Raw genomic sequence first — 57,671 nt, 5'->3', positions numbered from 1 at the left:
ACTCGGGCAAATAATCCGACTGGACAAAATTTCGCCCCATACCATCGGCACGACAGATTTCGATCGAACGGTCCCAGGGATCGACGCCCCACAGGTTAGCCTCATCGACGTACGCATACATCAGCCGGGCAATACGTCCATAACCACAGCCATAGTCGAGAACTGAGGCATCTTGAATGGCTCTTCCGGTAATGCGTGTGTACGTCGCACTCATAGAACGAACAAAGTTCAACGTCTGCTTCAACAGCGGGATACCGTAGTTGCCCGTCCAGTCGCGCTGGATCTGGTCTGACGCCATACGAGGGAGCACACGCGACAACCGGGGAAACGATGCGTTAGGGAGGGAAAGCAGGAACTCGCCACAGTCGTCTAGTCCGAGTGCCCCAAGCCTCTTGAATATCTCACCACGCGGCAAAGAATCAGCATCCTCTTCCAGCTTGCGCACGTGGCGTTCAACATAGGCCAACATAGGATTTCCTCATACTCGTGGAGCTTAAAAGACTTAAATAACCAACACGCCGTTGGTGTTGAGCTCTTCGTGTTACCAGAAGCTAACGTCAGCCTACTTGCAGAAGCGGTTGGACGAAAGGCCGTGGATCGCACATATTCCAGCCGCCGTCCGACGAAATGGAGCGTCGTCGACGTCGTGGTGGAATGGCGCGGTCGTACTGCCGAATCTTGAAGCCCCACACCGTTCGTATGCTTCCACAGGTCGACCACCGGGTGGCCTTCACCTAGAAATCCAGCCTGTAGCTGAGCGTCCCCATCAAGCCCTGGTCGTGCTGACCGAAGTACTGGTCCATGCCGAACTGCAGGTGGGAACGTGCGGACGCCGCCCAATCGAGCGTGAGGCCCGCCTGACTCTGGTACCGCGACAGCCCGACGCCGCCGACCGGCGCCCATTGGTCCACACCGGTAAAGCTGGCATCGAACACATCACCGTGCGTGGCGAAGGATTGCTGCCACTGCAGGCGCCCCTGCAACGCCAGGCTTCCGCCATGGGGCAAGCCCCACTGGTGGCCTGCGCGCAAACCCACACCCGCCTGCCAGCGAGATACCGCTTGCGAACCGGCCTTCAGGCCGAATCCGTCGCCGCCGAATTCGTTGAAGCCATCGCGTGCGACATGCGCGTATTGCAGGTTCGCGTACGGCGTGAACTGCACCTCGCCCAGCGACGCGCGATAGCCGCTCTCGCCATACGCGACGGTGTATCGGCCATTCGTATCGCTCGCCACGCTCGACACGTCGCTGCCCAGCTCGATGTGGCGACGCATGTTTTCGCGATAGCTGCCTACGCCGAGGCGTCCCATCGTGTACCAGCTGTCTCGCACGAAGCCGGCGTACAACATGCCTTCGACCGCGCGGCTCTGGCCCTGGTCAGCGTATTCGGCGAGGCGGCCCAGGCCCTCGCTCTGGCTGACCGCGAAGCCGAACACGCCGTTACTGCCGAAGCGGCGGTCCTGGCCGACCATCCAGCCACTGAGGTCGTAGCCGATGCTGCCGTAGCCGCTGCGGCTCATGCTGCCGTGGTAGCCCAGCGTCTGCGCCCAGCCGCCGCTGGCGCCGCGCCTGTCGACCAGGTCGTCGAAGTGGTCGGACAACGCACGCGTTCCCGCGTCGATCGCTTCGAACGTCATCGCCGCGCTCGCCGCATGCAACTGGCCCGACAGGCTTTCGAGCGAACGCTGCAATGCGGCGGTGTTCGCCGTCTGCTGGAGGTTGGCGGCGCTATGGATGAAGTCGGTCGTGACGACGCTGCTGCCGGTCACGCCTTGCGTTACCTGCGTATTGATCTGGCCGAAGGCATTGTCGACGCGCTGCGCGGCGGCGAACGATGCCGCGGTATAGGTCATGCCGGTGACCGCGGAAGCCTGCACCTGGCTCACGTCGAGCCATGCGCTGCTGCTGTCGTAGTTCAGCGAGGCGGAAAGCAGCACGCCCTGCGCAACGTCGAGTCCCGTGAACTTGCCGGTCAGGCCGCCGGTGGCGGTGAGTACTTCGGTGTGCGTATTGGCTACGTAGCCTTGCTTCGCACCGATCACGTACAGATTGCCGCCGTTCAGTACGGCCTTGCCATCCACGCGAAGGGCATAACCCAGCTCCACCGCAAGCCGACCCATCTGGCCGTCCGTGGCATAGAAGCCCTGGTAATAGCCGCCCTTCACGTGCACGTCGCCGCCCGCAACGACCAGCGTGCCCCAGTTCTGCACGTCCTTGCCGAAGGTATGGGCGCCACGCATCACCGCGTCGACATTGTCGAGGTACAGATTGCCCGCGAGTGACGGCGCCACGAGCGTGCCGTGTTCGACGCGGGTATTGCCTTCGTAGCTCGGATCGCTGGTCAGCGTGAGCGTGCCGGTGCCGTCCTTCACTAGGCCACCGGTGCCGCTGATCGGATTACCCCAGGTGGAGTTCGTGTCGAGCATGACGCTGAAATCGCCCCAGTCGAAACGACCAGGCCCCTTCACCGCCTTGCCCACGTCGAGCATGCCGTAGCCGAACACCGGGTCGACACCCGGTGCGCCAAGGTCGTCCGCCGTACCCAGCAAGGTCTGGCGCACCTGGTCGTTGGTGAAGTACGGGAACGCCTGCCACACCAGTGCCGCGGCGCCTGACACCGCCGGCGCCGCGAACGAGGTGCCCTTGACGATCCACAGGCTCGGCTTGCTGCCGGTATCGTCCTTGCCGCTGACCACCACATCACCTGGCGCGGCCAGGCAGTAGTTCATGGCGATGCCGCACTTGTTCGAATAGCTCGCCAGTTCCGTGGGGTGATTGCTGTCCACCGCGACCACGGCGAGCCATCCCTTTTCCAGGTCGGGCGCGAGGCTCGGCAAGGCGGCGATGGTGCTGGGGTTGGCCAGTGAGGAGTTGCCGGCGGCAAACACCACCAGCCCGCCCCAGGAATTGACGTAGGTGTTGTACGCGTCGTGGAAGCCTTTCGTGGTCGCCGTGTCGGACGCATCCCACGTGATGCCGCCCCACGAATTGTTCATCACCTTCACGCCGGCGCTGATCAGGTCGCCGTTGATGAACTGGAACGGATACGCGTCGGCGGCCGTGACCGTGGAGGGTGGTGTCGAGCCGTTGTCGCTGGGCGCCTTGTCGGAAATGATGCGCGCGGAAACGAGGTTCGCGCCCGGCGCGAGGCCGCCGGGAAAGTTGCCATAGGTCGTGCCCGCGGCGATTTCGGAGACCCAGGTGCCATGGCCGATCACGTCGTCCACCGAGGTGTTGTTGGTGGACGAGTCGATATAGATCAGTTCATGCGTGACCCGGCCGGACAAGGCCGGGTGGTTGTGCATGATGCCGCTGTCGACGACGCCGATGGTCACGCTCGCGCCATTGAAGCCTGCGCTGTGCGCCGCGTCGGCGTGCGTGAGCGACAGCTGCGCGTCGAGCGGAGGCTGGTCGGTCGGCGGCGGCGTGGGTGTCGTGGGTGTGGTCGGATTCCCGGAGTTGCCGGGACCGGATGGCGGCGTATAGCCGGGACTGGGCGGGGTGTAACCCGGACTCGGCGGTGCATAGGGGCCGGCTGGCTTGACGTTGCCGTTCCCTCCGCCACCACAGGCGCTCAGACCCAGCGCCGCGCACACCAACACAGACATCTGGCGGAAACGCATCCCGCGCATACCACTATCCATAGCTTCCCCTGTGCCCTTAGGCGAACCGTGCCATCCAAGCGCGGCGGTCCCTGTTCGACTGGACTCCGCCAGCACCTCCTTTCTCCATATTCGCACAACCTTGCGCAGGAAGTTCCTACGCACGGTCACGTCGCGGACGGGTTCTCAAGGGAAAGCGGTGGATCCTCAGAACGACAGGCGGTAACTCAGCGTCTCCGTCTGCCCGCGTTCGAACTGGGCGACGTATCGGTCGAGGCCCAAGGACAGGCGGGATCGGGCGGACATCAACCAGTCGAGGCTGACCCCGGCATCGCCGCCGTAACGGGACAGACCAATGCCGCTTACCGGCGACCATTGGTCGAGCACGGCGAAACTGGCGTCGGGAATGGCGCCGCGCATGCCGAAGGCGCGCTGCCACAGCAGATGGCCTTGGAGGCTGAGCTGACCGCCACCTGCCAGCGCCCAGTCGCGCCCCGCACGCACGCCGGCGCCGCCCTGCCAGCGTTCGACCGTCTGCGCACCGGCCCTGAGCCCGAAACCATCGCCGCCGACCTCGTCGAAACCATCGGTGCGGACATCCGCATACTGAAGATCGACGTAGGGCGTCACATGCATGGCGCCGAGCGAGAAACGATAACCGCCCTCGGCGTAGGCCACGCCGTAGCGGCCATGGGTGTCACTGGCGACGTTCTGCACGTCGCTGCCGAGCTCGATGTGGCGGCGCATGTCCTCGCGATAGGTGCCGACACCCAGTCGTCCCATCGCGTACCACTGGTCACGCATCCATCCGCCGTAGAGCATGCCTTCGACCGCGCGGCTGGCGCCCTGGTCGGCGAATTCATCGAGGCGACCCAGGTTCTGGCTCTGGCTGACGGCAAAGCCGACGACGCCGTTCGCGCCAAGCCGATGATCCTGGCCCACCATCCAGCCACTGAGGTCGTAGCCAACCTGCGCGAAGCCGCTGCGACTGAGGCTTCCGTAGCCATCCAGCGTCTGGGTCCAGCCGCCCACGTGCCTGCTATCGGCCAACTGGTCGAAGCGGCCCGACAAGGCGCGGGTACCTGCGTCCATCGCTTCGAACGTCATCGCCGCGCTCGCCGCGTGCAACTGGCCAGAGAGGCTCTCCAGCGATTGCTGCAGGGCATGGGCGGTCGCGGCCTGCTGCAACGAGGCCGCGCCATTGACGAAGGAAGAAGGCGTGGGGGTCGCGCTCGCACTGCCCTGCGAAGCCTGCGTGTTGAGCTGGTTGAATGCCGCATCGACGCGCTGGGCCGCGGCGAAAGAAGCCGGCGTATAGGTCACGCCGGTGACATTGGTCGCCTGCACCTGGCTCACGTTCAACCATGCGTCGGTGGCGTCGTAATTGAGCGATGCGGACAACAGCACGCCGGTGGCGACATTCAGCGCGGAGAACGTGCCGGTCAGTCCACCACCCGTCGTCAGCACGTTGGTATGCGCGTTGACCTGATAGCCCTGACGGACGCCGGTGATGTAGAGATCGCCGCCCGCGAGGTTGGCCGTGCCGGCGACGTGGAAGTTCGCACCCAGCGGCATCGCGAGCCGGCCGTTGCCCTGCTGCGTGTAGTTGCCGAGGATCGTCATGTCGGTGGCGTTCATAGCCAGCACGCCGGCGTTCGTCACCGAGCCGCCGACCGAGGCCGTGTTGGTCAGCACGCCCTGCGCACCGATGGTGACGCTGGAGGCCAGCGACGCCGCGGCCAGCATGCCGCCCTGCACCTGCGTCAATCCGGTGTAGGCCGCCGGATAGGTCAGCGTCAGCGTGCCCGTGCCCTGCTTGATCAGGCCGCCCGCACCAGAGATCGTGTTGGACCAGGTGGAGCTGCCACTGAAATTGACGGTGACATCGCCCCAGTTGAACTGGGCCGGACCTTTCACGGCCCGCGCGAGATCCAGTTCGCCATAGCCAAACGTGGCGTTGGGTTGTGAACCACCCAACGGGTCGGCCGTGCCAAGCAGCGTCTGCCGCACGAGGTCATTGCTGAAGTAGGGAAAGGCCTGCCACACCAGCGCCGCGGCGCCGGATACCTGCGGCGCCGCCAGCGAGGTGCCGGCGACGATCCAGTAGGTTTCGTTGGCCGTCGAGGTGTCGCCCTTGCCGCTGACGATCACGCTGCCGGGCGCAGCGAGGCAATAGCTCATCGCGATGCCGCACTGGTTCGAATAACTCGCCAGCTTGCCCGGGTTGTTGCTGTCGACCGCAACGACGGTGAGCCAGCCCTTCTGCAGGTCCGGCGCCAGGCTGGGCAAGGCGGCGATCGTGCTCGGGTTGGCTTGCGAATCGTTGCCGGCGGCGAACACCACCAGGCCGCCCCAGGAGTTGATGAAGGGACTGTAGGCATCGTGGAACGATTGCGTGGTCGCGCTATCGCTCGCGCTCCAGCTGATGCCGCCCCAGGAATTGTTCATCACCTTGACGCCGCTGTTGATCAGGTCGGCGTTGACTTGCCCGAGCGGAATCGCATCCGACGAACTGACCGGCGCCGGCGGCGTCGAGCCGTTATCGTCCGGCGCGTTGTCGTCGATGATGCGCGCCGAGACGATGTTCGATCCCGGCGCGATGCCGCCGGCAAACTGGCCGAACGGTGTACCTGCGGCGATCTCGGCCACGAAAGTCCCGTGCCCGTTGACGTCATCGACCTTGAGGTTGTTGGTGCTCGGATCGACGTAGACCAGTTCCTTGACCACCCTTCCGGACAAGGCAGGGTGGGTGGACATCACACCCGTGTCGACGATGCCGATGGTGACACCGGAGCCCGTGTAGCCGGCCGCATGCGCGGCATAGGTATTGGTAATGCCCAACTGGGCGTCGATCGGCGGTTGCGCCACGCTGCTGGATGGCGGCGGGACAGGTGCCGGTGCGGGTGCGGGTGCAGGCGCCGGCCTCGTGTTGCCGTTGCCTCCGCCGCCACCGCATGCACTCAGGCCCAGGGCCAATCCGGCCAGCACGGCGGCCCGCCGGCATGGCAATGCTTGCTTACCCATCTTCATCGCCCTCACCCCGTCGATGACGTCCCCTGTCCCACCAACGCATGACGGATCGAATAGTCGCACAACGAAAACGCAACCAAACGGTCGCAAGATCGCATGGCTGCACCAAATCGGCCCGGTTTGCCCCCGCCAGCCACGGACTGCGATAATTCCATGGCTATTCCCTGGGCACTTTCAGCCCCATCAAGTACTTGCGGAGATTTCCATGTCGGATGTCAGCGTCGTCATCGCCGGTGCCAAGCGCACCGCCATTGGCTCCTTCCTCGGCCAATTCACCGGCGTCCCCACGCCCACCCTGGGCGCTACGGCCATCCGCGCCGCACTGGAACAGTCGGGCCTGGCACCGACCGATGTCAGCGAAGTGATCATGGGTTGCGTGCTGCCGGCCAACCTCGGCCAGGCCCCCGCCCGCCAAGCGTCGCTGGGTGCCGGCCTGCCGGTGTCCGTGGGCTGCACCACCGTCAACAAGGTCTGCGGCTCGGGCATGAAGGCGATCATGCTGGGTCATGACCTGATCAAGGCCGGCTCGGCAACCATCGTGGTGGCCGGCGGCATGGAGTCGATGACCAACGCACCGCACATGGTCAACGCGCGTACCGGCATCCGCTACGGCGACGGCACCCTGGTCGACCACATGGCATGGGACGGTCTGACCAACCCGTACGACGGCAAGGCGATGGGCGTGTTCGGCGAACAGTGCGCCGACAAGTACCACTTCACCCGCGAAGAGCAGGACACGTTCTCCACCGAATCGGTGGAGCGCGCCAAGGCCGCGCAGCAGTCCGGCGCCTTCGCTGGCGAAATCGTCCCGGTCACCGTGACGAGCCGCAAGGGCGAGGTGAAGGTCGACACCGACGAGCAGCCGGGCCGCTCCGATGTCAGCAAGATCCCCACGCTCAAGCCCGCGTTCCGCAAGGAAAACGGCACCATCACCGCCGCCAGCTCCTCGAGCATCTCCGATGGCGCCGCCGCCGTGGTGCTGCTCTCGGCCGACGACGCCAAGGCTCGCGGCCTCACGCCGCTGGCCCGCATCGTGGCCCATGCCACCCACTCGCAGGAACCGGAATGGTTCACCACCGCTCCCGTGGGTGCACTGCACAAGGTGCTGGAAAAGGCCGGCTGGAAGGTCTCCGACGTGGACCTGTTCGAGGTCAACGAAGCCTTTGCCGTGGTGGCCATGGCGGCCATGCGCGAGCTGGACATTCCGCGCGACAAGATCAATGTCAACGGCGGCGCCTGCGCGCTGGGCCATCCCATCGGTGCGAGCGGTGCCCGCCTGGTGGTCACCCTGCTCAATGCGCTGAAAACCCGTGGCCTCAAGCGCGGCGTGGCGTCCCTGTGCATCGGCGGCGGTGAAGCGACCGCGGTTGCCGTGGAACTCCTTGATTAAAGGTGTCTACGGCGATCGGACGTCCGGTCGCCGATGAAAGCGGGGTTAACCGTTTTCCCCTCTTTACACAAAGATGTGGCGCATTTTCCGCGAAAGCGCTATTAATACGCCCGCCAAACGGCATTCCACGGCAAAGGAGATTCAACATGAAGTTCACGCGTACCCTTCTCGCCTCTGCGCTCGTCGCGCTGCTGGCGGCTTGCAGCAACGGCGCGCAGGATTCCGCGCAGGACGCCCAGAAGTCGGCTGACCAGGCGCAGACTGCTTCTGACCAGGCTCAGAAGGCTGCTGCCGACGCCAACGCTGCGGCTCCGGCTGCTGCCCCGGCTTCGACCGCTGCTGCTCCGGCCACCGCTCCGGCCGAACAGCCGGCTCCGGCTCCGGCTTCGACCGCTGCTCCGGCTCCGGCCACGACCGCGGGTCACTAAGTACCTCGTGTACTTCTGAAAAACCGGCCGCCTCGCGCGGCCGGTTTTTTTGTGGGCGCTCGCCATGCTGCGACGCCGATTTAGCCGGGCGCCGCCGGCCACTATCATGAGCGACTACCTTCGAACGGCAGTCCCTGACTCATGAGTGTCATTCCTTCGCAGATCGATCCCCGTTCCCCCGAATTCCAGGCGAGCAGCGCGCAACTGCGCGGACTGGTCGATGATCTGCAGCGCGAGCTGGCGCGCAGTACCGAGGGCGGCGGCGAGAAGGCGCGCGAGAAGCACACCGCGCGCGGCAAGCTGCTGCCGCGCGAGCGCATCCGCGCCCTGCTCGATCCCGGCTCGCCGTTCCTCGAACTCTCGCCGCTCGCTGCGCACGGCATGTACGACGATGCGGCGCCTGCCGCCGGCATCATCACCGGCATCGGCCGCGTGCATGGCACCGAGGTGGTGGTGGTCGCCAACGACGCCACGGTGAAGGGCGGCACGTATTTCCCGATGACGGTGAAGAAGCACCTGCGCGCGCAGGAAGTGGCGCTGGAGAACCGGCTGCCGTGCATCTACCTGGTCGATTCCGGCGGCGCCTTCCTGCCGCTGCAGGACGAAGTATTTCCCGACAAGGAGCATTTCGGCCGCATCTTCTACAACCAGGCGCGCATGTCGGGCCTGGGTATTCCGCAGATCGCGGTGGTGATGGGTTCGTGCACGGCCGGCGGTGCCTATGTGCCGGCGATGAGCGATGAAACCATCATCGTGCGCGAGCAGGGCACCATTTTCCTGGGCGGCCCGCCGCTGGTGAAGGCCGCCACGGGTGAAGTGGTCGATGCCGAAGCGCTGGGCGGCGCGGACGTCCATACGTCCGTGTCGGGCGTGGCCGATCATTTCGCCGAGAACGATGCGCATGCGCTGTCCATCGCGCGCGACATCGTCGCCAGCCTCAACCGCAACAAACCGATGCCGCTCGCGCTCAAGGCGCCGAGCGAGCCCCTGTATCCCGCCGAAGAACTGTATGGCGTGATTCCGCAGGATACGCGTCGTCCGTTCGATGTGCGCGAAGTGATCGCGCGCATCGTCGACGACTCGGAGTTCGACGAGTTCAAGGCGCGCTACGGCACGACGCTCGTGTGCGGCTTCGCGCATATCTGGGGCTATCCGGTCGGCATCGTCGCGAACAACGGCATCCTGTTTTCCGAGTCGGCGCTCAAGGGCGCGCACTTCATCGAGCTGTGCTGCCAGCGCAAGATTCCGCTGGTGTTCCTGCAGAACATCACCGGCTTCATGGTGGGCAAGAAGTACGAGAACGCCGGCATCGCGAAGGACGGCGCCAAGATGGTGACGGCGGTGGCGTGCTCGCACGTGCCGAAGTTCACCGTGGTGATCGGCGGCAGCTTCGGCGCCGGCAACTACGCCATGTGCGGCCGTGCCTACGGCGCGCGCTTCCTGTGGATGTGGCCCAACGCGCGCATCTCCGTGATGGGCGGTGAACAGGCAGCGTCCGTGCTCGCCACGGTGCGTCGCGACGGCATCGAAGGCAGCGGCAAGACGTGGAGCGCCGAGGACGAGGAAGCCTTCAAATCGCCGATCCGCGAGCAGTACGAGCGCCAGGGACACCCCTACTACGCCAGCGCACGGCTGTGGGACGACGGCATCATCGATCCAGCCGATACGCGCCGTGTGCTGGGGCTGGCAATCTCCGCTTCGCTCAACGCGCCAATCGAGCCGCAGCGCTACGGCGTGTTCCGCATGTAGCGATGGGACGGACGCCGCGCGATGGCTTTTCGCGCGGCTGGCATGGGCGTGACGGCCAACGTCACCGTGGGTCCACGGTAGCCGCCGTCGCCGGACAGATCCGGATGCGCTGCGTCGCCTCGTTCGCCAACTGCCACGCATCGCCTTGCGGCGTTGTTCGTTGCGCGTCACGCGCATGGGCCCAGGCCTGCTCCATGGCGAACCAGTCGATCGGCGCAGGCGGCGTTCCATCGGCCATGGCTTTCGCCAGCGAGTCGAAATAGCGTTGCCAGCGTGGCGCATACAGCCCGCTGACCAGGCCCGACAGTTCGCGGTTGGCGTAATCGTGCAATCCACCGCGGTCGGCGCCGGAGCGATCGCCCCAACTGGTGATCAGGGACCGCTGGTCGTATTCCAGCTGAGCCGCTTCCGCATCGTTCCCGGCTGCGTGCCTGGCATTCGACAACCAGTGGCCCAGCAGGAAATGCGGCTCGGTGGCGAGCAGGCGGTCGAGCATGGCCATGTCGTCCATCCACTGCCCGGTGAGCACGCGGAATGTCGGGATATCCTTGGCGCCGTAGGCCGCACCGATCCGCGGCAGCAGCACGCGTGCCTGGTTGGCTAGCGCTTGCCGTGTGACGTCGACCAGGTCGTAGCGATAAGCGCTCGTTTCGCGCAAGGCAGGCGCCACCTGCAACAACTCACAGACGGCCTGGTCGAAATGGCCGGCGTCGTAGCGCATGGTTTCCGGCGACCAGTGCGCCGCCGTGCGCACGGCCAGGTCGGGACGCGCATTGAACAGGCTGTCCTGCGGCTCGGACCAGTCGTTCGAAGGCATGGCATAGGCCGTCGTTGCCAGCACACGCCAGGCAGCGGAGGCATGCGCGTCGGCGCCGCCATAGCGATAGGTGGCGTAGTCGGCAAACCATGGTGCAGGCTCCGTGGGCAGCGCCTGCCACGCCAGGGCCGTGAACAGCGCGAAGGCTGCCGGATCCGTACCGGTGCCTTCGGGCATATAGGCGATGCCATGCAACGCGCTGCCCTGCTTGTCACGCCACGCCGGAAAACGCGACAGCCACACGCCGGTATTCGCGCCAAGCGTCGTGTGCCCGCCGAAGTTGCTGATGGCGCCGAACGCGTACGGCGCGCCATGCCAGTCGCGCTCACGATCCAGCCCTTCGTAGCGATCGGAAAGGCCATCGACGATCAGCAGTCGCCGGTGATCCACCGCGTCGATCACTGCCATGGGCGGATTGTGCTGCCAACCGAGAATGACCCAGCGCGCGTCGGGGTGGGCCGCCTGCAATGCCTGCATCACGTGCTGCGCGGCGAGGTCCACCGGCACGTCGCCGGCGCGTCCGCCTTCGTGCAGCAGATCCATCTTGTACAAGGTGCTGTCGCCGAACAGTTCGCGCTGATGGCGATAGAACGCGGCGGCGACGCGGCCATACATCGGATCGCGTGGATCGAGCCAGTCGGGCCGCGTGAAGCCGACCCACTCGCCCTGAGGCACCACGTGTACGCCGGCGTGGCGCTCCGCGAAACCCGCCGGCACGGTGCCGAAGTAGCCAGGCATCACCGCGGTCATGCCCAGCTCGCGCAGGCGCGCCACGATCTTCTTCGCCAATTCGGTACGACGCGCGAACTGCACCGTCGACATCGGCCCGCCGAAGGCCGACATGTTCTGTAGCAGCCACCAGGGCTGGTGGCCTGCCGCGGGAATCCAGGCGCGGATCTGCGCATCGTCGTAACCGAACTCGCGGAACGTACGCCGATACACCTCTTCCGTGCCTATGGGTATGAAGACTTCGTTGATGCCGTGCAAGGCCAGCAGGTCGAGCTTGTGTTCCCAGCTGGGCCAGTCGAGGTAGGCATCGGAATAGCCGTCGTCGACGTCATTGAGCGCGAAGCGGTCCGGCACCTTCGACGTGCGACCGATCGGTGATGGCGGAGCCGGCAAGGTGGCAGGCAGGCGATCCACGCTGTCCCCGGGCCAGCCGAAGCTGGTGTGGGTGACTTGCTCCAGATAGGTTTCCACGCCCGTGAGCAGTGTGGCCGGCGATGTTCCGGCCACCACGACGTGACCCGGCGTGCCGCTGATCTCGAAGCGATCCACGCCCTGCCCCTCCAGCGCGACCAGGGTGAACTGCGCCTGGTGCCGAGGGAGCAGCCGCTGCAGCGCATGGCGTGCAGGCGTGGTGTCGAATCCGGCCCATGCGCTGCCCACCGCCAGGCACAAGGCCGCAAAGACGGCCAGGCGGCCATAACGATGACGATGCACGAGACTCGGGTTCACGATACCGACCTCAGGACTTCGGCTTGCGCCGGAGGGTGAAAGCATCAACCAGCTTGCCTGCCCGGTCCACCACCTTGACGGTGAGCTCGGCATCGCTCGCTTCCACGCGCGCTACCTGGTCCTGCCCGACCACCAGGATGGGAAAGTCGTTGCCGCGCTCACCGGGCTTGATGTGCTGGAAACGATGCTCATGACCGGCGATGAACAGGTCGATCCGTGCCTGGTTGGCGGCCTGGGTCCACAGATCGTTCTTTCCATCGACCCAGCCCCAGCTCGAATCATGTCCGAACACGACGGTGAACGGCGCGGCCTTCGTGCGCGGCTCATCGTCGAGCACACGACGAAACCACGTCAATTCCTGCGTGCGATAGTCGCGCAGGTTGTTGAGCCCGGCGTAGACCTGCGTGCCGTCTGGTTTGTCCTCGCCGGTATCGACCATCACCATGTGCAGCGGCCCGTCGTCGCGCGTATACACATAGCGTCCGTCCTGGGCGTGCAGGTAATCGCCGAACGAACGCGCCATCTCGCCACGATAGTCGTGGTTGCCACGCACATAGAGCAACGGCGTCTTCGCCTGCAGGCCGCTCGCCATCGGACCGAGGAAGCGGTCGTTGATCTGGTTTTCGCTGACGACATAGTTGAGGCTGTCGCCGGTATGCACGACGAAGTCGACTGGCGACCGGTGGATCAGGTCCATCAATGCGTGGATGCGTTCCACATTCTCGTGCGTGTCGGTGATGGCCGCGAAGCGTGTGGTCTTCTTCGCGGCGTCGAAGGTGGTGAAGCTGCCGATCGCACTTTCGACCGTCTTCCCCATGTCGGGCCAGTAAGGCTTCAGCGCCACCACCCTGCGCGATGCAATGCGGTATTGATAACGGCTGCCCGGCTTCAGGCCTTCGATGAGCACGCGATGCATCGTCCCCACCGGCACCATGCCATCCACCTGGGGAAGCACGTCGTGGTCGAGTTTGCCTTCGCCATAACTCACCCGGCCATCGCTGGGCGCATCCGTCATCCACTCGATGATCACAGAGGTATCGGACATGTCCAGCAGCAGCGGCCCCATCGTGATGGCAGGCGTGCTGTCGAAGGTGCGATAGGGGACGTTGGGATCATCGTCCGATGCCGCTTTCGAACCTGCAGCGTCCACAGCGCCTACGCATGGGACCAGGCACGCGAACAACACCATCATCGCGAACCACTCATGCTTCATGCTTGCTCCCTTGAAGCTCATGCTGAGTAGACCGTCGCTCCTCGTGGATGACCACGAGGAGCGACGAACAACGAGACGCGATGCGTCAGTAGTCGTAGGTGACCGACACGCGCAGGTAACGCGGTGCCTGCATCACCCTGGGCGTACCGTACAGCGGATTGGGCGTGCCGTCGGAGCTGGAGTACAGCGCCGGCGTGGTGTTGACCACCGCCTGGTTGTTGAACACGTTGAATACATCCAGATGGAAGCCCAGGCGCTGCGCAGCGAAGGCCGGGGTGTATTTCACGCCGACATCCAGCTGCTTCTGGGCGGGCAGGCGACCGATGCTGCCCGGCGTCACCGGCACGTAGTTGCAGAAGTGGTACGACGAGCCGTAACCGGCGGGATCCGGGTTGTCACCCGGAAACAGGCCAAGGCACACCTTGGGGCCACCGGAGATGTACGAGAAGTTGCCCGATACCAGCCACTCCGGCGTGATCTGGTAGTAGCCGTTGAACTTCACCTGGTGGCGATGATCGTTGCCCTGGTCGCCATTGCTGTAGACCATGATCGGCGCGTTGTCCCAGTCGGCCGATTCGTTCGGACCGTCGGATTGCACGTCAGACTGCGTCATGCCTTCCGTATTGCCGTAGCTGCGCGAAAACACGTAGTCGATCTTGCCGTACCACTTGCCATCGAACGGATGCTCGAGGAACGCCTCCAGCTCGTAGTACTTGCGCTTGGCCGGCGGAAAGCCCAGTTCTTCACGGCTCAGCTTCACGTCGTGATGCTGGCCGGCATCGTCCACCACCACGAAGGTATTGGCCCTGCCGGCATTGATGAGATAGCAGCTGTTGACCGAGCTGACGTTGTAACCCAACGCCTGCGCCTTGTCGGTGATCAAGCCGACGTCGCAGAAGTCGTCGATGGTGCTGCGCAGGACGCGACGCGTCGCCTTCGCACCATAGAGCCACGAGGTACCGAGCATCTTGGTGAAGCCCAGGATGTACTCGTCCTGGTACATCGACTTCAGGTCCTTGGCAGTCACCGTCTTGGGATCGGGCAGGATGCCGAAGTTGTTGTTGGCCGATACCGGCGGCGACATCTGTGTGAGACCGGTGGGCGTACCGTCCGGATTGATGCCGCTATAGGTGAAGTACTGCGTGGTGCTCAAGCTCGCACCGGCGGCGCTCAGGGCCGGTTCCAGCGGTGACGCCAGGAAGTAGCGACCCACGTTGCCGTAGACCTTGAAGCTGGAATCGCCGTTGACGTCCCAGGCGAAACCCAGGCGCGGCGCCCACTGCGCCGTCTGCTTGATGTACGGCTGCGCGTCGGCGTTGTAATTGGTGAACTGGTCGTTGCGCAGGCCCAGCGAAAGCAGCAGCTTGTCGGTCGCCTGCCAGTTGTCCTCGATGTACTGCGCGTGCTCCACCGTCTTCACGTTGGCCAGCTGGCTGTTGACCAGCTTCTTCACGAAGTAACCCGTCTGGCCATTGGCGAAATCAGCGGGGGCGCCCACGCCGAGGCCCGGGTCGATCGGATTCTGCGGGAAGTTGGAATGCGCATACGACCAGGTGTAGCCCGGGCCCGACGACACCTTGCCCTGGTTCAGCGCCTCGGCCGTCAGGTTGTCGATACCGGCGGTGAGCGTGTGATCGCCCAGCTTGTATTCCAGGCTCACACGCAGGTTCGATACGCTGTTGCCGCGCGAGGGGTCGTACAGCTGCGACGTGGTCTGGTTGTTGTAGCGCGGCTGGCTGCCGACGATGGCCGGGTTCTGTGCGGTGATGCCCGCCACGTAGGTAAGGGTCGGGTCGTAGCCCACCGGCTGCTGGAACGCGGTGGTGCGCATCTTGCCGTACAGCGCGGTCAGCGTGAGGCTGTCGGTGAGGTAGCCGGTGTACTTGCCCGACCACAGGTCGCCGCCATTCTTGGTGCCATCCGCGTGGCTCACGAACTTGCCTGGCGCCCTGTTCTGGAAATCGTAGCGATACAGGTCGGCGCCGTACGACTGCTTGTTGGACGCACCGGTGAATTCGAGGATGTTGCTGTCGTTGATGTTCCAGTCCAGCTTCGCGTACCACTTGGGCATGTGATAGCTGTAATCGGCATACGGCGACGAACCGGTAACCGGGCCGACGGACGTGCCATCCTTCTTCGCCATCTCCGCCGATGCGAAGAAGAACAGCTTGTCCTTGATCAGCGGTCCACCCACATAGGCGTCGTACGTGGTCACCCAGTAGTCGTTCTGCTCACGCGGGTCATACAGCGTACCCGTGGGCAGCGGCGGATTCGGCTGGCCGTTCTCGTAGTACCAGTTCTTGAAGGATGATCGCGTCGATGCGGGTTCCCAGCTCGCCATACCGCCGAAGTGCCAGTCATTGGTGCCACGCTTGCCGACCATGTTCAGCACACCGCCGTCGGAGCGACCGTACTGCGCGCTGTAGCCGCCGGTGTACACCTCTTCCTGGTCGATCGAGCCGTACGGCAAGGTGATGCCACCTTCGGACTTCAACGGATCGGTCGTGTTGAAACCGTTGATGTAGTAAGCGTTCTCGTTGGCGCCCGAACCGCCGAAGCTCACCAGGGAACCGCCCGTCGCACTGGTGAAGCCGCCCGAGTTGTTCACCACGCCGGGCGCGAGTTGCGCCACGGCTTCCGCCGAAAAGCTCAGCGGCAACCTGGCCAGTTGATCGGCGGTGATCACCGTGCGTGAGTCGACGCTGGTGACGTCGATGGCGGGCAAGGCATTGGCCGTCACCTTGACGCCTTCCAGTTCCCTCGCGCCGGTGGTCGCTTCGGCAAACGACACGTCGGTGGAGACGCCCACGCGCAACGCCACGTTGTTGCGTGTCTGCACGACCTCGCCATTGTGCTTGAGGGTAACCTTGTAGTTGCCCAGCGGCAGCTGGTTGGCCGCATAACGGCCGCGATTGTCGACAGCCACGTCGCGCTGCAGACCGTTGTCGCTCTGCACCGTGACCGTGTCTCCCAGACCCGTCGGCACCTGTCCGACGATGCTGCCGGTCGTGGACTGCGCATAGACGCCGCCACTGGCCAGGGCCATTGCGATCAGCAGGCTCAGCCTGCTTCTGCTCATCAACTCACGCTTGCTCATGTAGCAACTCTCCCCGTTGTTCGGATGGACATCGCACTGATTACGGAAGACCCTCTCCCCGCATGCCGACCGCGCCGGATGCGGTGTCCCCTGAAGGTCGTCAGACAAAACGATCCAGATGCAGCAAGGCCGCGCTGCCACGTGGCAGCACGACGCTGCAGCGGCCGTGCGTATCGACGGCCACGCTGCGACCGGCATGCGCGTCGTCGGTGCCGTTCTCGAAAACCACGCCGTTACGGCTATCGAGCGCCGGTGCGCTCAGCCGCATGAGCCGCCCCTTTCCACCGCCATGGAGGCCACTCAAGGACACCGTCGCGTCACGACCGGCGTCTTTGTTGATCAAGGCGATGAGCAGCGCGCGCTCGCGTCTCGCCACGTAGGCGGTGAGGTTGGCGCCGGCAACATCGAAGTCGGCGCTTACCATCTGCGCGCCGGCGAACTGCTGCGCCAGCTGCATGCCGTAGTAGAGCGGGCGTGGCTGGAAGCCGAACGCAACGTCGCCCGCAATGGCCGAATAGCGCGAGGTCACGGCATCACGGCGTGCCGCCTGGTCGGTGGACGTCGTGGAGCCGTCGGCCGTGCGCCCAAGCGACGCCTCGATCGAGTCGAGCGTGCCGCCGTGAAAATGGATGCCGGCCACGCCGCGCTGCGCCATGGCGAGCATGAAATCCGCGCCCCACAGCGCCGAAGCGAACACGTTGCTGACGCCGTCGCGGCCGCCAAGGTAGTACGAGTTGGCTTCGGTGAGGCGAAATGGCAAATGGCTCGCGTCGGCGGCCCGCATCGCCTGCTCGATCTCGATGTAGAACGCCGCGTCACCGGCCAGCAGATCCGCGATGGAACCGCGCGGCGCGGCTTCCTTATAGTAATGGCGGCTGAGGAACACGTTCTCGCCCGCATGGCGCTTCGCGTATTCGATCACCCAGTCGGTGTTCGCGCCGGTATCCGGCCCGGCGACGGGCACGCCAGCGGCACGGATGGCTTGCGCATACGGCGTCCAGGCCTGGTCGAACGCGTTGTAGTCGGCTTCGTAGTTGTTCGCCTCATTGCCGATCTGGATGGCGATGAGGTCATCACCGATGATCTGCCGCACAGCCTGCGCCAGCTCCACGGCCATCGCCGGCACGCCGATCTTGAGATTGACGCCGAACACCAGCTTCCAGCCGGTGGCACGCAGGAAGCCGGCCAGTGTATGCAGGGCCTCCGGCTTCAACATCACCGGTCGCTGCGGACCGCCCTTGTGCGTGCGTTGCGTGGGTACTTCGCCGCGATACGCGGTCCACACCGTGTAATCACTGCTGTTGCCCCCGATACGCAGCACGCCGCGTGGGCTCAGCTCGCGGAACAGGCGGACCAGCGCATGGTTGTCCGCGGAGAAGAACGCCGGGTTCTCCAGCTGTTGCGTCTCATAGCTGAAGCCGGTCAGCGAGTCGCTGACGGTGCGGCCCAGTCGGCCCGGGCGCACGACGAGCGACGCTTGCGCCGCGTTCGGAGCGACGCCGGCTGCGAACGCCAGGCGGCCGCATGCCGATGCCAGCGGCAACCAGGCGGCGGCTTTCAGCAGTTGGCGTCGTGTCGGATCGAAGGTGGTCATCGCTCCCTCCCCAGGGCGGCTGGTCCGCCGACGCCACGCGCCGGCGGACGTCGTGACTCAGTGATTGGGCGTCAGCTCCAGCGTCAACACCTGGAATGGCGCAAGCTCGATGGTCTGGGCGTGGTCGGCATCCAGTTCACGCGACGGCTGCGAGGCATCCGCCTGCCATGGGCTGCGCGCCTGGAACCGCCGCGCACCGCCCGGGGGCAATTCGAGCTGTTTGGCCAGGTCGACCACCGCCAGCTGCGGACGGTCGCTGGGATTGCGCAGCGTCAGGATGGCCTTGGCTGGCGTCCATGCGGCCCAGCCATAGACGTCCAGACGTCCCGGATCGCCACCGACCCAATGCGTATCCTTCAACACCTGCGCATTGGCGCGTGACCACTTGGCCGCCTCGGCCAGCATGTCCCAATCGGCGCTGCCCAGCAGCGACGGCGTGATGTACAGCTCCTGCAGCTGGGTGCCGGTGCCGAAGTAGGAATGCACTTCGTTGGCGAAGTCGTGCCCCGGATCGGTGTTGAGTCGCTTGTTCTCCTTCGCGTAGATGATGCCGTGAAGCATCAGCGAATTGAGCGGGAACAGCGGGCCCTTCACCACGATGTTGCGGTACGTCTCGCGGTCGCGATAGGTGATCCAACGCTCGCGCTCGGAGCCTACCCCGGCATGCCAGTCGTCTTCGCCATCACGCCAGATGGAATCGGCGTAGCGCAGCCAGAACGGCGAGGCCAGCGTGCCGGTGGTGAGGTTGATGTAGAGATCGGGCTTGGCCTTGCGCAGGTCGTCGATCAAGGCAATGGCGGCGTCGAAATCGCTGCTGAAACGACTGCCGGGGAAGACCTTGTCCGCATTGCCGGTGCCGTCGAACTTGAACTGGTTGACGCCGTCGTTGCGCACGAGGTCCAGCGTCACGTCATGGAAGCGCTGGTAGTACTTCGGACCGGACAGCGCGAGGCCGCCGTCGATGATCTCGTAGCCATTCGCCTGGCCGTTCTTCACGCGCTCCTGCTTCGGCGGGCCGTAGCCGCCCCACGGCGACAACCACATGCCCGGCGCCGCACCGTACTTCGCCGCCGCATCGCGCAGCGGTGCGAAGCCGTGCGGGAAATCCTTGCTGAAGCTCCAGCTGCCGCTGCGATCGTCCCAGCCGTCGTCGAACAGGAACGAATCAAGCTTCACGCCACGCTTGACCGAGAGCTCCTCGCCGAACGCATGGATGCGATCCAGCGCCTGTGCCTCGGTGTACGGCGTGAAGTAGCCGATGTCATACCAGGAGTTGTAGTGCAGGAAGGTGCGATAGGGATGCGCCCGCTCGCGCTCCACATAGGCGAGGAAGTCGCGACGCAGCTGGTTGCCGTGCGTCGCACCCACGACCGCCGAATAGGTCATCGACTGGCCCTTGGGCAGCGGCAGGCCGCGGTCGATCCACAGCTTGACGCGATTGCCCCAGGCCTCACTGGACGAGAGCGGATGTTCGAAGCCGAAATAGTCGGGGCCGGCCACCACCGGCGAGCCCGACACCGAGCCCACCACTTCGGTGCTCTCGGCCTTGGCCTGCAGCAGGTCGACACGCGAGATGTCCTCGTCCTGCTTGAGCGCGGTGACCGTTACGATCTCGCGCAGATAATCCGAACCTTGGCGCTGCACCCACTGCCATTCGATGCGCAGGTGGCCGTCGGCGTCGCCGAAGGTGGCGCTGATGGCGCGGCCTGGCACACGTTCGGCTTCGCGCGAAGCCTTGGGGTCGGCCTTGAGCTTGCTCTCCTTCGGCGCCGACAGCAGCTTCAGTTGCGTGGTGTCGAGCTTGCGGCCGTCGCGATAGGTGAGCACGAATGGTTGGCCGACCGGGATGTCGAGCGCATTGATGCGGTCGCGCACCACCATGTCGGCCAGCTTGCCGTCGGCGAGGTTCCAGCGCACGTCGATGGACGCGTTGCCGAAGGTCGTGCCGGCCAGTGCGGCCGAAGCAGCGCCCGTGGCCACGCAGAATGCGCAAGCCATCGCGATGCCCAGGCGTGCCGGCATGGATGACCACCGACCCTCTGTACGCATGGCCGCGCTCCTGCCCTGCACGACGCCGCTGTTGCGGCCTCCCCCAACCACTCCGTTCATGCCATCCACCTCGCTTGTGTCGTTGCCGGCTGCCTTCCCCGCAGCACGAAAGTCATCGATAGGCCGCGGCTTTTCGCGACCGTGGCTTGTTCTACGGGCGCATCAACCGTCCAGCCTCCGCACCCGTACCTGGCCCAGCAACGCGTCCACGCACTCGCGCCGCACGTAGCCCGTTTCTTCATCCATCGCATTCGCCGCGCCGCAGGCCACGCCCAGGCCCAACGCCTCATCCAACGGCTCGCCGCGCTTGAGCGCGACCGCCAAGCCCGCCAGCAGGCAATCGCCCGAACCCACGGTGTTCGCGCTATGCGTCACGGTGATCGATGCGTGCCACGCGGCGCAGCCGTCGAAAGCCACCGCACCTTCGGCGCCCAGCGTCACCACCGGCTGCGCGATGCCTTGCGCATGGAGTGCACGCGCGACATCGGCGGCATCTTTCAACGTGCGCACCGGAAATCCCGTGAGATCGGAAGCTTCGTCGCGGTTGGGTTTGAGCAGCCGCGCTTCGGAATCCGCCGCGTGGCGCAAGGCATCGCCGCTGGCATCGACCAGGCATGGCACGCCCATGCCGGCCGCCTGGCGCACCATCAGCGCGTAGGTATCCGCTCCGAAACCGCGTGGCAGGCTGCCGGACATCACCAGCAGTTCGCTCTCTTCAGCGCAGCGTGACCACGTGCGCAGCAATTGCTCTCGCGTAGACGCGGGCACGTTCGGGCCAGGGCTCAGCAGCTCGGTGAAGCGTCCTTCGCGCTCGCGCACGGCAATGCAGGTGCGCAGCGGCTGGTCGATCTCGACGCCATGGAACAGCACGCCGCGTTCGGCCATGCGGCGCGTGATCAGGTTGCGATGCGTGGCATCGGTAAGCCCCACCAGTTGCACGCGTTCGCCCAGCGCGGCGATGGTCTGCGCCACGTGCAGGCCTTTGCCGCCGGGGTAAAGTTCTGCGCGCAATGCGCGCTGCACGGCGCCGGGCACCAACGCATCGAGCAGGAACAGGTGATCGATCGCGGTGTTGAAGCCGGCGACGGTGATCATCGCGTTCCTGCCAGCAGGCGCTGCACATCCGCTTCGTCAGCCTGCGTTGCGGTGCCGCCAACGCCGCGCGTGGAAAGGCCGCCGCTCGCGGCGCCCCAACGCAGGCTTTCACGCAGCGGCAATCCACGTCGCCATGCATGCAGGAAGCCGGCGTCGAAGGAATCGCCTGCGCCGGTGCTGTCGACCGCATCGACGCGAATGGCCGGCACCGCCAGCACTTCGCCATCGTCGCCCAGCGTCATGGCGCCCTCGGCGCCGCACTTGATCACCGTGCGCGTCACGCCATTCGCAAAGGCCTGCAGTGCTTGTTGCGGAGTGGCCGCGCCACTGATGGCGCAGGCTTCCAGTGCGTTCGGCAGGAACACATCGAGCAAGGGAAGCAATTCGCGCAGCGCGCTTCCCCACTGCTGCGCCGGATCGAAGCCGGGATCGAGCGATGTGCTGACGCCGCACGCACGTGCTCGCGTCAGCAATGCGCCCAGTCCGGCTTGCAACCCCTGCTGCAGGTAATACGAGGACACATGCAGGTGGCCGGCCTGCTTCAACAGATCGTCGCCGATGTCTTCGGCGCGCAGCGCGGCGATGGCGCCGGTATAGGTCACCAGCGCGCGATCGTGCGCTGCCGACAAGGCCACGGTCAGGCCCGTGCGCAGCGTCGCATCACGTCGCACCGCATGCGTATCGATGCCCGCACCACGCAGTGCGTCGACGCAATAGTCGCCCCAGCTATCCTGGCCGGCGACCCCGGCAAACAGCACGCTGTCGCCCAGCTTCGCCATGCCCATCGCGCAGATCATCGACGAGCTGCCCGGTCCCTGGCGAAAGCCTTCCACCAATACTTCACGACCGAACGCCGGCAGTTCGTTGCACCCGGTGAACACCAGGTCGGCATTGATCTCGCCGGCGACCAGCACCGGTTTCATGCGTCGCCCTCGGCGTGGATGGCGAAGGATTCCACCACGCGCGTAAGCACGCCCTGCGCGGGTGCATCGGGTCGCTGTTCCAGCGCCAGGCAGCGGAAGAACGCGAGCAGCTGACCAACCACGACGTGGACCATCTGCTGCTGCGCTTCCTCCAGCGCATACAGGCCCGGCAGGTCAATGGCGATGCCATGGGGTCCGATCACGTCTTCGGGAATGGACTCGCCGACCACCACGCGTGTGCCACCCAGGCGCTTGCGATTGAGCTCGCGCAACAGGTCGTACTCGTACCCGCGCACACCCGGCTCACCGGAAAGGAACGCGACGACGAGGCAGTGCTCGTCCAGCCACGACATCGGGCCGTGGCGCAGGCCGAGGAAGGTTTCCGACAACACGCGCACGGCGCCGCCGGACATCTCCAGCATCTTCAGTGCCGATTCGCGCGCCGCGCCCAGCGCCGCGCCGCTGCCGAGGTACACGGCCGCAGGCGCGGCCTGCCCTGCGGCATGCGCCAATGCATCGCCGTAACGTGCGAACACCTGGCCGGCGACAGCGGCGGCCGCATCGGCCAGGCGCGCGTCGCCTTCGTTCGATGCGCCATGGCGCAGCCCGCTGCAGCCCAGCAACAGGTTGGTGAAGCTGCTGGTCATCACCAGGCTGCGGTCGTTGGTGCGCTCGTCCAACTGCAGCACGTGCATGCGTGGTTCGTCGCGGTAGCGCGTCGCCAGCTTGCCCTGCGCGTTGCAGGTGACCGCGAGGTGCGCATAGCCCGGCTCCGCCGCCAGCACCTGGTCGACCACGCCCGTGCTTTCGGGGCTGTCGCCCGAGCGCGCAATCGATATCAGCAGGCCGCGCCCACCCGGCATGACGCCGCGACGCGAGGTCAGCAGCGTGCCGGCGGGAATGGCCATGCAGGGAACGCCCAGCGCCGCCTGCAGCACCGGCGCCACGCACTCGCCCACGTAGACCGAGCTGCCCGAACCGGTCAGCACGATGTGTGCGGGCTGCGCGGCAAGCAGCGATTTCAGCATCGAGCGCATGCCCGCATCGGCGAGACGCGCGGCCGTATCACGCCAGGTGGCGGGCTGCTGGAGGATCTCGCGCAGCGTGTCCGCATAGCCCAGCCGCTGCTGTTCGAAAGCGGGGGCGGCTTGCAGGGATTCCAGCATCGAAACGTTCGCGGCGTGTTTGACAGGCATGGTCATCTGATGAAATATGATGTAAAACGAAATCTAACGAAACCTCAATACCACGGTATTCGAAATGAAACACAACTTGCAAGCACCTTCGTTCTCCTCCAGCAAGCTGGCTTCGTTGCCCCTCTCGCATGGCAAGCGCACCCGTCTGTGGCGCCTGCTGTACGGCAGCGGCCCGCGCAACGGTTCGTTGCTGGTATTGCCGCTGGACCAGGGCCTGGAGCACGGGCCGACCGATTTCTTTCCCCATCCGCCGGCTGTTGATCCGAGCTATCAGTTCGAGCTCGCGGAGGCCGGCGGCTTTTCCGCCATCGCGCTGGGCATTGGCCTGGCCGAGAAGTACATGACCGAGTACTGCGGCCGCGTGCCGCTGATCCTCAAGCTCAACGGCAAGACCAATATCCCCAGCGATGCGGAAGCGACGTCACCGTTGTTCGCCTCGGTGGAAGACGCGGTGCGCCTGGGCGCCGATGCGGTGGGCTACACCATGTACGTGGGCTCGCCGCGCCAGCACGACGAATTCCGCCAGTTCGAGAAGGTGCGCCGGGATTGCGAGCGCTTCGGCATGCCGCTGGTGCTGTGGTCGTACCCCCGCGGCAGCGCAGTGAACGCCAAGGGCGGCACCAACACGCTGTTCGCACAGGACTACGCCGCGCGCGTGGCGCTGGAACTGGGCGCTGACATCGTGAAGCTGCATGAGCCCAACGACAGCGTGGCCAATGTGCCGGCGCCGTACGACAAGCTGCAGGAAGACGCCGGTGCCCGCTGCGCGCGCGTGGTGCGTTCGGCCGGCCGCACGATGGTGCTGTTCTCCGGCGGCGAGAAGAACGACGACGACGATGCCGTGCTGCGCAAGGTGGAGTTCTACATGCAGAGCGGCGCCAGCGGCGTGATGTTCGGCCGCAACATGTGGCTGCGTCCGTTCGACCAGGCCGTGGCGCTCACGCGCCAGGCGCACGAAATCATGGCGCGCTACCCGCGCTGACGCAGGACGTGACGATGCTGCGCGCGACCCCACGCGACCGGCGGCGCTTCGACCCCGAGCGCCGCCGCATCCTCTCCGCCACGCGCACCGGCTGCGGCTGCTGCGCGCCGCCAATGCTGGCCGGCGGCAGCGGCAAGAATCCGCTGCAGACAGTGATGGCGCCGCAGGGCGAGCACCTTCGCCTCAGCGACTTCCAGCCACGCAGCATGCTGCACGTGCCTTCCACACGCGTGGAAAAGCCAGCGTTCCCGGTCATCGATGTACATACGCACCTGAGCTGGATGAGCGAAACGCGCAGCGGCGTGTCGCTGGGCGAAGCGATGAGCTACTTCGCCGATCCCGCCGAGCTGTTGCCATTGATGGATCGCAAGGGCATCCGCACCATGGTCAACCTCACCGGCGGCACTGGTCGCGGGCTGGAGGAAACCATCGCGCGCTTCGATGCGGTGGCGCCCGGACGCTTCCGCACCATGACCGAACCCTCCTTCGCGCTGTTCGGCGAGGCGGACTATCCGCGGCTACAGGCCGAGGCGATCGAACACGCGCATCGCGTGGGCGCCGCAGGATTGAAGCTGCTCAAGACGCTGGGCCTGTACCTGCGTGAAGGCATCGACCAGGGCGAGCTGGTGACCGTGGACGACGCACGCTTCGACCCGATGTGGGAAACCTGCGGCGCGCTGAACATGCCGGTCTTCATCCACACCTCCGATCCGGAAGCATTCTTCCTCCCCGGCGACAGCACCAACGAGCGCTATGAGGAACTGGCGCGCCATCCCGACTGGTCGTTCTACGGCCCGGAATACCCCAGCCACCGCGAACTGCTGGCCGCGCGCAACCGCGTGATCGCGCGCCACCCGGGTACGACCTTCGTGCTGATGCATGTGGGCAACCAGGCGGAAGACCTGGTCGCCATCGACGACTGCATGGCGCGCCACCCCAACGTGCAGGTGGACATCAGCGCGCGCATCGGCGAGCTGGGGCGCCAGCCCAGGACCGCGCGGCGCTTCTTCGAGCGCTATCAGGACCGTATCCTGTTCGGCACCGACGCCGTGCCACCGCCCTACGGCAACGACGTGCCCCAGCAGCTGCTGTGCGACGAGCTGTACGAGATCTACTACCGTTTCCTGGAGACAGAAGACGAATATTTCGATTACGCTCCTGCCGCCGTGCCGCCGCAGGGGCGCTGGTCGATCTACGGCGTCGGCCTGCCGCGCGAGATCCTGCGCAAGCTGTACCACGACAACGCCGCCCGTCTCCTAGGAATGGACCCATGACGACTCGACGCAAGGCTGCACCGCCGCCCAAACTGCTGGTGGAAGAGCGTCGCCGTCGCATCGTGGAGAGGGTGAACCAGCAAGGCCGGGTCACCGTGGACGAACTGGTGGCGCTGTTCGACATCTCCGCCGTCACCATCCGCGCCGATCTGGAGGCACTGGACCGCACCGGTTCGATCAGCCGCTCGCACGGCGGCGCCCTGCCTGCGGCGCCTGCCACGCTGGACACGCCGCTCAACATCAAGGAAACGCGCTACCACGCGCAGAAGCGCCGCATCGGCCAGGCCGCCGCACGGCTGATCGAGGACGGCGACACCATCATCCTCGACTCCGGCTCCACCACCGTGGAGATCGCGCGGCAGATCCGCCAGCAGAAGTGGACCGCGCTGACGGTGATCACCAACGCGCTGAACATCGCGATGGAGCTTTCCGCGCTGCCATCGGTGCGCGTGATGATGCTGGGCGGCCTGCTGCGGCAGACGTCCTATTCGCTGGCCGGTCCCGACGCCGAACAGGCGCTGTCGCGCCTTTCCGCCGACCGCCTGTTCCTGGGTGTGGACGGTCTGGACCCGGACGTGGGCGTGACCACGCCCGATCCGCTGGAAGCCTCGCTCAATGCGCTGATGATCCGCGTCTCGCGCCAGACCGTCGCCGTGCTGGACGCCAGCAAGTTCGGCCAGCGCAGCCTGTCGGTGATCGCGCCGGTCGGCGACCTGGATCTGGTGATCAGCGACGACGCCGCGCCCGCCGAATATGTGCAGGCGCTGGAAGCCAAGGGTGTGAAGACGCAGCTGGTGTAGCCGCGTCGGAGCGTCAGCGGGGCACGCGCAGCGCCGAGTCGCGCAGGGCGGCGTCGTGCTGAAGCTCGTCCTGGGCCGCGACCTCTTCGTTGTTGAGCAGACCCTGGCCCGGCTGATGCGGGTGCTTGGACGTGGCGTCGTCGGCAGGCAGGGAGGGGTCGAGAGGCTTGGTCGGATGCATGGCGGCTCCTGGGGTCCGCGCGATTCTAGCGGCGTTGCCGTCTCGCCGCGTAGGCGACGGCGGCTTCGGTACACTGGGCGTGTACCTACAGGGGGAACTGTCAGGGATGATCGTCGGCATCGATCTCGGCACCACGCATTCGCTTATCGGCACTTACGGGGAACAAGGCCCCGTGCTCTTTCCCAATGCCCTGGGAGGCTATCTCACGCCTTCCGTGGTGAGCGTGGACGACGCCGGACACGTGATCGTGGGCCAGGCCGCGCGCGACCGGATGGTGAGCCACCCGGCAGCCAGCGTCGCCACCTTCAAGCGCTGGATGGGCACGCCGCGCGAGACGCGATTGGGCCCGCATGTCTTCCGTCCGGAGGAACTGTCGGCCCTGATCTTGCGCGCCCTGATCGCGGACGCCGAAGCGGCCAGCGGCGAGAAGGTCACCGAGGCGGTGATCAGCGTGCCCGCCTATTTCTCCGATGCGCAACGCAAGGCCACGCGTGCCGCGGGCGAGCTCGCGGGCATCCGCGTGGAACGGCTGATCAACGAGCCCACCGCCGCCGCCCTCGCCTACGGTTTGCAGGAAAAGCATGACGGTTCGCGCTTCCTCGTGTTCGATCTCGGCGGCGGCACCTTCGACGTGTCCGTGCTGGAGATGTTCGAGGGCGTGGTGGAAGTGCATGCCAGTGCCGGCGACAACTTCCTAGGCGGCGAGGATTTCCTCGACGTGCTGGAAATGACCGTCTGCAGCGAACGGCAGATCGACCAGGCCAAGCTCTCGCCGCAGGAGCGCGGCCAGCTTCGCCGCCGCCTGGAAGTCGCCAAGCGACAGCTCGGCAACGGTGGTGCTGCGAGCGTCGAATGGCAGTACGGCGAGCAAGCCGTCGCCTGGGATATCGACGAAGAACGCTTCGCGCGCCTGAGCGAACCGCTGGTGCATCGCCTGCGCGCGCCGCTGGAACGCGCGATGCGCGACGCCAACCTTCAACCCACGCAACTGGACGAGATCGTGCTGGTCGGCGGCGCCAGCCGCATGCCGCTGGTGGCGCGCCTGGTCTCGCGCATGTTCGGCCGCCTGCCCTTGCGCCATGTGAATCCGGACGAGGCCATCGCCCTCGGCGCGTGCATCGCATCGGGCCTGAAGGCGCGCGACGCACGGCTGGATGAAATCATCCTCACCGACGTGTGCCCATACACGCTGGGCATCGAAGTGTCGCGACGCGACGAAGCGGGCGGACACCAGCAGGGATTTTTCGCGCCCATCATCCATCGCAACAGCACCGTGCCGGTGAGTCGCGCGGAAACCTTCCAGCCGGTGCAGGATCACCAGACGCAGCTGGAATTGAACGTCTACCAGGGCGAGAACCCGATGGTCGAGCGCAACATCAAGCTCGGCTCGCTCAGCATCGTGCTGCCGGCGCGACGCACCGCCATCGAGAATGCGGTGGAAGTGCGCTTCACCTACGACGTCAACGGCGTGCTGCAGGTGGAAGCCACCGTGCAGGCCACCGGCGCGCGCCACGAACTGGTGCTGGAACAGAACCCCGGCGTGCTCGACCCGGCCGAGATCCGCGCGCGGCTTGCCGCACTGGATGCCATCAAGATCCATCCGCGCGACAAGCAGGAGAACCTTGCCGTGCTGGCGCGTGCCGAACGTCTCTACGAGGAATACGTATCGGCGCGCCAGCAGTTGCAGCAGTGGATCATGCAGTTCCGCAGCGTGCTGGACAGCCAGGACGAGTCGCAGATCCGCGAACATCGCCGCCTGTTCGGCGAAGCGATGGACCTGCTGGAGAAATCGCTTTGAGTTCGCCACTGGAATGGTTCGGCCTGTCGGGCGACGCGGACGAGCGCGCACTCAAGCGTGCCTATGCGCAGCGACTGCGCGCGACGCGTCCCGACGAAGATCCGGAAGGTTTCCAGCAACTGCACGCGATGTACCAGCGCGCGCTGGCGCAATGCCGCTCGCAGGGCGGACAGGTGCCTGCGTTCCCGCTGGAGCAGGAAGCGGCGATAACGCTGCAGGAAAACACGCAGGAACCGGAGATCACCCAACACGCGTTGCTCGAGCCGCTGCTCTCGCAGGAAGCCGTCGATGCGCTGGCGCAGGAGGCGATTTCGCTCGGGACCAAGGGCGATGCCGAGGCCTTGCTGGCATGGCTGCGCACGCAACCGGCTCTCTGGTCGTTGCAGGCGAAGGCGAGAACCGGCTGGCGCTGCGTGGAACGCATGTTCCAGGAAGTACCGCCCATGCCGGTCGATTGCCAGGAAGCCTTGCTCGGCTTCTTCGACCTCGACCGCGTGCAGTCGCGCATCGATGCCGCGTCGCTCGCGCGCCTTTCGCGACGCATGCAACTGGCGTGGGAGATGCAGCGCGCGCATCACGAAACGCTGCGCCGCCGCGTCGGCATCGAGACCTTCACGGTGCCGAAGATCCGATCGCTGCTGGGCGAATTCACCCGGCCGTTCTCGTGGCCTTCGGTATGGATGGCGGGCTTCCTGCCGTCGGCCGCGCACAGACGCGCACAGTTCATCACGCGCCTGTGCCAGGGCCAGTTCAACGACCTGCCTGCATCGTTCGATCGCCGCCGCGTCCAGTTCTGGCTGGATGCCACGCAGGGCGGCGTCACGCGTGCGCGTCTGGCGCTTGGCGTGACGCGCTGGCTCACTGCGCTGTTCGTCGCGGCGATCATCGGTCTGTTGATCGCCATTGCGCCGGCCAATGGCAACGACGTCAGTCGTCAAGCCGTGTCCGTCGATCTCACGCCCGTGTACGTGCTGGTGGGGGTGGCCCTCGCCCCGGGCCTGCTTTGGGCGATGTGGATGCTGTATCTGCCACTGGACGCGTGGCATGGCCATCCCGAGCACGTGGCGGTGCGCTGGCCCTGGCTCAACCTGCTGCTGGTTCCTTTGCTTTGCGCGGCAGGCGCGGCCATCAAGCTGTGGCAGCCGGACAGCCTGGCCTTCCTGCTGCCACTGGTGCCCGCTGCGTGGCTCGCCCTGCGGCGGTTCTGGCGCCGTTCGGCCACGGGCGACTGGGTATCGCCCAATGTGTTCCGCGTCGGGATCTTCCTCCTGGTGCCGCTGCTGCGCGCCGTGGTGCAGCAGGACGTGACCCTCCCGTTCCTGCTGGTGCTGGCCATGGTGCCCTGGTGCTGGGACCTGTGGCGCCAGCGGGCCGTGCTTCGCGTCGCGGATCGACGGGCCGCCTGAGAACGCTTAACCAAAAGGTTGACAATCTTTCTTCATGGGCAGATATTCAACCTCATGGTTGAATCTTCCACTCCCGCCCTCGACGCCGTCTTCCAGGCCCTCACCGATCCCACCCGGCGCGCCATGCTGCGCAGCCTGGCAGCTGGTGAACGCAACATCGGCGAACTGGCCGCGCCGTTCGACATGTCGCTGGCCGCCGCTTCCAAACACGTGAAGGTGCTGGAACGCGCCGGCCTGGTACAGCGTGCCGTGCGCGGCCGCACCCACGTCTGCCGGCTCGACCCTGCGCCGCTGGCCGCCGCCGACGAATGGCTGCGCTTCTACGAGCAGTTCTGGAACCGCCAGCTCGATGCGCTCGACGCCCTGCTCAAGGCCGAGGATCTCGCCACGGCCCTTCCCCCACGCAAAGGTAAGCCGCGATGAACACCACCACCCTCCGCTCCCTTCGCCTCACCCGCCACTTCGACGCCAGCGCCGAGCGCGTCTTCGACGCCTGGCTCGATCCCACCACCGCCGGTCGCTGGCTGTTCGCCACCGACAGCGGCGAGATGGTCGACGTGACCATCGACGCCCGCGTCGGCGGACGTTTCAGCTTTACCCGTCGCGATGGCGAGGACGTGGAGCATGTCGGTGAATACCTGGAGATCGATCGTCCGCGCCGCCTGGTGTTCACCTTCGCCGTGCCGAAATTCGATCCCGCCGTGACACGCGTGACCCTCGACATCACACCCGTCGGCAAAGGCTGCGAGCTCGTGCTGACCCACGAGGACGTGCTGCCGGATTGGGCCGACGCCACGCAGCAGGGCTGGGGCATGATCCTTGGCCACCTCGAGGAGAACCTGCACCAGCAGCCGACCCGCCAGCTCGTGGCGCCGGACACGCTGCGCTTCGAACGACTGCTGCCCGGGCCGATCGAACGCGTGTGGGCCTATCTGACCGAGTCGGAAAAGCGGGGCCAGTGGCTGTCCAGTGGTGCGATGGAGCTCAACGTGGGCAGCCGGTTCGAGCTGCATTTCCACCACGTCGAACTATCACGCACGCCCGTGCCGGCGCCGCAGCGCTTCAGGGATCACGCGGATGGCGTCACATCGCAGCACCAGATCACTGCATGCGATCCGCCGCGACTGCTCGGCTTCACCTGGGGCAACCCGGCACAACCGTCCGAAGTCCGCTTCGAGCTGACGCCACAGGGCGACGAGGTACGCCTCGTGGTGACCCACAGCCGCCTGCAACCGGGCGATATACCGACCACTAGCGGCGGCTGGCACACACACCTGGACGTACTCGCCGACCGACTGGCGGGACGACAGCCGCAACCGTTCTGGCCGATCTTCAGCCGCCATCTCGCGCATTACGAACAGGCCGGCAGCGCCTGATCGCTGCCGAAACGGCATACGCAGGCGCCACGCAGCGCCTGCGGATCACTTCGCGCGCGGGCGGAATTCCAGCGGCTGCGCAGTGTGTGCGGCGGCGGGCGGCTTGGGCCCGCAGGCACCGCAGGTGCTGCAGCCGTCGCTGCAGTTGCCGCTGGCCTGCTTCGGTTGCAGGCGACGGCCCAGCGCACGCTGCCAGGCGGAACGATCGGCGCGGTCGAAATGCAGGGCCAGCGCCGCCAGCCAGCGGTTGGTGAGCTGCGGCGCCAGCTTGCGGAAAGTGATGAGCGCGCCGCACAGCACGACCACGCCGATGATCACGTACTGCACCAGCAGTCCGGTGCTCATGTGAGCAGGCTCGTGATCTGGTAGGTGAGGAACGAGGCCACGTACGCCACCACGAACATGTACCCGAACGAGATGCCCACGTTGCGCCAGCTGTTGGTCTCGCGACGGATCACCGCGAGCGTGGACATGCACTGCGGCGCGAACGCGAACCACACCAGCAGCGACAGCGCGCTGGCGAGCGAGAAATTGGCGGCCAGCGCCTGCTGCAAACCAGCGCCCTCGCCACCCACCGCATACACCGTGGCCAGCGCGGCCACCGCCGTTTCGCGCGCGGCGAACGCCGGGATCAGCGACACGGAGATCTGCCAGTTGAAGCCCAGCGGCGCGAAGATGACTTGCAGGCCGCGACCGATGTAGCCGGCCGCGCTGTAGTCGATCGCCGGCCCCGTCGCGCCCGCGGGCGGCGCCGGGAAACTGGAGAGGAACCACATCAGGATGGTCAGCCCCAGGATGATGCCGGTGAGGCGCTTCAGGAAGATCATGCCGCGTTCCCACAGGCCGATCGCCACGTCGCGCGGCTTGGGCAGGCGATAGGAAGGCAGCTCCATCAGCAGCGCATGCTCGCTGCGATCGCGGCGCAGCTTCTTCATCACCCAGGCCACCACCATCGCGCCGACGATGCCGGCGGCATACAGCGCGAACAGCACCAGGCCCTGCATGTTGAAGATGCCGAGCACCTTGCGCGTGGGAATGAACGCGCCGATCAGCAACGCATACACCGGCAGGCGCGCCGAACACGTCATCAGCGGCGCGACCAGGATGGTGGCGAGACGGTCGCGCGGATCGGTGATGCTGCGCGTGCCCATGATGCCGGGGATGGCGCAGGCGAAGCTCGACAGCAGGGGGATGAACGATCGGCCGGTGAGCCCCACCGACACCATCATCCGGTCGAGCAGGAACGCGGCGCGCGGCAGATAGCCGGATTCCTCCAGCACTAGGATGAAGAAGAACAGCACCAGGATTTCCGGCAGAAAGCCGATCACCGTGCCGAGGCCGCCGAACACGCCGTCGACGATCAGGCTCTGCAGCGGCCCCGCCGGCATCCACGCGGTGGCGTGTTCGCCCAGCCAGCCGAAACCATCGCCGATCAGGTCGGTCATCGGCTTGCCCGCGGCGTACACGGCCTGGAACACCAGGAACATCACCACCGACAGGATCGCCAGGCCGAACACCGGATGCAGCGCCCAGTGGTCGAGCGCGTCGTCGAGTTCGGCGGTGGCGCGCGGCATGGTCACCGTGGCCGCCAGCAGTTCGCGCACCTGCGCGTGCAGATCGGCACGGCTGGCCGCGTCGTCCGGCCGGGCGGGCGCGGCGTCGGGAATCTCGCCGTCCACGCGGGCGATCAGCGCCTTCACGCCATCGCGCTTCACCGCCACTGTTTCCACCACCGGCATGCCCAGCCGGCGCGAGAGTTCGGGGACATCGATGACGACACCGCGGCGACGCGCGGCGTCCATCATGTTCAGCGCCAGCACGACGGGACGGCCCAGCCGCTTCACTTCCAGCACGAAGCGCAGGTGCAGTCGCAGGTTGGTGGCGTCGGCCACGCAGACGATCAGGTCCGGCGCGGCTTCGCCCGGGTAGTTGCCTTCCAGCACGTCGCGCGTGATCTGCTCGTCGGGACTGGTGGCGTCGAAACTGTAGGTGCCCGGCAGATCCAGGATCTGCAGCACGCGACCCGAAGGCGCGGTGAAGCGGCCTTCCTTGCGCTCGACGGTGACGCCGGCATAGTTCGCCACCTTCTGGCGGCCACCGGTGAGCTGGTTGAACAGCGCCGTCTTGCCGCAATTGGGATTGCCCACCAGGGCGATGCGCACCGTGCCCGCGCTCATGCCGCGGCCTCCGCATGCACCGTCACGCGCGCCGCTTCGTTGCGGCGCAGCGCGAAACGGGTCGAGCCGATCTGGATCAGCAGCGGATCGGCGCCCATCGGCCCGACCGCCACCAGGCGCACCGGCTCACCCGCCACGAACCCCAGGTCGCGCAGGCGCTGCGCGATCGGGTCGGAAGCATGAGCATCGTCCACTCGGTCCACCACGGCAGTAGCCCCTTTCGGCAGGTCGGACAGGCGCACTGGTCACCAAATTCAAATAAGAATGGTTCGCATTGTATCCGAGTCGTCCCCCGACTGCAGCGTGGCCGGTTGCCGCTGGAAACCGTCGCGGTGCTCCGCGCGCCGGCTGCAGCTGCTTGCGCCCGGGCAAAAAACGGCGCCAGACCCAACGAACGGCACGGTGATCCTTCCGGCGCCTTGGGAAACCCACGCGCCACCCCGATAGCAGAACTACCCCATGCCGCAGCGCCGGCGCGTGACGTGCCCCACGTCCATGCGCCAAACCGCGGCATCACCCCACTCTTCCGTGAAGAGGTCTTCGATGGCTTGGTTTTCGCGACAGGCAACCGGTCTCCGGCTCGAACGCATGCAGTCGTCGGCGCAGTACGCCGAGGGCGGTTTCGTCAACACTTACCCCGCCAGCACGCCACGCGTGACGGAGGAGCGCCCATCGCTGGCCGACTTCGTGTTCCGCGGCGAAGGACGCACGCCTGCGCGGCCGCTGCCTGCGCTGGATCCGCGGCAAGGCTGGACGCGCCCCGTCCAGTCCGGCCTGCGTGCCACCTGGCTCGGCCATTCCACCGTGCTGCTGGAAATCGATGGCGTGCGCATCCTCACCGATCCGGTGTGGGGCGAGCGCGCATCGCCGTTCTCCTTCCTCGGGCCCAAGCGCTTCCAGCCCGTGCCGGTGGACATCAGCGCGCTGCCGCCGCTCGATGCCGTGCTGATCTCGCACGATCACTACGATCACCTCGACTACCCGAGCATCCGCGAATTGGCGAAGCTTGGCGTGCCCTTCATTACCTCCCTGGGCGTCGGTGTGCATCTGGAAGCCTGGGGCGTGCCGCCGGAGCGCATCACCGAGCTCGACTGGTGGGAACGCATCACGCTGCCACGCGGGCTCACCATCACCGCCGCGCCCTCGCATCATTTCTCCGGCCGCAGCCTGCGCGACCGCAATGCCACGCTGTGGTCGTCCTTCGTGCTGCGCGGCGAGCGGCACTCGGTGTTCTTCAGCGGCGACACCGGCCTCTCTCCGCATTTCGCCGAGATCGGCCAACGGCTGGGCCCGTTCGATCTGGTCATGATCGAAGTGGGCGCGTTTCATCCTTCCTGGGGCAGCGTGCACCTGGGGCCCGACAACGCCGTCGATGCATGGCGGCAACTCGGCAGCGGCAAGCTGCTGCCGGTGCACTGGGGCACGTTCAACCTTGCCATGCATCCTTGGGCCGAACCGGCGGAAGTCCTGCTCGCGAAGGCACCGGAGGGCCTGGTGATGCCTCGACTCGGCGAAGCCGTGGAGCCATCGCGCGTGGAAAGCGTGCAGCCGTGGTGGCGTGACGTGGCGCCCGGCCATTGGCAGGGATCGGCGCGGGAAGCCGCCGAATTCCTGGTATTGCCGGCGAAGGACTGACGCGGCACGCTCCATCGCGAGGGCTTGGTGCAAACAGCCGAGCCTTGCCGTGGCTGCACCGGAACGGCGCGCAGCGAACGGATCGGCCCTAAGATGTCGCGATCCCATGGAGCCGATCATGACCGACCACATCCATATCGCCGACCTCGCGGGCGTTCGCCGCATCACCCTGAATCGCCCGCAGGTGCACAACGCGTTCGACGATGTGCTGATCGCGGAACTCTCCGAGGCGCTTGCTGCCGCAGGCCGCGATGGAGCGGTGCGCGCGGTGGTGCTCACCGGCGATGGCGCCAGCTTCTCGGCGGGCGCGGATCTCAACTGGATGCGCGGCATGGCCTCGGCCGGCGAAGCGGAGAACCGCGAGGATTCGCTGCGACTCGCGAGCCTCATGCGCACGCTGCAATACCTGCCCAAGCCGACCATTGCCCGCGTCAACGGCGCCGCGTACGGCGGCGGCGTGGGGCTGATTGCCTGCTGCGATATCGCCATCGGCGTGGACAGCGCGCGCTTCGGACTTACCGAGGTGAAGCTGGGACTGGTGCCCGCGGTGATCTCGCCTTACGTGATCCATGCGATCGGCTTGCGCCATGCACGCCGCCTGTTCCTCACCGGCGAACTGTTCGATGCCGCCACCGCGCAGTCGATCGGCCTGCTGCACCGCTGCGTGCCTGCCGAACAGCTGGACGAAACAGTCGACGCCACGCTCGCCCTGCTCGCCAAGGCCGGCCCCATCGCGCAGGCGGAAGCCAAGCAACTGGCCCTGCGCATGGCGGGTGCCACCGAGGAAGCCGCCGAGCGCATCGATCGAGACAATGCCGCGCTGATCGCGCGGCTGCGAGTTTCGGACGAAGGCCAGGAAGGTCTCGGTGCCTTCCTCGGCAAGCGCGCGCCGCGCTGGTGCTGACAGAACATCGGTTTCCCGCTTCGAACGCCCACAAGGAGTGACGCCATGCTCGATCACATCGGCCTGCATGTTTCCGGTTTCGAACGCAGCCGCGAGTTCTATCGAAGGGTGCTGGAGCCGCTGGGCGCGACGCTGGTGATGGAAGTGACGTCCGAGCAGACCGGCGATGGCGATCACGCCGGTTTTGGGGTCGACGGCAAGCCGACGTTCTGGATCGGCACGTCACACAACGGTCATCCGGCCAGCCCGGTGCATGTCGCCTTCACGGCGCCCGATCGCGCCACCGTCGATGCGTTCCATCGCGAGGCCCTGGCCGCTGGCGCCAAGGACAACGGCGCACCGGGCCTGCGTCCGCACTATCACCCGTACTATTACGGCGCCTTCGTGCTCGATCCCGACGGCCACAACATCGAAGCGGTCTGCCACCGTCCGGAGTAAACGGCGGTTGCGGGCAACCGTGGCTTCCTGCACCGGCAGCATCGGCGCGTTGGAGGGATACTCGGGTTTCTCTTCCCCGAGGATGCCCGTCATGCCGCGCCCGATCATGAACATCGCCGACGTCGAACTGCAGCCCTTCCCGCCCGGCATGGGCCCTACGGGCGAGACCGCCGAGCGCTTTGAAGCACGCATGGGGCGCCTCTCGATGCAGATCGGCGCGCAGAAGCTCGGCTACAACATCACCGCCGTGCCGCCCGGCAAGCGCGCCTTTCCGCTGCATTGCCACCGCGTGAACGAGGAAATGTTCTTCATCCTCGAAGGCACCGGCGAAGTACGCATCGGCGAGGAGCGCCACGCCATCCGCGCCGGCGACATCATCGCCTGCCCGCCGGGTGGTCCCGAAGCGGCGCACCAGATCATCAACACCGGCGACACTGAGATGCGTTATCTCGCCGTCAGCACCAAGCAATCGCCGGAAATCTGCGAATACCCCGACACCGGCAAGTTCGGCATCATGGCCGAGTACCCGCCCACGGCCGACGGCAAGCCGCAAGGTTTCCGCCATGTGAGCAAGGCGGAACTCGCCGTGGGGTATTGGGAAGGCGAATAGCACCTCGCCGTTTCACTGTAGGAGCGCACCCAGTGCGCGATAAACCCACGAAGCGCTGACGCCTTATCCGGCACTTCTGCGCGAAAACCACGCACCATGATGTTGACATGGCGCTGCGGTCGCGCACTGGGTGCGCTCCTACAGAAGGCTTTTTTGCTGCGCCGCGCATCGGCTCCGCCGCGGCAATCTGCTAGTTTTGGCAGCTTCGCATCGACCCCGGAAGCCGCATGTTCCAGCGCGTACTCATTGCCAACCGCGGCGAGATCGCCTGCCGCGTGATCCGTACCTGCCGGCGCCTGGGCATCCACACCATCGCGGTGTATTCGCAGGCCGACGCCAACGCGCAGCACGTACGCCTGGCGGACGAAGCATGGCCCATCGGCGGCCCGCGCCCCACCGAATCCTACCTGCGCGGCGATGCCATCCTCGAGGTGGCGCGCAAGAGCGGTGCGCAGGCCATCCATCCCGGTTATGGCTTCCTTTCCGAGAACACCGCGTTTGCGCGCGCGTGCACCGAGGCCGGCATCGCCTTCATCGGTCCACGCCCGGAAAGCATCGATGCGATGGGTTCCAAGGCAGCCGCCAAGGCGCTGATGGAAAAGCACGACGTGCCACTGGTACCCGGCTATCACGGCGAAGACCAGTCCAATGAGGTGCTCGCCGAACAGGCGCGTCGCACCGGTTTTCCGCTGATGATCAAGGCGGCCGCGGGCGGCGGCGGCAAGGGCATGCGCATCGTGCGCAGCGAAAAGGAATTCACCGACGCGCTGGCTTCCGCGCAGCGCGAAGCGGCCAGCGCTTTCGGCGACACCCGCGTGATCCTCGAACGCTATGTCGATCACCCGCGCCATATCGAATTCCAGGTGTTCGGCGACACCCTCGGCAATGTCATCCACCTCAACGAACGCGAATGCTCCGCGCAGCGTCGCTACCAGAAGGTGCTGGAGGAAACGCCCTCGCCTTTCCTCGACGGCGCGCGCCGCGCCGCGATGGGCGCCGCCGCCGTAGCCGCCGCGAAGGCGGTGAACTATGTCGGCGCCGGTACGGTGGAATTCATCGTCGGACAGGACGGCGAGTTCTTCTTCATGGAGATGAACACGCGCCTGCAGGTGGAGCACCCGGTGACCGAGGAAACGCTCGGCCTGGACCTCGTCGAATGGCAGCTGCGCATCGCTGCCGGCGAAGCACTGCCGCTCGCGCAGGACCAGATCCACGCGCGCGGACACGCCATCGAAGTGCGCCTCTACGCCGAGGATCCCGACCAGAATTTCCTGCCCGGCTCCGGCAAGCTGCTGAAGCTTCGCCTCCCCGCGCCGTCGCGCCATGTGCGCATCGATGGCGGCGTGATCGAGGGCGACACGGTGACGATCTTCTACGACCCGATGATCGCCAAGCTGATCGTGTGGGACCAGGATCGCCCGCAGGCCCTGCAGCGTCTGCGCGATGCATTGATGGCCAGCGAAATCGTCGGCCCGAAATCCAACATCGCCTTTCTCGAACGGCTGTCCCGCCACCCGGTGGTGTTGGAAGGCCGCATCGACACGGGCTATCTCGATCGTCATCTCACGGAATTCCTCGCCGGTGACACCGCACCCGGCGCCCGCGTGCTTTTTGCCGCGGCGGTGTCGGCACTGATGGATGAAGAGAAGGCGGTCGTCACCGGATCGTCGAACGGCACGGATCCCCATTCGCCCTGGGCGCGTGCCGATGCGTGGCGCGTCGGGCACGCCGGCAAGCGCATCGTCGCGCTGTCGCTGCACGGCCAACGTCATGAAGTCGAAGCCTACGGTCACGATGGCGACTATCGCCTGCGCCATGGCGAAGACAGCGCTGGAGTCCGCGGCGCCCGCCGCGACGACGCCACCCTCAGCGCGCGTTTCGATGGCGAATCACTGCGCGTCCCGGTACGCGTCGATGCCGCGCGCATCACCGTGCACGACGCCGACGGCAACCGCCACGCGTTCGAACGCGCACCCGCCTTTGCGTGGCAGTCCAAGGAAGGCGGCGGTGGCAACCAGGTGGTGGCGCCCATGCCCGGCCGCATCGTGCTGGTGAAGGCCAACGCGGGCGACACGGTGGAAGAAGGCCAGGAACTGCTGGTGATGGAAGCGATGAAGATGGAGCTCGCGCTCAAGGCGCCGCGCGCCGGCACCATCGCCAGCATCGGCGCGGCGCAGGGCGATTTCGTCGAAGCCGACGCGATCCTCGTGCGCTTCGCCGACTGAACCCCACGCACGCTCACATTGCCCGTACCTCCCACGAGCTAGGCTTCGACCATGAACACGAGCAACCACGTACGCATCGTCGAAGTCGGCGCCCGCGACGGCCTGCAGAACGAGAAAACGCTGCTGCCGACCGACGTGAAGATCGCGTTGATCGACCGCCTCTCCGGCACCGGCCTCAAGTCCATCGAAGCCACCAGCTTCGTCAGCCCCAAGTGGGTGCCGCAGATGGCGGATGCGGCGGAGGTCTACCAGGGCATCCGCAAGGTGCCGGGCGTGAGCTTTCCCGTGCTGGTGCCGAACGAACAGGGGTACGAGCGCGCGCGTGCCGTGGGCGTGACGGAAGTCGCCGTGTTCACCGCGGCCTCCGAAGCATTCAATCGCAAGAACATCAACGCCTCGATCGACGAGTCGATCGAGCGCTTCATGCCCGTGCTCGATCGTGCGAAAGCCGATGGCGTGAAAGTACGCGGCTATGTCTCCACCGTGCTTGGTTGCCCCTACCAGGGCGAGGTGCCGGTGAGTGACGTGGTGCGCGTGGCTCGCCGCCTGCATGAGCTCGGCTGCTACGAGGTTTCGCTCGGCGACACCATCGGTGTGGGCACGCCGGCCAAGGCGCGCGCCATGCTCCATGCGGTGGCGCAGGAAGTGCCCATGGCGGCGTTGGCCGTCCATTTCCACGACACCTACGGGCAGGCGCTGGCGAATATCCTCGCGTGCCTGGAAGAAGGCGTGCGCGTGGTGGACAGCGCGGTGTCGGGTACGGGCGGCTGCCCGTACGCCAAGGGCGCCACGGGCAACGTCGCCAGCGAGGACGTGGTGTACATGCTGCAAGGCTTAGGGCTGCACACCGGCATCGACCTGGACATCCTGATCGCCACCGGCGCGTGGCTCGCCGGCCAGTTGCACAAGGAAACGGCAAGCCGCGTGACGCGCGCGCGCACCGCGGCCTAGCAGGCGAGTCCGTGGCGGTGAGACGGGGCGTGTGCATCCTGCCTCTCCTTGCGCAGCGCCACGAGCATCCGACCCTTTGCCATGGATGAGGAATTCACCGAACCACGCTTTGCCTCGCGCGGGCGTGCTTACGTCTACGTGTTGCCTTGTCGCGACGAGGACCTGCTGAAGATCGGCTTTTCCCGCGAACCGCTGCAACGCTTCCGCACGCTCCATCGCCGCTTCTTCGAGTTCTTCGACCTGGAACGAGGGCTGCTGGTCGAGGTGGATCGCGTGGCGCATGCACGCCGCATCGAGCGCCTGTTTCTCACCTCGTGGATCGAGCAGCGCGCACCCGCCCCGCTGGTGGTGCCGGCCTCGGCCGCGGGACACACCGAGTGGTATCGCGGCATCGGCGACGAGGTCACGTCGTTGGCACACCAGCTTGCACGGGACGAAGGCCTGACGCTCCATCATCCCTTGCGCCCCTGGCTGGCCGCCCAGCTGTCCCAGCGGGCCGACGCGCTTTACGACTGGAGCGAACGGATGCTGGCGGAGGCCTCGCTGGAGCGCGAACATGCCGGCTTGCCCGGCTCCGGCCCGATGGAACTGGCCTTGCTGGATACGCTGGCCATGTGCGAGGCCACGGGGCTGCCACTCACGGATCTGCTGCCCGAATCCGTCGTCGAGTGGTACCGCTACGGCCCCCATCGCGGGCTTTACGCTCCCTAGGGCATCCCCTGGCGTCCGTTCCGCTTCGCATTTCGTCCCGACGTTCCCCGGTTTCGTCGCCCGGACGCCCGTTTCATCGCCGGACCGCTTCCGGTGACGACGAGGCTGGGTATCCTCCTCCCCATCGCCATTTCACAGGGTCGTGTCGTGTTGAAGAGCCTGATGTTCGTTGCACGACTGGTCGTGGCCTGGTTCCTGGTTCTGCTTTTCGTGGCCCTCGTGCTCGCCGACAGTCCGCCGTTCCGGCATCACGATATGGGCGGCATGGTCGTGCTGCTGATCTTCATCGCCCTGTTGATGGTGGTCACCGGCGCCGTATCGCACCTGCGCCGCGTACGCCTGGTGGCCGGCCGCATCGATGACGACACGCTCGGCAACCGTCAGCGTCGCCGCGTGGAAATTCCCTTCGATGCCGACGAATCCTTCGATCTGCTCGACGCAGCCATCCGCGAGCTTCCACGTACGGAAGAAGTGGAAAGCGCGCGCGACAGCCTGCAGGTCCGCGCCAAGGTGCAGCGACCGATCACCTACGGCCACCGCTCGTTCGGAAAACTGGACCCCGGCACCTGGTTCGGCCACCTGCGCAACCAGATCTTCGCCACGGTGACGCCAGGCGACGGCAGCAGCAGCGTCACCTTGATCTGCGAGCCCGAAGCCGGCGCATGGAGCGACTGGTTCCGCGTGGATGACGGCACCAATCTGGAGAATGCCGAAGCGATCACCCGCGCCATCACCCGCCGCGTCGCCGAGAAGCGCCGCCACGAAAAAGCGCGGGCCGCGCAGTCGGAAAGCGAGAAGGAACGCACCGTCGCCCGCCTGAACCTGCTGCATGCGCAGGTGGAGCCGCACTTCCTCTACAACACGCTTGCCAGCGCGCAGTACCTTACGCGCACCGATCCCGCGCAGGCCGACCAGATGCTCGGCCATCTGATCCACTACCTGCGCCACTCGCTGCCATTGACCGAAGACGCGCTGTCCACCGTCGGCGACGAACTGGAACGCACGCGGGCCTATCTGGAAATCATGAAGCTGCGCATGGGCCCGCGCCTCTCGCTGGAGATCGACGTGGCCGACGTGCTGCGCCCGATTTCGCTGCCACCGATGATGCTGCAGACCCTGGTGGAGAACTCGATCAAGCACGGCCTGGAGCGCAAGCCCGGTGGCGGCACGGTGTGGATCCGCGCACGCCGCGACGACGGCAAGGTGGCGATCACCGTGGCGGATGACGGCCTGGGCTTCACCGGCGCCAGCGGGGGCACCGGCATCGGCCTCAAGAACGTGCGCGAACGCCTGCGCCTCATCTATGGCCCCGAAGCCTCGCTGTCGGTGGTGAGCAATGCGCCCGAAGGCGTGGCCAGCACCATCATCGTGCCGGTGCGCGTCGCCAAGGAGAGCGCGGAGGTATCGTCATGACCACCGCCATCATCGCCGAAGACGAAGTGCTGCTGCGCACGGCATTGCGCGAGTTGCTCGCCACGACCTGGCCTGAGCTGGAGATCGTCGCCGAATGCGACGACGGCGCCAGCGCGCTCGAAGCCATCGACCAGCATCGCCCCGACATCGCCTTCCTCGACATTCGCATGCCGGGCCTGAGCGGGCTGGAAGTGGCCGCCGCCGCGAGCGAAGCCAGCCCCGGCACGCAGGTGGTGTTCACCACGGCCTATGACCAGTACGCCGTGGATGCGTTCGAACGTGGCGCGATCGATTACCTGCTCAAGCCCATCACCACGGAACGACTGACGGCCACCGTGCAGCGCATCAAGGCGCGCGCCACGGCCGTGCCGGACGCCACGGCGCTCGCCGCGCTGCTGCGCGACCTGAGCGCCGGCGGCGGCCCGGGCCGGTCGCCGCTGACCTGGATCACCGCCAGCAACGGCCGCGAGACGCGACTCATCATGGTGGACGACGTTGCCTATTTCCGCGCCGACAACAAGTACACCGTGGCCATGACCGCCGATGGCGAAGCGTTGCTGCGCACGCCGATCCGCGAGCTGGCCGGCGTGCTCGACCCCAACACGTTCAAGCAGATTCACCGCTCGACCATCGTCAACCTGCGCGCCGTGGCGTCTATCGTCCGCGACGACACGGGCAAGGGCACGCTGCGGCTCAAGCAGCGGCCCGAGACGCTGGTGGTGAGCCAGCCCTTCATGGCTTTGTTCCGAAACATGTAAACCACCCGTCCACGACGCGCACCCCATCGCGCACGAGATGATCATGAACAAGTTCATTGCATCGATCTGCCTGCTGCTTTGCCTCACCGGCTGCGAACGAGGACGCACCGTCGTCGTGCATGCCATCGCCAACGGCCACGACGTGGTCTACAGCCAGGTGCACGTCATCGGCCAGCTCGCCACGTTCCGCTGCCTGCACAGCGAGAGCGGCCAGTGCCACTACACCGTGGTCGCCGACGATTGCGCGCCGGCCAGCACGGCCTGCCCGTCGCCGCCCAAGCGCTTTACCGTCGGCGAAGGCAATACCATGAGCTTCACGTCGCTGCCGTCCGGCTTCCGCAGCTGCGTCGCCGCCACGGCGGCTTCCGATGGCGATTGCGCGCCCTTCGCCGCCGCCATGGCCAGCGCATCCCCCTGAAGCCACCTCGCTCCGGCCTGTCCCATCTGGCTAGAATCGGGCCTTCGACGCATGGGGACCCGTGATGCGGTGGAATCGTTGGAAAGTGTGGGGTGGCGTGCTGGCGACCGTGCTGATGGCGGGTTCGTCCACCGTCACGGCGGCCGCGGCCAAGGGTGATGTCCTGCTGGTTCCCGACCGCGTTTGGACGGCCGAAGGCGACGCCGCCCATGCGGGCTGGGCCGTACTGGTGCATGACGGCGTCATTTCCGCGGTCGGCCCGCTCAGCTCGATCAACGCCCCTGCCGGCGCACAGCGCATCGCCCTGCCCGGCACCACGCTGACGCCGGGCCTGATCGACCTGCATTCCCATGTGTTCCTGCACCCCTACAACGAAACGTTGTGGAACGACCAGGTGCTGAAGGAACCGCAGGACTACCGCACGCTGGAAGCCGCCGCGCATGCGCGCGCCACGCTGATGGCCGGCTTCACCACGCTGCGCGACCTCGGCACCGAGGGCGCGGGCTTCGCCGACGTCTCGGTCAAGCGCGCCATCGACGAAGGCATGATCCCGGGGCCGCGCCTGTTCATTGCCACGCGCGCCATCGTTGCGACGGCAAGCTACGGACCGGGCCCGCGAGGCTTTCGTCCCGATATCGACCTGCCCGGCGGCGCGCAGGAAGTGAGCGGCGTGGACGAAGCCATTCGCGCCACGCGCGAACAGGCGGGCCATGGCGCCGACTGGATCAAGCTCTACGCCGACTACCGTGTCGGCACCGACGGCAGCACGCAGCCGACGCTGTCACTCGCGGAAATGAAGGCCATCGTGGATACCGCGCACCTCTCCGGGCGGCCCGTGGCCGCGCACGCTTCCAGCGATGAAGGCGTGCATCTCGCCGTGGAAGCCGGCGTGGACAGCATCGAGCACGGTTACGGCGCCAGCGAGTCCACCTTCAAGTTGATGAAACAGCGCGGCGTGGCCTACGAGCCCACGCTCACCGCGGTGGAGGCCACCGCGCAGTACTTCGAGCATTACGTGCCGGGCCAGAGCGAACCGACCGCACGCATGCGCGAAGCGGAGCGCGCGTTCCGCACCGCGCTCAAGCTGGGCGTCACCATCGGCAATGGCAGCGATGTCGGCGTGTTCACGCATGGTGACAACTGGCGCGAGCCCGCCAACATGGTGCGTGACGGCATGAGTGCGCCGCAGGCGCTGCATGCCGCCACCGACGTGGCCGCGCGCATCCTGCGCCAGCAGGACAAGCTCGGCCGCATCGCGCCGGGCCTGCGAGCCGATCTCGCCGCGTTCACCGGTGATCCCAGCACGCACATCGACGATCTCAAGCAGGCCGCCTTCGTGATGAAGGACGGCACCGTCTACCGCACGCCGCAGAACACGCCATGACCGATTACGCGATCCGCCCCATCGAGCCGCGCGACAACGCCGCCATGGCCCGCATCATCCGCAGCGTGATGCCGGAGTTCGGCGCCGATGGCCCGGGCTTCGCCATCCACGATGCGGAAGTGGACACCATGTACGAAGCCTATGCGCGACCGCGCAGCGCCTACTTCGTGGTGGAGCGACAGGGCACGGTCATCGGCGGTGGCGGCGTGGCGCCACTCGAAGGCGGCGAGGAAGACGTCTGCGAGCTGCGCAAGATGTACTTCCTGCCCGAGGCACGCGGCATCGGCGCCGGCAGCGCGATGATGGTGCGCTGCCTGGATGCCGCACGCGCGCACGGCTTCCGCCGCTGCTACCTGGAAACCCTGACCGGCATGGATGCGGCGCAGGCGCTGTATCGCAGACACGGATTTACCACCCTGTGTGCTCCCATGGGGGGCACCGGTCACTTCAGCTGCGATCAGTTCTACCTACGCGAACTGTGAGAAGAGAGCCTGTTCAATGGCCAGCCATGATCCACGCATCGATGCGTACATCGCCAAGGCGGCGCCGTTCGCGCAGCCGATCCTGGAGCACCTGCGCAAGGTCGTCCACGACGCCTGTCCCGACGTGGAGGAAGGCCAGAAATGGAGCATGCCCTTCTTCAGCTACAAGGGTTCGCTCCTGTGCAACATGGCAGCCTTCAAGCAGCACTGCAGCTTCGGCTTCTGGCAGCACAAGGACGTGGTGGGCGAAGCCGGCGACGGCATGGGACAGTTCGGCAAGATCACGACGCTGAAGGACCTGCCCGCGAAGAAGGCCCTGGTCGCATACGTGAAGAAGGCCATGTCGCTGATCGATGGCGGCGTGAAGCCGAAGCGCACCGCGACGGCCAAGCCACCAGCGGTGGTGCCGGATGATCTGGCCGCGGCGCTCGCCCAGCGCAAGCACGGCGCATCGCGCAGGGTCTTCGAAGGTTTTCCGCCTGGCGCACAGCGCGAGTACATCGACTGGATCAACGAAGCCAGGACGGATGCCACGCGCCAGAAGCGCCTGGCCACCACGCTGGAGTGGCTGGCCGAAGGCAAGCGCCGCAACTGGAAGTACGAATCATGTTGAACCCGCCCGCCCTGCAGTTCGACGTCGACGACCCGACTGCTACCGATGTCGCCCCGTTGATCCTGCAATTGGATGGCTATCTCACCGAGCTGTACCCCACTGGCAATATCCATCCCGTATCGGTGGATGAGCTTACGCAGCCCAACGTCACCTTCCTCACCGCGCGCGTGGACGGCACGCCGGTGGCCTGCGGTGCCTGCGTGCGGCATGAGGACTACGTGGAAGTGAAGCGCATGTACGTGCTGCCCGCCTGCCGCGGCCTCGGGCTCGGCAAGCAGTTGCTGGAAGCACTGGAGCGCGAAGTGAGGCGCAGCGGCAACACCACGATTCGCCTGGAAACGGGCACGGCGCAGACCGAAGCGCTCGAACTCTACGAACGCGCCGGCTACCGGCGCTGTCCGCCGTTCGGCGACCACCGCGCCAACCCTCTCAGCATCTGCATGGAGAAATCGCTCGCATGATCCGCATCGCCCGCCCCGATGACGCCGCGGCCGCACACGATATCTATACGCCCTCGGTGCTGCACGGCGTGGAAACCTTCGAGAACGAACTGCCGGGCGTCGACGCGATGCGCGAGCGCATCGTGACGCGACTGCGACAATACCCGTGGCTGGTGTGGGAAGAAGACGGCCGGGTGCTGGCCTACGCCTATGCCAGTCGTTTTCGCGAACGCGCGGCCTACGACTGGATCGCCGAGACGTCCATCTACGTTCACGCCGATGCGCGCCGCCGCGGCATCGCGCGCCGCCTCTACGGCGTCCTGTTGGATGTGATGAAGCTGCAAGGCATCAACCAGGCCGTGGGCGTGATCACCCTGCCTGGCGAAAGCAGCGTGGCGATGCACGATGCCATGGGTTTCACGCCGGCAGGCGTGTGGCGCAGCAGCGGTTACAAGCTGGGCCAATGGTGGGATGTGGGCGTGTGGCAGAAGGAATTGCAGCCACCGGAGAATCCGCCACGCCCCGTGACGCCCTTCCCCGCGCTCGCCGAAACGCAGGCCTTTCGCGAACGGCTCACACGATGATGCGGCGCCGTCGCGGCGCGCGGCGGCTCAGTGCAGTGTGTTGATTGCCTTCACCAGGCCGCCCACCCAGTCCCACGCGCTGGGCAGGAACACCATCACCAGGATGGAACCGAAGGCGAGCAGCTTGGGCCACAGCGCCGTCAATGCGCCGCCGAGCGTGAGGTGATCCTTGTCGGCGGTGAACATGCGACCAAGCAGCGCATCCTTCTCCAGCTGCAGCACCGCATACACGATGGCCGCGAACGACACGCCCAGCAGGACGGTGGCAACCGTAGTCTGCAGCCGCGGGTAGACCGGCGGATAGACCTGCATCAGCAGCAGGGCCAGCGTCGCCCCCAGCACGGCGCACCACGCACAGGTGCGCACGGCGGCTGCGGCCAGTTTCATCTCCGCCACCAGCTGTGCCTGCCAGATGACGAATGACGGTCCGCTGGTGTCGAAGGGCCACGCCTGGTCGAGCAGGCTTCGCGTCTGCGTGGCCCACTCGGACAAGGGCTGCTTGCGCCATGCATCGTAGTTGTCGCTGCGCATGACGATGTTGAACGGGCTGCGCGGACGCTCATCGAGCAGGCACGGCGTGGGCCATTCGGCAAGCTTCGACTCCTTTTCGCGCACGAGCGGAATCACCTTGGCCAGCTCCAGGCAGGTCCGCCGCCAGCGATCGAACGTTTCAGCCAGCAGCACGAAGAAGAATGCGCTGCCGCCCAACGCGAAGATGCCGCTCAACTCGGAAATCCATGGGCGATCGGTGGTCGTGGGCGTCATGTCGTTGACGCTCAGCGGCAGGCATATCAGCAGGATCAGCGCACCCGCTACGGCGTGCCAATGGCCCTGCTGCCTGAGACGCACGCCAAAGCGCGAGCCGTCACCCATCGCCTGGGCGAGCACGTTGCTGTGCGTGTTCCAGTCGAGCACGCGCAGGGCCGCGAACGCGACGAAACACCCATAGCCCAGGCACAAGGCCAGCAGCGCCCACAGATCGCGGCCATGGGCGAGATTGGTGTCGCCATAGGAAGGCGGCGGCAGCATCGTGAGTACCTTGCCACCTGCAATCACCAACCCCGCCAAGGCGAAGGTCAGCCACGCGAACAGCCATCCCGACGACGTGTTGCGGAACGCTTCCGTGGTGTTCGGCGTCACGCGCATCCATCGCAGGGCATGGCGGCAGACGGGGAACGACACCAGCGAGATATCGCGGCCATTCCACATGAGCCACGAAGCCACCGTAAGCATCACGGCGAAGAACAAGGTCATCGCCAGATACACCGGCTCCTGCAACTGGATGCGGGCGTCCGCAACGATGAGGATGTCCTGTCGACCCTCCGGCAACGGTGCGGTCTTGCAGGGATTGGTCGCGATGGCCGTGGCCGACGGCTTGCTCTTGGCATCCACGTACTGAAAGCCGGCCAGCGTGGCCACCAGCATCGGCGGTGCCAGCCAGGTCTCATCGGCTGCGGTGAACGTGTCCTGCTTCTCCGCGGGGAGATACTGCAGCCTCGCCAACCGCGTCGCGGCGCGAAACATGTTGGCGGCGTAATCCGTGGCGAACGCGAAATGCCGCGGGACCAGGGGGCATTTCCACGTGTCCTCGCCGGTCGATGACAGGCTGCGTTTCCCTTCGCCCGGTGGGCACGGCATCGGCTCGTTGTCGCTGTTGAGGCAGATCAGGCTCTGCCCGGCAGGCATGGTGATGCTGCCACGACTGATGTCGCGATAGTCCGGATGCGCCAGCAGGTTGTCCTGCTCGAGCACGATGGGCAGCGACCCCGGCAACAGGTCGCGCACTTCGCTGAGCAGGAACAACCGGTCGCGCACGTCGGTCGCCACGATGATCACGGCCGCGGGACGGATGTATTTCTTGAGCGCATCGAACGTCTGGTAAAGCATGAGCTCGTCCGAACGCGAGGTGAGGCTTGGCTGGTAGGTCGGCGGCTGGTCGGCGCTCTTGTCCACGCCAGTGAGATCGAGTTCGAGCAGGCGGTCGGGCAGCAATTGCTTGCGCTCTGCATCGTCGGCCTGCTTCGCCTTTACGTGCTCGGCGCGGATCGCCGCGATGTTGGGCGGAAACTGCACGTTGACGAGGTGCCCCCAGCAATGCAACGCGGCCGCGTTTCCACCGTCGCTGCGCCGTGTGCAGATGGCGTTGCGAGCACCAAGGCGATCCGTGGCGAGGTTGCGCGCACCTTCGCCGAAGCTCGATTCTTCGCTGAGCACGACGACATTGCCATCGGGGCCCAGACGCGGCTCCAGATAGTCCATCACCGTGTCCATCTGGTCGGCCACGCTGTACGCCAACGCGCGGTACTCGAACGACACCTTGAACGACGGCAGGTCTGACGGCGCAAGATACGCGTGGTACTTGATCTCGTCGTTGTTGTTGATGCTTGCCGAAGGCGACACCAGACGGATCCTGATCCCGCGGGGACCGGCGTTCGCGCATGGCCCGGCGGCGACATCGGCAGCAACCCTGCCAAGCGCAGCCGCCATCGATTCCATCGAGCCGGAAAAGGATGGACCGATGATGTCCAGCTGATGCTCGCAACCCGGCGGTTTCAGCGGTTCGCCGGGATGGCAATCGAGCGATGCGACATCGGCAGCCTGCCCCAGGCGCTGCATGCCATCCACGGCCATGGCGCAGCGCGCGGCCACCTTGAAGGCTTCGGGATGCACGCCGGAGGTTGGCGTTTCACCGACGACGAACAAGGCGTAATAGGTCGAACCGCAAAACGTCTTGGCGTCCGGCGTTGCGTGGCAGTCCCGCCAGTTGTCATGGCGGAACAGCATCACGCCGGGCAAGGTGCGTGCGGGATCACTGCTGCTGGGGTAGCTGTCACCATCGCTCGGCTTACGCGGCGGCCACGCCAACGCAAAACCATCCAGTGCATAACCGCTGGCCTGGAAGGCGCTGATCACCGCGCCAACCTCCACGTCGAAGGCGCGCCCAAGCCGTGTTTCCAGCGGGTCGGGAAGTGCAATGACGGCCGCCTGCACCCGCACCGACGCATGGCTGGGCAGATGCGCAAACGGCTTCAGCGGATCGGCCAGTTGCGAGGTGGTCATGAAATAGCTGGGGGGTGACGCGTCCGCTCCATGAGCCATACCCGCCAGCAACAGGCATGCGACGACCAGCGCGCGCCACCAGGGCATCGCCGGCGAGATAGAGGCAAGTCCCCTGCCGTATCGCGGCTGGTCGTCCTTAAGCTCCATGGCAGCCTTCCTCCGGTGGCGGCGCCCGTAGCCAACCCTTTAGGTTTTACTCCGCTGCACTGCAAAAAGAGCCCGGAAAATGGATATAAGCAGCGCCGACAAAAGCTCTAAGTACGGCTATCGGTGATAGGCCGACCGCCCATCCCGCCAGCCGCAGTGCGCCCTGCGGACCGGATGGCGCCCGCTGGGCTACCATTGGCGTTTTCCAACCGCTTTACGGACTTCCCATGCAGCTCAATCAGGTCAAGGCGATCATCACCGGCGGCGCCTCCGGTCTCGGCCACGCGGTGGCGCAGTTCCTGGTCGCCAACGGCGGCAAGGTCGCCCTGTTCGACGTGAACGAAGAAAAGGGCCAGGAAGCGGCCAAGGCGCTGGGCGGCCACTTCTACCGCACCGACGTCACCTCCGAGGAAGGCGTCAGCGCCAACGTCGCCGCCGCGCGCGAAGCGATGGGCGGCCTCAACGTGGTGGTGAACTGCGCGGGCATCCTGGGCGCCGGCCGCATGCTGGGCAAGGAAGGCCCGATGCCGCTCAATACCTTCGCCACCACCGTGATGGTGAACCTGGTGGGCAGCTTCAACGTCGCCAAGGCCGGCGCTTCGCTGATGCAGAACAACGAAGCGGGCGAGGACGGCGAGCGCGGCGTGATCATCAACACCGCCTCCGTCGCCGCGTTCGAAGGCCAGATCGGCCAGGCTGCCTACTCCGCCTCCAAGGGTGGCGTGGTCGGCATGACCTTGCCGATGGCGCGCGAGCTGTCGCGTTTCGGCATCCGCGTGGCGACCATCGCGCCGGGCATCTTCTGGACGCCGATGGTGGACGGCATGCCGCCGCAGGTGCAGGAGTCGCTGTCGGCCTCGATTCCGTTCCCCTCGCGCCTGGGCAAGCCCGACGAGTTCGCCAACACGGTGGGCTTCATCCTCGGCAACCGCTACATCAACGGCGAAACCATCCGTCTCGACGGCGCGGTGCGTCTGCAGCCGAAGTAACTTTTCCAGCCGTCGTTCCGGCGCTCGCCGGGATGACGACCATGAAACACATTCACGACTGGTCCCACACTCATGAAAGCTTCCGACGTCAAGAAAGGCAACGTGGTCGAACACGACGGCACCGTCTACCAGGTGCGCGACATCGAGCGCAGTTCGCCTACCGCACGTGGCGGCAACGTCACCTTCCGTTTCACCATGTATTCGATCCCCGGTGGCCGCAAGTTCGACCTGAGCCTGCGCGCCGACGACGATCTCAAGGAAATGGACCTGCTGCGCCGCGCGGCCAACTTCTCTTACATGGACGGCGACGCCTATGTGTTCATGGACAACGAGGACTACACGCAGTACACGCTCGGCCCCGAACTGGTGGGCGATAACGCCGGCTACATCGTGGAAGGCGTCGAGGGCTACTACGTGCAGGTGATCGACGATGCGCCGGTCGGCCTGCAGGTGCCCACCAGTGTCGTGCTCACGGTGGTCGATACCGCGCCGGAACTGAAGGGCGCCAGTGCCACCAAGCGCACCAAGCCGGCCAAGCTCAACACCGGCGTCGAGATCCAGGTGCCCGAGTACATCACCAATGAAGAGAAGGTGTGGGTGAACACGCTGACGGGCGAGTTCGCCGGCCGCGCCTGATCCTTCCAACTCGTTTGCGGCGACGACGGCGTCCGGTGTTCCGGGCGCCGTTTTCGTTTTGCTTGACCTTGCCCGCGCGGTGCGGCAGCTTCACACCATTCCATCGCGACGTGACCGCCATGCTGTCGACCCATGCCCGGCTTGCGCTGCTGTCCTCCGTGCTCCTGTTGCTGAGCGCCTGCGCGCCGGCCCCCGTGCGCAACCCTATCGCGCAGTGGGTGCCTTCGCCGAATTTCGACCAGCGGCGTCCCGTGCTAATCGTCGTGCACTTCACCGACGAGCAGTCCGCCGAGCAGGCGCTGCATACGTTGCGCACGGCGAACAGCGGAGGGCCGGTGAGTTCGCATTACCTGGTCGGCAACGACGGCCGCATCTATCAACTCGTGGCCGACAGCCAGCGCGCCTGGCACGCCGGCGCCGGGCACTGGGGCACCATTACCGACGTCAATTCGGCATCGATCGGCATCGAGCTGGACAACGACGGCCACTCGCCCTTCACGAAGGCGCAGATCGACAGCCTGCTGCACCTGCTCGCCGATCTCACCGACCGGCTGCGCATTCCGCGCACGCAGATCATCGGCCACGAGGATCTCGCCCCCGGCCGCAAGGACGACCCGGGACCAAGCTTCCCCTGGCAGCTGCTGGCCGACGCCGGCTTCGGCCTGTGGCCGCGCGGCGTGCTGGCCGATCCGCCGCCGGGCTTCGATCCGTGGATGGCATTGGGCCTGATCGGTTACCCGCTGGATGACCGGGCCGCCACGGTGCGCTCGTTCCATCACCACTTCCGCGGCATGGATGGTAACGAGCTGGATGCGCAGGATCTGCGCGTGCTCTATGCGCTGTCGCGGCAGCTCGGCGCCGGGGGCGACTGAGTCCAGCGTTGCCGGAATCGTCGCGCAGGCTTCAGGCACGGTGCGGCAGAATGGCGTCCGTTTAGGAGCGAACGAAGCGTCATGTCCACGAGCGGTTATTCCCTGCGCGCCACGGTCGTCGACAGCCTGTTGACGGCCAAGCGGCCCGACGTGCCCGTGCGCGTGGTGGTCCGCAACACGGCGGCGGTGATACTGCCCTTGGTCATCGGCCTCGCCAGCGGCCATCCCGGCATCGGCCTGGGCATCGCGGCGGGTGCGCTGGATACCATGTTTTCGGACCAGCCCGGTCCCTACCGCCAGCGCCTGGCCCGGCTACTGCTTGCCTCGCTCGCCGCCGGCCTGGCCTCGCTGATCGGCTTCCTGATCGGCGACCAGCTGGTGCCGATGCTCATCGCCACCGCCGCGTTCGGTTTCTTCGGCGGCCTGGTGGTGGTGTTCGGCCCGGACATGACCCGCGTGGGCATGACCAGCATGATCCTGCTCGTGGTCACCGCGGCCACGCCGCGTCCCTTGGGCGAAGCGATCGGCGCTGCCAGCCTGATCTTTGCCGGTGGCCTGCTGCTTACCGTGTTCTCGGTCGCCGCCTGGCCGCTGCAACGTTACCGGCCGGAGCGCCATGCGCTGGCCGCCGTGTATCGCGGCCTCTCCTCGCTGGCGCGGCAGCAGGCACATGACGATGCCGACGTGCCCGCGCTCACCGACGCCATGACCACGCTGCAGCACACGTTGCTCGGTCGCCACCACGCGCGCGGGCGGGCGATGGAAGCGTTCGGCGTCATGCTGGAACTGGCCGAACGCATCCGCCTGGAACTCACGGCGATGGCGGAGCTGCGCGCCAGCGCCTCCATCCACGCGATGTTCCGCGGCGATGCGGCGCGCGTGCTGGCCGCGATTGCCGACGCGCTGGAAGCCGGCGAACCGCCGACGCAGGCCGAACGCGCCCTGCAGACGCTGCAGGCCAGCGAAAACGCGCTGCTGGGCGATGGCGGCAACGCGGACGGGCTGGCCGCGCATATCCACGCGCTGTCCGGCCAGCTCGCCGCCGCGGTGCGTAACGCGAACTGGGCCGGCAGCCGTGGCGAACTGCGTGCGGCCGCCGCCGAAACACCGCTGCCCGCCGCGCTGCGCAGCAGCTCCGCACGCGCGACGTTGCGGGCCAACCTCACGCCGCATTCGGTGGCGTTCCGTCATGCGGTGCGCAGCGCCATCACGTTGAGCGCGACCTTGTTCGTCGCGCGACAGCTCGCCCTGCCGCATGGCTATTGGCTGCCGATGACGGCGGCCATCGTGCTGCGTCCGGACTTCGCGGCCACCTTCAATTTCGGACTGCTGCGCGTGGTCGGCACGGTGCTCGGCCTGGTGCTCACCACGGCGTTGCTGCACATCACGCCGCACGACACCTGGGCGCATCTCGCACTGATGGCCGTGCTGTGCATGTCGTTTCGCTATCTCGCCACGGCACACTACGGCGTGGCCGTCGCGGCGCTGACCGGCACGGTGGTGATCCTGCTCTCGCTGGAAGGCGTGAACTCGAGTGATGCCGTGGTGGACCGCGTGATCAACACCGCGCTCGGCAGCGGCTTCGCCCTGCTCGCCTACGTGCTATGGCCGACCTGGGAACGCGGCCGCGCCCGCGCCGCGCTGTCGGACATGCTCGACGCCTATGCCGATTACCTCCATGCGCTGGCGCGCCCCGAACGACGCGACGCCCGGCGCGAGGCGCGCACCGCGGCACGCACCGCGCGAAGCAATGCGCAGGCCTCGCTGGACCGCATGCGCTCGGAACCGGCCACGCCACAGCCGCTGCTGGAACTCGCCACCGCGCTGTTCTCCAACGGCAATCGCCTGGCGCGTACCGCGATGACGCTGGAAGCCCTGATCGACGATCACGACAGTCTGCCCGAGACGGCGGAGATGTGCGCGTTCGTCGACCACACGTCATCGGCCCTGCACGAGATCGCCTCCGCCTTGCGCATGCAACGCACGCCCGAGCGCCTGCCGGATCTGCGTGGTTTGCAGCGCACGTATGCGGCGTTGCTCAACATGGGCGAGGATCGGCAGGCGGCCGATCTGCTGATGCGCATCACCGACCGCCTGGTGGATAACGTGAATACGTTGGCGCATATCACGGGGCGCAACCGGCATAAGTCGGCGGCGACGGTGTGATATCGCAGGCGCCGTGGGCACTACCGCGGGCCGCAACGCCAGGTCGAAAACGAACGCAGTGACCGCGTGCAGGTTGCGGTCGCGCACTGGGTGCGCTCCTACAGGGGCTCCTTTCGTGGCGATGAGCCGCGCAGCGGCTCGAGCCCGTCACGGGTCCCTTATGGCCCGAGCGGTCGGGAGGCGGAACAGCCCGAAGGGTGGCCGGCATGGACGCCGGCCAGTGGATCGTCAGGGCAGGATGCCCTGTCGATCCACCCCGTCTCCCGGCCGCGCCCCCGCAGGGGCGGGACATCAGGGTCGCCTTTCTCTTGGTGACTTCTCTTTGGCGAGACAAAGAGAAGTTACCCGCTCGCCGGCAGGCGAGCGGAAGCCCGCGGCAGGCGAGCCCGGTCACGGAAACATCCAGAAGAACAATGCCCGCTCAAATCACCAACAACGGCAAGATCTGCTCCCTGCTCAACCTCGCGATCAGCAGATCGCCCGTCGCCGCCGGATCGATCCACCGGATCTCTTCAATCTCCGCCCGCGCCTCGATCGTCCCTTCGACGCGCACTTCGTATACCTCGGCCTCCACCACGTGACCCGGCTCATTGGCCGCCGGCGCGCTCAAGCATCCCAGACGATGCGCGCCCTCGCGCCGCATCGTGCAACCCAGTTCCTCGTGCAGCTCGCGCTCCAGCGTGTGCAGGTCGTCGCGGTCGCCTGGGTCACGCTTGCCACCGGGCTGCTGCAACACCTCGGCGCCACGCTTGCGCACCATCAGCACCCGCCCAGCCTCGTCGCGAATGACCGCCGCGACGATGCGGATCAGCTTCGTCGAACTCACAGCCGGGAGAACGCCCACGATTGCATCCGACCATCCTTGTACGGCATCACGCCATGGAACGGGCGCGGATCTTCGTCGAACACCAGCGGCAGGAAGTGGCGGTCGCCTTCCCACATCGGCAGGTCCATCAGGCGGTCCAACGGCACCCATTCCAGCGTGCCTTCGTGATTGCCCTGGTGCGGCGTGCCGCTGTAACGGTCGATCACGAAGATGAAGCCCAGCCAGTCCTCGCCATGCTTGCCGAAGCCGGGCCAGTTGAGCGTGCCGCGCAGCGACATGGACTCGCAGACGATGCCCGCCTCCTCCTGGATCTCGCGACGCATGCAGGCGGCGATGTCCTCGCCCGGGTCCATCTTGCCGCCCAGGCCGTTGTATTTGCCCAGGTGCATATCGTCCGGACGCGAATTGCGGTGGATCATGAGGACTTGCCGACGATCCGGCGACAGCACATAGCCGAGGGTCGCGACGATGGGGGTATAAAGCATCGGTACGCTACGCTTGCGAGGGGAAGTCGCCAGTATAGTCAGGTGCCGCTTTCAGAGATTCTGGCCGATCCGCCAGAGCACTCCACTGGGATCGACCAGCACGAAGTCCCTCATGCGCCAGGGCTGGTCCTGCGGTGCGATGGACCGTATGCCGTAGCGCTCGATAACTCCGCTGGCCTGTACATGCGCCCACCACGCTTCCACGTCGGCCACCAGCATATGCATCATGAAATTGGCTGCCAGCTCCTTCACGTAGAAGTTCTGCAGCAGAAAACTGGTGTTCCCTCGCCGGAAATACGTGAGATCGCCGTCGGACCAGCCTTCCTCGAAACCCAGGTCGCGATAGAACGCCTGGCTCAGCGCGTAATCCCGCGCTGGCACGAACGCCTTGATCTCCACGGTTGCCAGAGGGTCCACCTACCTGCTCCTTGCCTGTGTATGGACCACCATCCTATGCGGCTTCATTGAATGGAGCATGCACCGCGTTGGGCTTGCGCACGCCGGGCTTGGCCGGCGACCATCTGGGGTATGCCCACGTCTCACGACCGACGTCCGCTGCTTCGCCGCCTGCCCTGGCCACTGCTGGTGCCGCTGGCGCTGCTCGGCGGCCTGGCCGGCTGCGACCGGCAAGCCCGCGCCGTGGACAGCACCGAGCAGGTGTTCGAAGGCCAGAACTTCCGCGTGGTGAGCGTGGACCTGCGTCGCGAAACGCTGAGCCTGCACTGGAAGGACCCCGACAACGGCGAGCCCTACGGCACCATCAATGCCTTGCGCCAGTGGGGCATGTCGCACGGGCGGCGCATGCTGTTCGCCGCCAACGCCGGCATCTACGACCGCCAGAACGCGCCACTCGGCCTGTACGTGGAGAACGGCAAGACCGTCGTGCCGCTCAATCTCGCGCATGGCAACCCCGCGTCGGGCAATTTCTCGTTGCTGCCCAACGGCGTGTTCGCCGTGTATCCGGACGGCCACGCCGCGGTGCGTACCAGCGCCGATTTCAAGGCGGACCACAAGCCGGTGCAGTGGGCCAGCCAATCAGGGCCGATGCTGGTGATCGACGGCAAGCTCAACGACCAGTTCATCGACGACTCCAACAGCCTCAAGTGGCGCAGCGGCGTCTGTGCGAAGTCACCGCATCACGTGGTGTTCGCGGTGAGCGAGGCACCGGTGAACTTCCATACCTTCGCGCGCTTGTTCAAGGAAGAACTGGGTTGCCGCGATGCGCTGTATCTCGACGGCACCATCTCGCAGTTCTACGTGGATGGCGAAGGCTACGCCGGCGCACCCAC

General features: G+C 66.2%; 49 protein-coding genes (2 of these 49 only partly in view). 30 read left to right on the top strand and 19 right to left on the bottom strand.

The genetic code is table 11. From position 1 onward, the window contains the following. The 3 genes from CA260_RS06365 to CA260_RS06355 form a co-directional block, all read right to left on the bottom strand. On the bottom strand, window positions 1-469 hold the 5' portion of the coding sequence (locus CA260_RS06365) for a class I SAM-dependent methyltransferase (protein ID WP_111981517.1). The gene continues 398 nt to the left of window position 1, outside the view; only the first 469 of its 867 coding nucleotides appear in the window; the start codon lies at window positions 467-469; its stop codon lies beyond the left edge, outside the window. A 265-nt stretch (window positions 470-734) separates the two neighbouring features. Continuing rightward, window positions 735-3,632, bottom strand: coding sequence for a S8 family serine peptidase (locus tag CA260_RS06360; RefSeq protein ID WP_238149625.1), 2,898 nt, complete (start codon window positions 3,630-3,632; stop codon window positions 735-737). A 177-nt stretch (window positions 3,633-3,809) separates the two neighbouring features. After that, window positions 3,810-6,632: an autotransporter serine protease gene (locus tag CA260_RS06355; RefSeq protein WP_238149624.1), complete on the bottom strand. Its 2,823-nt coding sequence runs from the start codon at window positions 6,630-6,632 to the stop codon at window positions 3,810-3,812. Window positions 6,633-6,837: 205 nt separating this feature from the next. On the opposite strand from CA260_RS06355, the gene CA260_RS06350 reads away from it, so the two are divergent. From CA260_RS06350 to CA260_RS06340, 3 genes are all read left to right on the top strand, one after another. Continuing rightward, complete coding sequence (locus tag CA260_RS06350) at window positions 6,838-8,022, top strand: acetyl-CoA C-acyltransferase (RefSeq protein ID WP_111981515.1); 1,185 nt, start codon at window positions 6,838-6,840, stop codon at window positions 8,020-8,022. 146 nt (window positions 8,023-8,168) lie between these two features. Beyond that, on the top strand, window positions 8,169-8,450 hold the full coding sequence (locus tag CA260_RS06345) for a hypothetical protein (protein ID WP_051595460.1): 282 nt from the start codon (window positions 8,169-8,171) through the stop codon (window positions 8,448-8,450). Window positions 8,451-8,591: 141 nt separating this feature from the next. Beyond that, window positions 8,592-10,199 (top strand): carboxyl transferase domain-containing protein, encoded by a 1,608-nt coding sequence (locus CA260_RS06340; RefSeq protein ID WP_111981514.1) that lies wholly within the window; start codon window positions 8,592-8,594, stop codon window positions 10,197-10,199. A gap of 61 nt (window positions 10,200-10,260) precedes the next feature. Here the strand turns inward: CA260_RS06340 and CA260_RS06335 are convergent, their stop codons facing one another. From CA260_RS06335 to CA260_RS06300, 8 genes are all read right to left on the bottom strand, one after another. Then, window positions 10,261-12,474 (bottom strand): alpha-N-acetylglucosaminidase, encoded by a 2,214-nt coding sequence (locus CA260_RS06335; protein ID WP_238149623.1) that lies wholly within the window; start codon window positions 12,472-12,474, stop codon window positions 10,261-10,263. 10 nt (window positions 12,475-12,484) lie between these two features. Further along, on the bottom strand, window positions 12,485-13,687 hold the full coding sequence (locus CA260_RS06330) for an FN3 domain-containing metallophosphoesterase family protein (RefSeq protein ID WP_172461737.1): 1,203 nt from the start codon (window positions 13,685-13,687) through the stop codon (window positions 12,485-12,487). A gap of 85 nt (window positions 13,688-13,772) precedes the next feature. Continuing rightward, entirely contained in the window at window positions 13,773-16,766 is a 2,994-nt protein-coding gene (locus CA260_RS06325; RefSeq protein WP_238149622.1) for a TonB-dependent receptor, read from the bottom strand. A 118-nt stretch (window positions 16,767-16,884) separates the two neighbouring features. Next, complete coding sequence (locus CA260_RS06320; RefSeq protein WP_111981510.1) at window positions 16,885-18,378, bottom strand: glycosyl hydrolase family 79 C-terminal domain-containing protein; 1,494 nt, start codon at window positions 18,376-18,378, stop codon at window positions 16,885-16,887. 57 nt (window positions 18,379-18,435) lie between these two features. Further along, window positions 18,436-20,427, bottom strand: coding sequence for an enterotoxin (locus tag CA260_RS06315; protein WP_238149621.1), 1,992 nt, complete (start codon window positions 20,425-20,427; stop codon window positions 18,436-18,438). Window positions 20,428-20,589: 162 nt separating this feature from the next. Then, the gene (locus CA260_RS06310; RefSeq protein ID WP_111981509.1) at window positions 20,590-21,522 is read right to left on the bottom strand and encodes a 1-phosphofructokinase family hexose kinase; all 933 of its coding nucleotides are present in this window, start codon (window positions 21,520-21,522) and stop codon (window positions 20,590-20,592) included. Then, window positions 21,519-22,445 carry a carbohydrate kinase family protein gene (locus tag CA260_RS06305; protein ID WP_111981508.1) on the bottom strand — a complete coding sequence of 309 codons (927 nt, stop codon included), beginning with the start codon at window positions 22,443-22,445 and terminating at the stop codon, window positions 21,519-21,521. The genes CA260_RS06310 and CA260_RS06305 overlap by 4 nt, the downstream gene beginning before the upstream one ends. Beyond that, entirely contained in the window at window positions 22,442-23,641 is a 1,200-nt protein-coding gene (locus CA260_RS06300) for an SIS domain-containing protein (protein WP_238149620.1), read from the bottom strand. The genes CA260_RS06305 and CA260_RS06300 overlap by 4 nt, the downstream gene beginning before the upstream one ends. Window positions 23,642-23,705: 64 nt before the next feature. Here CA260_RS06300 and CA260_RS06295 point away from each other — a divergent pair, with 64 nt between their 5' ends. The 3 genes from CA260_RS06295 to agaR are packed head-to-tail and all read left to right on the top strand — an operon-like array spanning window position 23,706 to window position 26,697. Next, complete coding sequence (locus CA260_RS06295; protein WP_111981506.1) at window positions 23,706-24,623, top strand: class I fructose-bisphosphate aldolase; 918 nt, start codon at window positions 23,706-23,708, stop codon at window positions 24,621-24,623. Window positions 24,624-24,637: 14 nt separating this feature from the next. Further along, a complete protein-coding gene (locus tag CA260_RS06290) occupies window positions 24,638-25,897 on the top strand; it encodes an amidohydrolase family protein (RefSeq protein WP_238149619.1) in 1,260 nt (419 codons plus the stop codon). Beyond that, complete coding sequence (agaR, locus tag CA260_RS06285) at window positions 25,894-26,697, top strand: transcriptional repressor AgaR (RefSeq protein WP_111981505.1); 804 nt, start codon at window positions 25,894-25,896, stop codon at window positions 26,695-26,697. Before CA260_RS06290 ends, agaR begins: the two co-directional genes overlap by 4 nt. A 13-nt stretch (window positions 26,698-26,710) precedes the next feature. Here agaR and CA260_RS21105 read toward each other — a convergent pair whose 3' ends face one another. Next, window positions 26,711-26,878, bottom strand: coding sequence for a hypothetical protein (locus CA260_RS21105; RefSeq protein WP_172461736.1), 168 nt, complete (start codon window positions 26,876-26,878; stop codon window positions 26,711-26,713). A 106-nt stretch (window positions 26,879-26,984) separates the two neighbouring features. On the opposite strand from CA260_RS21105, the gene CA260_RS06280 reads away from it, so the two are divergent. Genes CA260_RS06280 through CA260_RS06265 form a run of 4 tightly spaced genes read left to right on the top strand, consistent with a single transcriptional unit; the run spans window position 26,985 to window position 31,458 of the window. Further along, window positions 26,985-28,676 carry a molecular chaperone HscC gene (locus CA260_RS06280; RefSeq protein WP_111981504.1) on the top strand — a complete coding sequence of 564 codons (1,692 nt, stop codon included), beginning with the start codon at window positions 26,985-26,987 and terminating at the stop codon, window positions 28,674-28,676. Beyond that, window positions 28,673-30,082: a hypothetical protein gene (locus CA260_RS06275; RefSeq protein WP_111981503.1), complete on the top strand. Its 1,410-nt coding sequence runs from the start codon at window positions 28,673-28,675 to the stop codon at window positions 30,080-30,082. Before CA260_RS06280 ends, CA260_RS06275 begins: the two co-directional genes overlap by 4 nt. Window positions 30,083-30,136: 54 nt before the next feature. Further along, window positions 30,137-30,505, top strand: a complete 369-nt coding sequence (locus tag CA260_RS06270; RefSeq protein ID WP_111981502.1) for an ArsR/SmtB family transcription factor — start codon at window positions 30,137-30,139, stop codon at window positions 30,503-30,505. Next, window positions 30,502-31,458, top strand: coding sequence for an SRPBCC domain-containing protein (locus CA260_RS06265; RefSeq protein WP_111981501.1), 957 nt, complete (start codon window positions 30,502-30,504; stop codon window positions 31,456-31,458). Before CA260_RS06270 ends, CA260_RS06265 begins: the two co-directional genes overlap by 4 nt. 45 nt (window positions 31,459-31,503) lie before the next feature. On the opposite strand, the gene CA260_RS06260 is transcribed toward CA260_RS06265, so the two are convergent. Genes CA260_RS06260 through CA260_RS06250 form a run of 3 tightly spaced genes read right to left on the bottom strand, consistent with a single transcriptional unit; the run spans window position 31,504 to window position 33,877 of the window. Beyond that, complete coding sequence (locus tag CA260_RS06260) at window positions 31,504-31,803, bottom strand: DUF6587 family protein (RefSeq protein WP_111981500.1); 300 nt, start codon at window positions 31,801-31,803, stop codon at window positions 31,504-31,506. Then, complete coding sequence (gene feoB, locus CA260_RS06255) at window positions 31,800-33,635, bottom strand: ferrous iron transporter B (RefSeq protein ID WP_111981499.1); 1,836 nt, start codon at window positions 33,633-33,635, stop codon at window positions 31,800-31,802. Before feoB ends, CA260_RS06260 begins: the two co-directional genes overlap by 4 nt. Further along, the gene (locus CA260_RS06250) at window positions 33,632-33,877 is read right to left on the bottom strand and encodes a FeoA family protein (RefSeq protein ID WP_111981498.1); all 246 of its coding nucleotides are present in this window, start codon (window positions 33,875-33,877) and stop codon (window positions 33,632-33,634) included. The genes feoB and CA260_RS06250 overlap by 4 nt, the downstream gene beginning before the upstream one ends. Window positions 33,878-34,178: 301 nt before the next feature. Here CA260_RS06250 and CA260_RS06245 point away from each other — a divergent pair, with 301 nt between their 5' ends. The 15 genes from CA260_RS06245 (at window position 34,179) to CA260_RS06175 (ending at window position 47,201) form a co-directional block, all read left to right on the top strand. Further along, window positions 34,179-35,270, top strand: a complete 1,092-nt coding sequence (locus CA260_RS06245; protein WP_111981497.1) for an MBL fold metallo-hydrolase — start codon at window positions 34,179-34,181, stop codon at window positions 35,268-35,270. 118 nt (window positions 35,271-35,388) lie between these two features. After that, on the top strand, window positions 35,389-36,174 hold the full coding sequence (locus tag CA260_RS06240) for an enoyl-CoA hydratase-related protein (protein WP_111981496.1): 786 nt from the start codon (window positions 35,389-35,391) through the stop codon (window positions 36,172-36,174). Window positions 36,175-36,219: 45 nt separating this feature from the next. Then, window positions 36,220-36,612 (top strand): VOC family protein, encoded by a 393-nt coding sequence (locus CA260_RS06235; protein ID WP_111981495.1) that lies wholly within the window; start codon window positions 36,220-36,222, stop codon window positions 36,610-36,612. A 91-nt stretch (window positions 36,613-36,703) separates the two neighbouring features. Beyond that, window positions 36,704-37,222, top strand: a complete 519-nt coding sequence (locus tag CA260_RS06230) for a cupin domain-containing protein (RefSeq protein WP_111981494.1) — start codon at window positions 36,704-36,706, stop codon at window positions 37,220-37,222. A 227-nt stretch (window positions 37,223-37,449) separates the two neighbouring features. Next, the gene (locus CA260_RS06225) at window positions 37,450-39,447 is read left to right on the top strand and encodes a biotin carboxylase N-terminal domain-containing protein (protein WP_111981493.1); all 1,998 of its coding nucleotides are present in this window, start codon (window positions 37,450-37,452) and stop codon (window positions 39,445-39,447) included. A 51-nt stretch (window positions 39,448-39,498) separates the two neighbouring features. After that, window positions 39,499-40,398 carry a hydroxymethylglutaryl-CoA lyase gene (locus CA260_RS06220; protein WP_111981492.1) on the top strand — a complete coding sequence of 300 codons (900 nt, stop codon included), beginning with the start codon at window positions 39,499-39,501 and terminating at the stop codon, window positions 40,396-40,398. Window positions 40,399-40,479: 81 nt separating this feature from the next. Continuing rightward, on the top strand, window positions 40,480-41,109 hold the full coding sequence (locus tag CA260_RS06215; protein ID WP_111981491.1) for a GIY-YIG nuclease family protein: 630 nt from the start codon (window positions 40,480-40,482) through the stop codon (window positions 41,107-41,109). 147 nt (window positions 41,110-41,256) lie between these two features. Next, window positions 41,257-42,522: a sensor histidine kinase gene (locus CA260_RS06210; RefSeq protein ID WP_425479698.1), complete on the top strand. Its 1,266-nt coding sequence runs from the start codon at window positions 41,257-41,259 to the stop codon at window positions 42,520-42,522. Then, a complete protein-coding gene (locus CA260_RS06205) occupies window positions 42,519-43,280 on the top strand; it encodes a LytR/AlgR family response regulator transcription factor (protein WP_111981489.1) in 762 nt (253 codons plus the stop codon). Before CA260_RS06210 ends, CA260_RS06205 begins: the two co-directional genes overlap by 4 nt. Window positions 43,281-43,323: 43 nt before the next feature. Continuing rightward, window positions 43,324-43,698, top strand: a complete 375-nt coding sequence (locus tag CA260_RS06200; protein WP_146745290.1) for a hypothetical protein — start codon at window positions 43,324-43,326, stop codon at window positions 43,696-43,698. Window positions 43,699-43,813: 115 nt separating this feature from the next. Further along, window positions 43,814-45,082, top strand: coding sequence for a metal-dependent hydrolase family protein (locus CA260_RS06195; RefSeq protein ID WP_238149700.1), 1,269 nt, complete (start codon window positions 43,814-43,816; stop codon window positions 45,080-45,082). Further along, complete coding sequence (locus CA260_RS06190) at window positions 45,079-45,564, top strand: GNAT family N-acetyltransferase (protein WP_111981486.1); 486 nt, start codon at window positions 45,079-45,081, stop codon at window positions 45,562-45,564. The genes CA260_RS06195 and CA260_RS06190 overlap by 4 nt, the downstream gene beginning before the upstream one ends. A gap of 16 nt (window positions 45,565-45,580) precedes the next feature. Then, window positions 45,581-46,177 (top strand): YdeI/OmpD-associated family protein, encoded by a 597-nt coding sequence (locus CA260_RS06185; RefSeq protein WP_111981485.1) that lies wholly within the window; start codon window positions 45,581-45,583, stop codon window positions 46,175-46,177. Then, a complete protein-coding gene (locus tag CA260_RS06180; RefSeq protein ID WP_111981484.1) occupies window positions 46,171-46,638 on the top strand; it encodes a GNAT family N-acetyltransferase in 468 nt (155 codons plus the stop codon). Before CA260_RS06185 ends, CA260_RS06180 begins: the two co-directional genes overlap by 7 nt. Further along, window positions 46,635-47,201, top strand: a complete 567-nt coding sequence (locus tag CA260_RS06175) for a GNAT family N-acetyltransferase (RefSeq protein ID WP_111981483.1) — start codon at window positions 46,635-46,637, stop codon at window positions 47,199-47,201. Before CA260_RS06180 ends, CA260_RS06175 begins: the two co-directional genes overlap by 4 nt. Before the next feature lie 27 nt (window positions 47,202-47,228). On the opposite strand, the gene CA260_RS06170 is transcribed toward CA260_RS06175, so the two are convergent. Then, window positions 47,229-50,408, bottom strand: a complete 3,180-nt coding sequence (locus tag CA260_RS06170) for a hypothetical protein (RefSeq protein WP_146745289.1) — start codon at window positions 50,406-50,408, stop codon at window positions 47,229-47,231. Between the two features lie 227 nt (window positions 50,409-50,635). On the opposite strand from CA260_RS06170, the gene CA260_RS06165 reads away from it, so the two are divergent. From CA260_RS06165 to CA260_RS06150, 4 genes are all read left to right on the top strand, one after another. Further along, the gene (locus CA260_RS06165) at window positions 50,636-51,397 is read left to right on the top strand and encodes an SDR family NAD(P)-dependent oxidoreductase (protein ID WP_111981481.1); all 762 of its coding nucleotides are present in this window, start codon (window positions 50,636-50,638) and stop codon (window positions 51,395-51,397) included. Window positions 51,398-51,469: 72 nt separating this feature from the next. Further along, window positions 51,470-52,033 carry an elongation factor P-like protein EfpL gene (gene efpL / locus CA260_RS06160; protein ID WP_111981480.1) on the top strand — a complete coding sequence of 188 codons (564 nt, stop codon included), beginning with the start codon at window positions 51,470-51,472 and terminating at the stop codon, window positions 52,031-52,033. Between the two features lie 119 nt (window positions 52,034-52,152). Continuing rightward, the gene (locus tag CA260_RS06155) at window positions 52,153-52,905 is read left to right on the top strand and encodes an N-acetylmuramoyl-L-alanine amidase (protein ID WP_111983031.1); all 753 of its coding nucleotides are present in this window, start codon (window positions 52,153-52,155) and stop codon (window positions 52,903-52,905) included. Between the two features lie 81 nt (window positions 52,906-52,986). Continuing rightward, on the top strand, window positions 52,987-55,071 hold the full coding sequence (locus tag CA260_RS06150) for an FUSC family protein (protein WP_111981479.1): 2,085 nt from the start codon (window positions 52,987-52,989) through the stop codon (window positions 55,069-55,071). Between the two features lie 421 nt (window positions 55,072-55,492). On the opposite strand, the gene CA260_RS06145 is transcribed toward CA260_RS06150, so the two are convergent. Genes CA260_RS06145 through CA260_RS06135 form a run of 3 tightly spaced genes read right to left on the bottom strand, consistent with a single transcriptional unit; the run spans window position 55,493 to window position 56,799 of the window. After that, a complete protein-coding gene (locus CA260_RS06145; protein ID WP_238149618.1) occupies window positions 55,493-55,915 on the bottom strand; it encodes an NUDIX hydrolase in 423 nt (140 codons plus the stop codon). Then, entirely contained in the window at window positions 55,894-56,382 is a 489-nt protein-coding gene (locus CA260_RS06140; protein WP_111981477.1) for an NUDIX hydrolase, read from the bottom strand. Before CA260_RS06140 ends, CA260_RS06145 begins: the two co-directional genes overlap by 22 nt. Before the next feature lie 51 nt (window positions 56,383-56,433). After that, on the bottom strand, window positions 56,434-56,799 hold the full coding sequence (locus tag CA260_RS06135) for a VOC family protein (RefSeq protein ID WP_111981476.1): 366 nt from the start codon (window positions 56,797-56,799) through the stop codon (window positions 56,434-56,436). A 111-nt stretch (window positions 56,800-56,910) separates the two neighbouring features. On the opposite strand from CA260_RS06135, the gene CA260_RS06130 reads away from it, so the two are divergent. Continuing rightward, window positions 56,911-57,671 carry the 5' portion of a phosphodiester glycosidase family protein gene (locus CA260_RS06130; RefSeq protein WP_111981475.1) on the top strand. It continues 58 nt past the right edge of the window, so the window shows 761 of its 819 coding nt (coding positions 1-761); its start codon is at window positions 56,911-56,913; the stop codon falls past the right edge of the window.

The sequence above is a fragment of the Dyella jiangningensis genome, from assembly GCF_003264855.1.
GTDB classification, from domain to species: Bacteria; Pseudomonadota; Gammaproteobacteria; order Xanthomonadales; family Rhodanobacteraceae; genus Dyella; species Dyella jiangningensis_C.
This window is presented reverse-complemented; position numbering and strand designations above follow the sequence as displayed.

What these genes read in the sequence shown, in the direction of transcription:
- CA260_RS06360 (WP_238149625.1), bottom strand. Translation starts at nt 3,632, where the DNA reads ATGCGCGGGATGCGTTTCCGCCAGATGTCTGTGTTGGTGTGCGCGGCG.
- CA260_RS06355 (WP_238149624.1), bottom strand. Translation starts at nt 6,632, where the DNA reads ATGAAGATGGGTAAGCAAGCATTGCCATGCCGGCGGGCCGCCGTGCTG.
- CA260_RS06350 (WP_111981515.1), top strand. Translation starts at nt 6,838, where the DNA reads ATGTCGGATGTCAGCGTCGTCATCGCCGGTGCCAAGCGCACCGCCATT.
- CA260_RS06345 (WP_051595460.1), top strand. Translation starts at nt 8,169, where the DNA reads ATGAAGTTCACGCGTACCCTTCTCGCCTCTGCGCTCGTCGCGCTGCTG.
- CA260_RS06340 (WP_111981514.1), top strand. Translation starts at nt 8,592, where the DNA reads ATGAGTGTCATTCCTTCGCAGATCGATCCCCGTTCCCCCGAATTCCAG.
- CA260_RS06330 (WP_172461737.1), bottom strand. Translation starts at nt 13,687, where the DNA reads ATGAAGCATGAGTGGTTCGCGATGATGGTGTTGTTCGCGTGCCTGGTC.
- CA260_RS06325 (WP_238149622.1), bottom strand. Translation starts at nt 16,766, where the DNA reads ATGAGCAGAAGCAGGCTGAGCCTGCTGATCGCAATGGCCCTGGCCAGT.
- CA260_RS06320 (WP_111981510.1), bottom strand. Translation starts at nt 18,378, where the DNA reads ATGACCACCTTCGATCCGACACGACGCCAACTGCTGAAAGCCGCCGCC.
- CA260_RS06315 (WP_238149621.1), bottom strand. Translation starts at nt 20,427, where the DNA reads ATGCGTACAGAGGGTCGGTGGTCATCCATGCCGGCACGCCTGGGCATC.
- CA260_RS06310 (WP_111981509.1), bottom strand. Translation starts at nt 21,522, where the DNA reads ATGATCACCGTCGCCGGCTTCAACACCGCGATCGATCACCTGTTCCTG.
- CA260_RS06305 (WP_111981508.1), bottom strand. Translation starts at nt 22,445, where the DNA reads ATGAAACCGGTGCTGGTCGCCGGCGAGATCAATGCCGACCTGGTGTTC.
- CA260_RS06300 (WP_238149620.1), bottom strand. Translation starts at nt 23,641, where the DNA reads ATGCCTGTCAAACACGCCGCGAACGTTTCGATGCTGGAATCCCTGCAA.
- CA260_RS06295 (WP_111981506.1), top strand. Translation starts at nt 23,706, where the DNA reads ATGAAACACAACTTGCAAGCACCTTCGTTCTCCTCCAGCAAGCTGGCT.
- CA260_RS06290 (WP_238149619.1), top strand. Translation starts at nt 24,638, where the DNA reads ATGCTGCGCGCGACCCCACGCGACCGGCGGCGCTTCGACCCCGAGCGC.
- agaR (WP_111981505.1), top strand. Translation starts at nt 25,894, where the DNA reads ATGACGACTCGACGCAAGGCTGCACCGCCGCCCAAACTGCTGGTGGAA.
- CA260_RS21105 (WP_172461736.1), bottom strand. Translation starts at nt 26,878, where the DNA reads ATGCATCCGACCAAGCCTCTCGACCCCTCCCTGCCTGCCGACGACGCC.
- CA260_RS06280 (WP_111981504.1), top strand. Translation starts at nt 26,985, where the DNA reads ATGATCGTCGGCATCGATCTCGGCACCACGCATTCGCTTATCGGCACT.
- CA260_RS06270 (WP_111981502.1), top strand. Translation starts at nt 30,137, where the DNA reads ATGGTTGAATCTTCCACTCCCGCCCTCGACGCCGTCTTCCAGGCCCTC.
- CA260_RS06265 (WP_111981501.1), top strand. Translation starts at nt 30,502, where the DNA reads ATGAACACCACCACCCTCCGCTCCCTTCGCCTCACCCGCCACTTCGAC.
- CA260_RS06260 (WP_111981500.1), bottom strand. Translation starts at nt 31,803, where the DNA reads ATGAGCACCGGACTGCTGGTGCAGTACGTGATCATCGGCGTGGTCGTG.
- feoB (WP_111981499.1), bottom strand. Translation starts at nt 33,635, where the DNA reads ATGAGCGCGGGCACGGTGCGCATCGCCCTGGTGGGCAATCCCAATTGC.
- CA260_RS06245 (WP_111981497.1), top strand. Translation starts at nt 34,179, where the DNA reads ATGGCTTGGTTTTCGCGACAGGCAACCGGTCTCCGGCTCGAACGCATG.
- CA260_RS06240 (WP_111981496.1), top strand. Translation starts at nt 35,389, where the DNA reads ATGACCGACCACATCCATATCGCCGACCTCGCGGGCGTTCGCCGCATC.
- CA260_RS06235 (WP_111981495.1), top strand. Translation starts at nt 36,220, where the DNA reads ATGCTCGATCACATCGGCCTGCATGTTTCCGGTTTCGAACGCAGCCGC.
- CA260_RS06230 (WP_111981494.1), top strand. Translation starts at nt 36,704, where the DNA reads ATGCCGCGCCCGATCATGAACATCGCCGACGTCGAACTGCAGCCCTTC.
- CA260_RS06225 (WP_111981493.1), top strand. Translation starts at nt 37,450, where the DNA reads ATGTTCCAGCGCGTACTCATTGCCAACCGCGGCGAGATCGCCTGCCGC.
- CA260_RS06220 (WP_111981492.1), top strand. Translation starts at nt 39,499, where the DNA reads ATGAACACGAGCAACCACGTACGCATCGTCGAAGTCGGCGCCCGCGAC.
- CA260_RS06215 (WP_111981491.1), top strand. Translation starts at nt 40,480, where the DNA reads ATGGATGAGGAATTCACCGAACCACGCTTTGCCTCGCGCGGGCGTGCT.
- CA260_RS06205 (WP_111981489.1), top strand. Translation starts at nt 42,519, where the DNA reads ATGACCACCGCCATCATCGCCGAAGACGAAGTGCTGCTGCGCACGGCA.
- CA260_RS06200 (WP_146745290.1), top strand. Translation starts at nt 43,324, where the DNA reads ATGAACAAGTTCATTGCATCGATCTGCCTGCTGCTTTGCCTCACCGGC.
- CA260_RS06195 (WP_238149700.1), top strand. Translation starts at nt 43,814, where the DNA reads ATGGCGGGTTCGTCCACCGTCACGGCGGCCGCGGCCAAGGGTGATGTC.
- CA260_RS06190 (WP_111981486.1), top strand. Translation starts at nt 45,079, where the DNA reads ATGACCGATTACGCGATCCGCCCCATCGAGCCGCGCGACAACGCCGCC.
- CA260_RS06185 (WP_111981485.1), top strand. Translation starts at nt 45,581, where the DNA reads ATGGCCAGCCATGATCCACGCATCGATGCGTACATCGCCAAGGCGGCG.
- CA260_RS06180 (WP_111981484.1), top strand. Translation starts at nt 46,171, where the DNA reads ATGTTGAACCCGCCCGCCCTGCAGTTCGACGTCGACGACCCGACTGCT.
- CA260_RS06175 (WP_111981483.1), top strand. Translation starts at nt 46,635, where the DNA reads ATGATCCGCATCGCCCGCCCCGATGACGCCGCGGCCGCACACGATATC.
- CA260_RS06170 (WP_146745289.1), bottom strand. Translation starts at nt 50,408, where the DNA reads ATGGAGCTTAAGGACGACCAGCCGCGATACGGCAGGGGACTTGCCTCT.
- CA260_RS06165 (WP_111981481.1), top strand. Translation starts at nt 50,636, where the DNA reads ATGCAGCTCAATCAGGTCAAGGCGATCATCACCGGCGGCGCCTCCGGT.
- efpL (WP_111981480.1), top strand. Translation starts at nt 51,470, where the DNA reads ATGAAAGCTTCCGACGTCAAGAAAGGCAACGTGGTCGAACACGACGGC.
- CA260_RS06155 (WP_111983031.1), top strand. Translation starts at nt 52,153, where the DNA reads ATGCTGTCGACCCATGCCCGGCTTGCGCTGCTGTCCTCCGTGCTCCTG.
- CA260_RS06150 (WP_111981479.1), top strand. Translation starts at nt 52,987, where the DNA reads ATGTCCACGAGCGGTTATTCCCTGCGCGCCACGGTCGTCGACAGCCTG.
- CA260_RS06140 (WP_111981477.1), bottom strand. Translation starts at nt 56,382, where the DNA reads ATGCTTTATACCCCCATCGTCGCGACCCTCGGCTATGTGCTGTCGCCG.